41 protein-coding genes, 1 other RNA gene and 3 pseudogenes (2 of these 45 cut by a window edge) are annotated in these 57,671 nt (G+C 71.9%); 33 read left to right on the top strand and 12 right to left on the bottom strand.

Annotated elements, in window-relative coordinates; all coding sequences use genetic code 11:
- The 7 genes from AOQ53_RS28115 to AOQ53_RS28085 all read right to left on the bottom strand — a co-directional run.
- On the bottom strand, positions 1-1,243 hold the 5' portion of the coding sequence (locus AOQ53_RS28115) for a bifunctional glycosyltransferase/CDP-glycerol:glycerophosphate glycerophosphotransferase (protein ID WP_059421469.1). It extends 998 nt beyond the left edge of the window; only the first 1,243 of its 2,241 coding nucleotides appear in the window; the start codon lies at positions 1,241-1,243; its stop codon lies beyond the left edge, outside the window.
- An 8-nt stretch (positions 1,244-1,251) separates the two neighbouring features.
- Complete coding sequence (locus AOQ53_RS28110; protein WP_059421467.1) at positions 1,252-3,453, bottom strand: bifunctional glycosyltransferase/CDP-glycerol:glycerophosphate glycerophosphotransferase; 2,202 nt, start codon at positions 3,451-3,453, stop codon at positions 1,252-1,254.
- 163 nt (positions 3,454-3,616) lie between these two features.
- A complete protein-coding gene (locus tag AOQ53_RS28105) occupies positions 3,617-5,869 on the bottom strand; it encodes a bifunctional glycosyltransferase/CDP-glycerol:glycerophosphate glycerophosphotransferase (RefSeq protein WP_059421465.1) in 2,253 nt (750 codons plus the stop codon).
- A 142-nt stretch (positions 5,870-6,011) separates the two neighbouring features.
- Positions 6,012-6,872: a carbohydrate ABC transporter permease gene (locus AOQ53_RS28100; protein ID WP_059421464.1), complete on the bottom strand. Its 861-nt coding sequence runs from the start codon at positions 6,870-6,872 to the stop codon at positions 6,012-6,014.
- A 115-nt stretch (positions 6,873-6,987) separates the two neighbouring features.
- A complete protein-coding gene (locus tag AOQ53_RS28095; protein WP_059421463.1) occupies positions 6,988-8,334 on the bottom strand; it encodes a carbohydrate ABC transporter permease in 1,347 nt (448 codons plus the stop codon).
- 4 nt (positions 8,335-8,338) lie between these two features.
- Positions 8,339-9,748 (bottom strand): ABC transporter substrate-binding protein, encoded by a 1,410-nt coding sequence (locus AOQ53_RS28090; protein ID WP_059421462.1) that lies wholly within the window; start codon positions 9,746-9,748, stop codon positions 8,339-8,341.
- Between the two features lie 189 nt (positions 9,749-9,937).
- The gene (locus AOQ53_RS28085; protein WP_059421503.1) at positions 9,938-13,792 is read right to left on the bottom strand and encodes an FHA domain-containing protein; all 3,855 of its coding nucleotides are present in this window, start codon (positions 13,790-13,792) and stop codon (positions 9,938-9,940) included.
- Positions 13,793-14,172: 380 nt separating this feature from the next.
- Between AOQ53_RS28085 and AOQ53_RS28080 the strand changes: the two genes are divergently transcribed.
- The 4 genes from AOQ53_RS28080 (at position 14,173) to AOQ53_RS28065 (ending at position 19,703) form a co-directional block, all read left to right on the top strand.
- On the top strand, positions 14,173-15,876 hold the full coding sequence (locus AOQ53_RS28080; RefSeq protein ID WP_059421461.1) for a serine/threonine-protein kinase: 1,704 nt from the start codon (positions 14,173-14,175) through the stop codon (positions 15,874-15,876).
- A gap of 122 nt (positions 15,877-15,998) precedes the next feature.
- Complete coding sequence (locus tag AOQ53_RS28075) at positions 15,999-17,246, top strand: serine/threonine-protein kinase (RefSeq protein WP_059421460.1); 1,248 nt, start codon at positions 15,999-16,001, stop codon at positions 17,244-17,246.
- Positions 17,247-17,670: 424 nt separating this feature from the next.
- Complete coding sequence (gene prfB / locus AOQ53_RS28070) at positions 17,671-18,777, top strand: peptide chain release factor 2 (RefSeq protein WP_059421459.1); 1,107 nt, start codon at positions 17,671-17,673, stop codon at positions 18,775-18,777.
- 290 nt (positions 18,778-19,067) lie between these two features.
- Positions 19,068-19,703: an LPXTG cell wall anchor domain-containing protein gene (locus tag AOQ53_RS28065; RefSeq protein ID WP_059421457.1), complete on the top strand. Its 636-nt coding sequence runs from the start codon at positions 19,068-19,070 to the stop codon at positions 19,701-19,703.
- A 114-nt stretch (positions 19,704-19,817) separates the two neighbouring features.
- On the opposite strand, the gene AOQ53_RS28060 is transcribed toward AOQ53_RS28065, so the two are convergent.
- Positions 19,818-20,009: a hypothetical protein gene (locus AOQ53_RS28060; RefSeq protein WP_059421455.1), complete on the bottom strand. Its 192-nt coding sequence runs from the start codon at positions 20,007-20,009 to the stop codon at positions 19,818-19,820.
- A gap of 313 nt (positions 20,010-20,322) precedes the next feature.
- On the opposite strand from AOQ53_RS28060, the gene ftsE reads away from it, so the two are divergent.
- The 5 genes from ftsE (at position 20,323) to ssrA (ending at position 24,320) form a co-directional block, all read left to right on the top strand.
- Positions 20,323-21,012, top strand: coding sequence for a cell division ATP-binding protein FtsE (ftsE, locus tag AOQ53_RS28055; RefSeq protein ID WP_003990615.1), 690 nt, complete (start codon positions 20,323-20,325; stop codon positions 21,010-21,012).
- 40 nt (positions 21,013-21,052) lie between these two features.
- Positions 21,053-21,970 carry a permease-like cell division protein FtsX gene (gene ftsX, locus AOQ53_RS28050; protein WP_059421452.1) on the top strand — a complete coding sequence of 306 codons (918 nt, stop codon included), beginning with the start codon at positions 21,053-21,055 and terminating at the stop codon, positions 21,968-21,970.
- Between the two features lie 68 nt (positions 21,971-22,038).
- Complete coding sequence (locus AOQ53_RS28045; RefSeq protein WP_174523363.1) at positions 22,039-23,208, top strand: S41 family peptidase; 1,170 nt, start codon at positions 22,039-22,041, stop codon at positions 23,206-23,208.
- Between the two features lie 46 nt (positions 23,209-23,254).
- Positions 23,255-23,734 (top strand): SsrA-binding protein SmpB, encoded by a 480-nt coding sequence (gene smpB, locus AOQ53_RS28040; RefSeq protein WP_059421449.1) that lies wholly within the window; start codon positions 23,255-23,257, stop codon positions 23,732-23,734.
- A 182-nt stretch (positions 23,735-23,916) separates the two neighbouring features.
- Positions 23,917-24,320: a transfer-messenger RNA gene (gene ssrA / locus AOQ53_RS28035) on the top strand.
- A 48-nt stretch (positions 24,321-24,368) separates the two neighbouring features.
- On the opposite strand, the pseudogene AOQ53_RS41745 reads toward ssrA, so the two are convergent.
- Together AOQ53_RS41745 and AOQ53_RS41740 are read right to left on the bottom strand one after the other, a co-directional pair.
- Positions 24,369-25,372, bottom strand: a pseudogene (locus AOQ53_RS41745) (LacI family DNA-binding transcriptional regulator).
- Positions 25,318-25,753 (bottom strand): annotated as a pseudogene (locus tag AOQ53_RS41740) (MFS transporter); the annotation flags it as partial. The pseudogenes AOQ53_RS41745 and AOQ53_RS41740, both read right to left, overlap by 55 nt.
- 216 nt (positions 25,754-25,969) lie before the next feature.
- Between AOQ53_RS41740 and AOQ53_RS28025 the strand changes: the two are divergent.
- The 6 genes from AOQ53_RS28025 (at position 25,970) to AOQ53_RS28000 (ending at position 32,991) form a co-directional block, all read left to right on the top strand.
- On the top strand, positions 25,970-26,215 hold the full coding sequence (locus AOQ53_RS28025; protein ID WP_059421447.1) for a hypothetical protein: 246 nt from the start codon (positions 25,970-25,972) through the stop codon (positions 26,213-26,215).
- 69 nt (positions 26,216-26,284) lie between these two features.
- Positions 26,285-27,073, top strand: a complete 789-nt coding sequence (locus AOQ53_RS28020; RefSeq protein ID WP_408055195.1) for a hypothetical protein — start codon at positions 26,285-26,287, stop codon at positions 27,071-27,073.
- A 66-nt stretch (positions 27,074-27,139) separates the two neighbouring features.
- The gene (locus AOQ53_RS28015; RefSeq protein ID WP_059421444.1) at positions 27,140-28,105 is read left to right on the top strand and encodes a LysR family transcriptional regulator; all 966 of its coding nucleotides are present in this window, start codon (positions 27,140-27,142) and stop codon (positions 28,103-28,105) included.
- A gap of 162 nt (positions 28,106-28,267) precedes the next feature.
- Positions 28,268-29,284 carry a hypothetical protein gene (locus AOQ53_RS28010; protein WP_236711848.1) on the top strand — a complete coding sequence of 339 codons (1,017 nt, stop codon included), beginning with the start codon at positions 28,268-28,270 and terminating at the stop codon, positions 29,282-29,284.
- Between the two features lie 210 nt (positions 29,285-29,494).
- Positions 29,495-31,693, top strand: a complete 2,199-nt coding sequence (locus AOQ53_RS28005) for a glycosyltransferase (protein ID WP_059421443.1) — start codon at positions 29,495-29,497, stop codon at positions 31,691-31,693.
- On the top strand, positions 31,690-32,991 hold the full coding sequence (locus AOQ53_RS28000) for an acyltransferase family protein (protein ID WP_059421442.1): 1,302 nt from the start codon (positions 31,690-31,692) through the stop codon (positions 32,989-32,991). Before AOQ53_RS28005 ends, AOQ53_RS28000 begins: the two co-directional genes overlap by 4 nt.
- On the opposite strand, the gene AOQ53_RS27995 is transcribed toward AOQ53_RS28000, so the two are convergent.
- The gene (locus tag AOQ53_RS27995) at positions 32,988-33,524 is read right to left on the bottom strand and encodes a hypothetical protein (RefSeq protein ID WP_059421441.1); all 537 of its coding nucleotides are present in this window, start codon (positions 33,522-33,524) and stop codon (positions 32,988-32,990) included. The genes AOQ53_RS28000 and AOQ53_RS27995 overlap by 4 nt on opposite strands.
- A 135-nt stretch (positions 33,525-33,659) precedes the next feature.
- Between AOQ53_RS27995 and AOQ53_RS27990 the strand changes: the two genes are divergently transcribed.
- From AOQ53_RS27990 to AOQ53_RS27950, 9 genes are all read left to right on the top strand, one after another.
- The gene (locus AOQ53_RS27990) at positions 33,660-34,613 is read left to right on the top strand and encodes a hypothetical protein (protein WP_059421440.1); all 954 of its coding nucleotides are present in this window, start codon (positions 33,660-33,662) and stop codon (positions 34,611-34,613) included.
- Between the two features lie 153 nt (positions 34,614-34,766).
- A complete protein-coding gene (locus tag AOQ53_RS27985; protein WP_059421438.1) occupies positions 34,767-36,152 on the top strand; it encodes a nitrate/nitrite transporter in 1,386 nt (461 codons plus the stop codon).
- Between the two features lie 116 nt (positions 36,153-36,268).
- Positions 36,269-37,420 carry a uroporphyrinogen-III synthase gene (locus AOQ53_RS27980; protein ID WP_059421436.1) on the top strand — a complete coding sequence of 384 codons (1,152 nt, stop codon included), beginning with the start codon at positions 36,269-36,271 and terminating at the stop codon, positions 37,418-37,420.
- Between the two features lie 278 nt (positions 37,421-37,698).
- Positions 37,699-38,292, top strand: coding sequence for a CGNR zinc finger domain-containing protein (locus AOQ53_RS27975; protein ID WP_059421431.1), 594 nt, complete (start codon positions 37,699-37,701; stop codon positions 38,290-38,292).
- Between the two features lie 373 nt (positions 38,293-38,665).
- Complete coding sequence (locus AOQ53_RS27970) at positions 38,666-39,187, top strand: sigma-70 family RNA polymerase sigma factor (RefSeq protein ID WP_010039908.1); 522 nt, start codon at positions 38,666-38,668, stop codon at positions 39,185-39,187.
- Positions 39,187-40,014, top strand: a complete 828-nt coding sequence (locus AOQ53_RS27965) for an anti-sigma factor family protein (RefSeq protein ID WP_330219373.1) — start codon at positions 39,187-39,189, stop codon at positions 40,012-40,014. Before AOQ53_RS27970 ends, AOQ53_RS27965 begins: the two co-directional genes overlap by 1 nt.
- 60 nt (positions 40,015-40,074) lie before the next feature.
- Complete coding sequence (locus AOQ53_RS27960) at positions 40,075-42,360, top strand: HelD family protein (protein WP_059421427.1); 2,286 nt, start codon at positions 40,075-40,077, stop codon at positions 42,358-42,360.
- 355 nt (positions 42,361-42,715) lie between these two features.
- Complete coding sequence (locus tag AOQ53_RS27955) at positions 42,716-44,146, top strand: NAD-dependent malic enzyme (RefSeq protein ID WP_059421425.1); 1,431 nt, start codon at positions 42,716-42,718, stop codon at positions 44,144-44,146.
- A 311-nt stretch (positions 44,147-44,457) separates the two neighbouring features.
- Positions 44,458-44,739, top strand: a complete 282-nt coding sequence (locus tag AOQ53_RS27950) for an HU family DNA-binding protein (protein ID WP_003990598.1) — start codon at positions 44,458-44,460, stop codon at positions 44,737-44,739.
- 115 nt (positions 44,740-44,854) lie between these two features.
- On the opposite strand, the gene murA is transcribed toward AOQ53_RS27950, so the two are convergent.
- The gene (murA, locus tag AOQ53_RS27945; RefSeq protein ID WP_059421424.1) at positions 44,855-46,195 is read right to left on the bottom strand and encodes a UDP-N-acetylglucosamine 1-carboxyvinyltransferase; all 1,341 of its coding nucleotides are present in this window, start codon (positions 46,193-46,195) and stop codon (positions 44,855-44,857) included.
- Between the two features lie 252 nt (positions 46,196-46,447).
- Between murA and AOQ53_RS27940 the strand changes: the two genes are divergently transcribed.
- The 9 genes and pseudogenes from AOQ53_RS27940 to AOQ53_RS27900 all read left to right on the top strand — a co-directional run.
- Positions 46,448-47,020 carry a YqgE/AlgH family protein gene (locus AOQ53_RS27940; RefSeq protein ID WP_059421423.1) on the top strand — a complete coding sequence of 191 codons (573 nt, stop codon included), beginning with the start codon at positions 46,448-46,450 and terminating at the stop codon, positions 47,018-47,020.
- 29 nt (positions 47,021-47,049) lie between these two features.
- Positions 47,050-47,331, top strand: a complete 282-nt coding sequence (locus tag AOQ53_RS27935; protein WP_010039914.1) for a DUF3039 domain-containing protein — start codon at positions 47,050-47,052, stop codon at positions 47,329-47,331.
- A 528-nt stretch (positions 47,332-47,859) separates the two neighbouring features.
- Positions 47,860-48,683, top strand: a pseudogene (locus tag AOQ53_RS27930) (carbohydrate ABC transporter permease).
- Between the two features lies 1 nt (position 48,684).
- Positions 48,685-50,310: a beta-N-acetylhexosaminidase gene (locus AOQ53_RS27925; RefSeq protein WP_059421422.1), complete on the top strand. Its 1,626-nt coding sequence runs from the start codon at positions 48,685-48,687 to the stop codon at positions 50,308-50,310.
- Between the two features lie 260 nt (positions 50,311-50,570).
- Positions 50,571-51,464, top strand: coding sequence for an FAD binding domain-containing protein (locus AOQ53_RS27920; protein WP_059421418.1), 894 nt, complete (start codon positions 50,571-50,573; stop codon positions 51,462-51,464).
- Complete coding sequence (locus tag AOQ53_RS27915) at positions 51,461-54,202, top strand: 2Fe-2S iron-sulfur cluster-binding protein (protein ID WP_059421416.1); 2,742 nt, start codon at positions 51,461-51,463, stop codon at positions 54,200-54,202. The genes AOQ53_RS27920 and AOQ53_RS27915 overlap by 4 nt, the downstream gene beginning before the upstream one ends.
- The gene (locus AOQ53_RS27910) at positions 54,199-56,508 is read left to right on the top strand and encodes a xanthine dehydrogenase family protein molybdopterin-binding subunit (RefSeq protein WP_059421414.1); all 2,310 of its coding nucleotides are present in this window, start codon (positions 54,199-54,201) and stop codon (positions 56,506-56,508) included. Before AOQ53_RS27915 ends, AOQ53_RS27910 begins: the two co-directional genes overlap by 4 nt.
- A complete protein-coding gene (locus tag AOQ53_RS27905) occupies positions 56,508-57,047 on the top strand; it encodes an AAA family ATPase (protein WP_174523362.1) in 540 nt (179 codons plus the stop codon). Before AOQ53_RS27910 ends, AOQ53_RS27905 begins: the two co-directional genes overlap by 1 nt.
- Before the next feature lie 165 nt (positions 57,048-57,212).
- On the top strand, positions 57,213-57,671 hold the 5' portion of the coding sequence (locus AOQ53_RS27900; RefSeq protein WP_059421413.1) for an SUKH-4 family immunity protein. Its footprint extends 708 nt past the window's final position; the window shows 459 of its 1,167 coding nt (coding positions 1-459); its start codon is at positions 57,213-57,215; its stop codon lies beyond the right edge, outside the window.

Below are 57,671 nucleotides of genomic sequence, written 5' to 3'. Positions count from 1 at the left end.
CCGGCGTCACATGGTCGATGCCGGGTGGCAGCGCGTCCACCGCGTCCTCCCGGACCACCCACACGCCCCGGATGTGCGGGGCGAGCTCGCGCGCCTTGGCGTGGATCGCGGCCGGGTCGCCGGACACGCCCCGGTGGTGGGTCGCCGAGTAGACGGCGAGATGCGGATCGAGGGGGCGCTTCGACTGGGCCCGGTACCAGGTGCGCACGGCGACGTCCGAGGCTTTCCGTGTCACCCGCCGCTGCCCGCCCAGGGCCGCCGCGCGCAGGTCCCGCAGACCCCGCACCGCCGCGTACGACGCGTAGGGCGCCGAGGCCAGCAGCCGCATCTCGACCCCGCGCCAGCCGTCCGGCTCCGGGAAGCCGCCCTCAGGGAGGTGACGGCGGTGGAAGGAGCGGATCTCGCGGTAGAAGTCACCCCGGTCCGCGGGCCGCACCCGGTCCTCCCGGGCCAGCACGAACAGCATGTGGTCCAAGGCCCGCTCCAGCAGCGGCGGCCGCGCCCAGTCGAGGTCGGGGCGCTGCTCCAGGAACGCGAACAGACCCTCGTACTGCGGGAAGATGTCGAAGTGCCGGCGCCCCGGCGTCTTGGTGATCGCGCCCTGCCGGCGCTGCCGGTACTCCACCCCGATCCGGTCCAGGCAGGCGATCCGGTCCGCCAGGACCATCGACCGGTAGGTGACCGGCGCGTCCTCGTACAGCCCCGGGGTGTACCGAAGGCCGTGCTCCTGGAAGAAGGACCGGCGGTACGCCTTGTTCCAGGCGACCAGGAACAGGTTCAGGTACTGCGGGCTCTCCCGGATGCCGAAGGTGTCCGTGCCCGCCGCGGCCAGCAGGTCCGCCGCCTCGCTGCGCCCGCCCCGGCCCCACCAGTGGGCGCGCACGTGGTCGAAGACCAGGATGTCCGGCTCGCCGGCCGCTTCGAGGCGCGCGGCGACGGCCGCCAGCAGGCCCGGCGTGTAGTGGTCGTCGCTGTCGAGGAACAGGACGTAGTCGCCGGCCGCTTGCTCCAGACCGGCGTTGCGGGCCCGGCCGAGGCCGACGTTCTCGGGCAGGTGCAGCGCCCGCACCCGGGCGTCGCGGGCCGCGTACTCGTCGAGGATCGCACCGCTGCCGTCCGGCGAGCGGTCGTCCACGGCGATCACCTCGAAGTCGCCGTACGACTGGCCGAGCACCGAGTCGAGACACTCGCGCAGGAAGCCCTGCACCTTGTAGACGGGGACGATGATGCTGAAGCGGGGCACTTCTTCGGTCAGCTCCTTACGAGGGTGGCGGCGGCGGGGGCCGGGACGCGCTCCGCGAGCGGGATCACGGGCGGGACCGACTCGGGCGGCTCCCCCAGCAGCACCCGGCGTACGACGCGCTCGGCGGCCCGCCCGTCGTCGAACTGGCAGAAGCGCTCCCGGAACGCGGCGCGCAGGGCCGTGGCGGACTCGTCCGCCCATTCGCCGTCGCGGAATACGGCCGCCAGTTCCTCGGGCGTGCGGGCGACCCGGCCGGGCGGGGACGCCATCAGGTCGAAGTAGACGCCCCGGACCTCCCGGTAGACGTCCCAGTCGTCGGCGTACACGACGATCGGCCGGTCCAGGTTGGCGTAGTCGAACATGATCGACGAGTAGTCGGTGATCAGCGCGTCGGCGGCCAGGCACACGTCCTCCGAGGAGCGGTGCCCGGTGACGTCGATGATCCGGCCGCCGCCCCGGCTCGCCCCCTGGTCGTAGAAGTAGTGGGCGCGCAGCAGCACGACGTAGTCGTCGCCGATCGCCTCGCAGAACTCCGCCAGGTCCAGGCCCGGCGCGAAGCCGGTGGCGTAGTCGCGGTGCGTGGGCGCGTAGAGCAGGGCCTTCTTGCCGTCGGGAACGCCCAGCTCCTTGCGGGCGCGGGTGACGTCCTCGGCGGACGCCGTGTAGTAGACGTCGTTGCGCGGATAGCCGTACTCGAGGGTCTCGTGCGCGCCGGGGAACGCCTTCTCCCACATCTCGGTGGAGTGGCGGTTGGAGGTGAGGTTGTAGTCCCAGCGGTCGACCCGAGCCAGCAGCCTGGTGAAGCTCCCGGTCGCCGCGGCCACCACGGGGTACGTCGCCTGGTCGGCGCCCATCTTCTTCAGCGGCGTGCCGTGCTGGGTCTGGAGGTGCACGCTGCCGGGGCGTTTGACGACGGCGCCCGCGAAGTTGGCGTTGTTGACGAGGTACTTGGCGCGGGCGAGCACCTGCCAGTACTTCCGGCTGCCGATCACCGCGTGCTCCACGTCCTTCGGCACGCTGTCCACCGCGTCGGGCTCCACCAGGAACACCGAGCGGATGTGCGGGGCGAGTTCGCGGGCCTTGGCGTGGATCGCGGCCGGGTTGCAGGCGTAGCCGCGGCCCCAGTACGCGCAGTACACGGCGAGGTTCTCGTCGAGGGGGAGGCGCAGGCCCGCCGCGTAGCGCAGGCGGGTGCGCAGCCCCCGGGGGCGCGGGAGCAGCGCGACGGCTCGCGTGGCCCTCTGGTTGGCGGCGCGCAAGGTGCGGAACGCCGCGTACGACCCGGCCGCCAGCAGCCGGTGCTGGACACCGAGGCTGCCGCCGGGCGGCTGGTAGCCCGCGGGGCGGTGCTGCCGGTAGAGCGCGCTCGCCCGGTGGAAGAAGGCGCGCCGCCCGGCCGGCAGCCGCCGGGGGTGGGCGGCCGTCCTCAGTACGGCGGCGAAGAGCTGCTCGAACAGCGGCCTCAGCCGGTCCTCCGCCAGCCCCTGCTCCTTGGCCCGCGTCAGCACCAGCTCGGTCTGGTCGAGCAGCTCGGCGTGGTGTTCCCCGGGCAGGTTGAGACGGTTGCCCTGCCGGCGCAGCAGATGCCGGACGACGACCGCGCGCAGGGCCGCCACCCGCTCCGCCCGCAGGGCGACCAGACCGCCGAACCCGGTGTCGGTGAAGTGGTTCCCGGGGAAGGCGAGGCCCTGCTCGGTGAGGAAGCCCCGGCGGTAGGCCGCGCTCCACGCCGGCAGCGCCACGCCCGTCAGCCGCGGGGCCCGGTCGGGGGAGAAGGCCCCGTCCGGCGTCCCGGCCAGCAGGGGCGCGGCCGGGTTGGCCGGCTCGCCCTCCCACCAGGGGGTGCGCTCGTGCTCGAAGTACAGGACGTCGACGTCGCCGACCGCGCCCAGCCGGGCGTCCAGCGCCGCCAGCGCCCCCGGGACCAGGACGTCGTCGCCGTCGAGGAACAGCACGTGGCCTCCGACCGCCGCCCGCAGCCCGGTGTTGCGCGCCCCGGCCAGACCGGCCGACGGCGGCGAGTGCACCGGCGTCACCCGGGAGTCCCGCTCGGCGTACCCGGTGACGACGTCCGCCGCGGGTGAGTCGGGCGCGTCACACACCGGGATCAGCTCGAAGTCGCCGAACGACTGGGCGAGGATCGAATCCAGCGCCTGGGACAGCCGGCCCGCGACCCCATGGGACGGGACGACGATGCTGAAGCGGGGCATTCTGCTCTTTCTGTCGAGGGTCGAGGCTCTACGGAAAAGAGGGCCGCGTCAGGCGACGCGACTACGGCGTCCCGGCCTCCCGGACGGGCGCCAGGAGGGCGGCCGGCTCGGGGTCGGCCGCGACGGGCTGGAGGGCATACGGACTCCCACGTGAGCACCGGGTTCAGAGGCTGTCGACGACGACGGCAGGCTGCGGCACCGTGGTGAGCGGCTCGCGCGTCAGCGAGGCCACCGCCGACGGCACCGGCCGGCGCTCGTCGAGCGGCACGACCGGCGGCAGCTCCGGCTCCCCGAGGACGACCCGACGGACGACCCGCTCGGCGGCCCGGCCGTCGTCGTACGTGCAGAACCGCTCCCGGAACGCCGAGCGCAGCTGGGCCGACCGGGAGCCGCGCCAGTGGCCGGTGGCGAAGATGTCGATCAGCTCGTCCTCGCCGCGCGCGACCGCGCCCGGCGGAAAGGAGCGCAGGTCGAAGTAGGTGCCGCGGGCCGCCTCGTACGCCTCCCAGTCGTCGGCGTGGATCACGATCGGCCGGTCCAGGTTGGCGTAGTCGAACATCAGGGACGAGTAGTCCGTGACCAGGGCGTCCGAGGCCAGGCACAGGGACTCCACGCTCGGGTGGTCGCTGACGTCGACGACCCGGCCAAAGGTGCTGCTCAGCGGGGCGTCGTAGGCGTGGTGGGCGCGGGCCAGCACCAGGAAGCGCGGGCCCAGGCGGCGCACGATCCGCTGGAGGTCGAGGGCGTGGCGCTGGGAGCGTCGGTAGTCGCGGTGGGTCGGCGCGTAGAGGATCGCCACCGTGCCCTCCGGGATGCCGAGCGAGGCGCGCAGCCGGGCCACGTCCGCTTCGGTCGCCGTGCGGAACACGTCGTTGCGGGGGTAGCCGTACTCCAGTGTGGTGTAGCGGCCGGGGTGGACGCGCTCTTGGGTGAGGGTGGTGTGGCGGTTGGCGGACAGCACGTAGTCCCACTGGTCGACGCCCTTGAGCATGCGGGCGAAGTCCCTGCCCCGGGCCGCCGCCGGGCGCTCCTGGAGGTCGAGGCCGATGTGCCCCAGCGGGGTGCCCTGCCCGGTCTGGATCAGGGTCTGGCCCCGGCGCTTGACCAGACGGTGGTCGAATTCGGTGTTGCTGACGAGGTAGGCGGAGCGGGCCAGTGCCGTCCAGTAGGCGGCCGTGCCGGGGACGAGGCGGCGCGGGCCCGGCGGGATCGTGTGGTGGTGCTCGGGACGGGCGATCCACGCCGTGCGGATGTGCGGCGCGAGATCGCGGAACGCGGACTCCAGCGCGCCCGGGTTGCAGCTGTGGCCGCGGCCGTCGTAGGCGGCGAAGACGGCCCGGTCGGCGCGCAACGGGAGACAGCGCTGGACGCGGTAGTGGAGCCTGAGCGCGGCGGACCGCAGGACGCGCAGCAGTTTACCGGTGATCCGCGCGACGCCGCGGTGCAGGGCCGACGCCAGCTGGAGCGTGCGGTACGTGCGGTGCAGGCCGAAGCGGATCAGGGCGTGCTGCACCCGGGCGCGCAGGGGGAGGGGAGCGCCCCGGGTGCGGTAGCGGCGGTAGTGGGCCCGGGCCCGGCGCATGAAGTCCGCGCGCGAGCCGGGGGGCAGCCGGTCCCGCCGGGAGTACACGATCGCCAGGTGATGGACCATGCGGCGGAACAACACCGGCCCCCACCGGGCAAGGTCGGGGCGCTCCTCCAGATACGCGAACACCCGGTCGTACTGCTCGAAGACGTCGAAGTGCCGCTCGCTGGTGGTGCGCAGGATGCTGCCCTGCCGCCGCTGCCGGTAGTGCACGCAGACGCGGTCCAGCGTCGCGATCGACTCCGCGGTCATCAGCACCGGGTACGTCCACGGCGTGTCCTCGTAGTACCCGGGCGGGAAGACGAACCCCTTCTCCTCGACGAACTCCCGCCGGTAGGCCTTGTTCCAGGCGACCATAAGCAGTCTCAGCAGGCCGGGCCGCTCCTCCAGGCGGAACGGGGCCGGGCCCTGCTCGGTGAGCTGGAGGGCCGCCTGGTTGCGGATCGCCTCCCCCGTCCAGTAGGTGCGCGCGTAGTCGAAGACCAGGACGTCCGGATCGCCCGTCTCCTTCAGCCGGTCCGCGATCGACCGCAGCGCGTCGGGCGTGAGGGTGTCGTCGCTGTCGAGGAACAGCAGGTAGTCGCCGCTCGCGTGCGCCACGCCGGCGTTTCTCGCGCGGCCCAGGCCGACGTTCTCGGGCAGATGGACGGGGTGGACGCGCGCGTCGCGGGCGGCGAACTCGTCGATGATCGCGCCGCACGCGTCCGGCGAGCAGTCGTCGACGACGATCAGTTCCAGATCGGGACAGGACTGGGAGAGCACCGATTCGAGGCACTCGTGCAGGTACGCCTGAACCTGGTACGCGGGGACAATGACACTGAACCTGGGCAAGAGGCCATCCATCGGTCGGCGCGGGCGTTCGGCCCGGGAACGGCCGGTGGGGCGAGTCGGTTACGGCGGCTACGGCATCCGGGGGAACGCGGAAGGGGCGGACCGCGACCGGCCCGCCCCTTCAACTGCCTTGCACTGAACGCTACTTGACGGCTCCCGCCATCACGCCGGATACGAACTGCCGCTGGAAGGCGAAGAAGACGGCCAGCGGGACCACCATCGAGATGAACGCGCCGGGTGCCAGCACGTCGATGTTGTTGCCGAACTGCCGTACCTGCGTCTGGAGTGCGACCGTGATCGGCTGGCTCCCGGAGTCCGAGAAGATCAGCGCGACCAGCATGTCGTTCCATACCCACAGGAACTGGAAGATCCCGAGCGAGGCGATCGCCGGGGCACCGAGCGGCATCACGACACGGAAGAACAGGCGCAGTTCACCCGCCCCGTCCAGCCGCGCGGCCTCCAGCAGCTCTCTTGGGATCTCCGCGAAGAAGTTCCGCAGCAGGAACACCGCGAACGGCAGACCGAATCCGACGTGGAAGAGCACCACGCCGGTCACCGAGCCGAAGATGCCGAGCTTTCCGAAGAGTTCGGCGATCGGGATCAGCGCGACCTGCACGGGCACGACCAACAGGCCGACCACGCCCAGGAACCACCAGTCGCGCCCCGGGAACTCCATCCAGGCGAAGGCGTAGCCCGCCAGGGAGCCGATGATCACGACCAGCAGGGTCGCCGGCACCGTGATCCACACCGTGTTGAGCAGGCTGCTGGTGATGTCCTCGTTCTCCAGCAGCTTGGAGTAGCTGTCGAACGTGATCTGCGACGGCTCGGTGAACACCTTCCACCAGCCGCTCGCCGCGATGTCCTCCGGCGAACGGAGGCTCGCCAGCAGCAGACCGATCGTCGGCACCAGCCAGAACAGGCCGACGACGATGAGGAACACCCGCACCAGCCCACCGCTGACCCCCTCGGCCAGCCGGGACCCCAGCGACTGCTTCGTCTTCATCGCCGCACCTCCCGCCTGAGCCGACGCACGTTACTGTGCCTTCCCGGGGACGCGGACATCAGCGGCTGCCGCCGCGGGCCCCCGGACCCCCAGCCGACGCAGGGCAGACGCACCTTCATCGCCTGACCTCCCGCCTGAGCCGACGCACGTTGAACCACATCACCGGGATCACGAGGAGCAGCAGGAACACCGAGATGGCGCTGGCGATGCCCGGCTGGTCCTCGGAGAAGCCCTTGCGGTACAGCTCCAGGGCGAGGACGTTCGCGTCGTCCTGGGCGGAGCCGGGGGCGATGATGAAGACCAGGTCGAAGATCTTCAGCACGTTGATCATCAGGGTGACGGTGACGACCGCGAGGACCGGCGCCAGCAACGGCACCGTGACCCGTCTGAACACCTGCCACTCGGTCGCGCCGTCGACCCGGGCGGCCTCCAGGAGTTCGCGCGGCACGCCCGCGAGCCCGGCCGCGATCAGCACCATCGCGAACCCCGCCCACATCCAGATGTACGCGCCGATGATGGCCGGGGTGACCAGGGACGGTCCGAGCCAGTCCAGGCCCCGGTACGGCTCCTTGAAGTTGCTGTCGGGGAGCCGGAGTTGGGACCCGTCGGCCGAGGCCGGCAGCGTGAAGGTGCCGTCGTCGGCGGCCGTCGCCGACGCCACGACCCTGCCGTCCTTCACGGCCTCGATCCTCATGCCGGCATAGCCCAGTTCGGACGGGTCGACCCGGTTGAGCGTCCCCACGCCCTTGCCCCGCGTGAAGTCCTGCCAGGTCGTACCGGTGATCTTGCCCGGCTCGGGCTTCGCCGCCACGGCGTTCTTCGCGTCGTCCGGCATCAGGTCCGGCGCGACACCCACCAGCGGCAGCGAGACGGTCTCGCCCGCGCGGACGGGCGACTTGGTGATGAAGGCGCCCCCGCCCGCCGGCTCCAGCGGCGACTCCCGGCCCGGGTGGGCCTTCGGGAACGCCGACGCCTGGGCGAACGTGTCGTGCACGCCCACCCACACCGCGTTCGCGACGCCCTTGTCCGGGTCCTGGTCGTAGACCAGGCGGAAGATGATGCCCGCCGCCAGCATCGAGATCGCCATCGGCATGAAGACGACCAGCTTGAAGGCCGTGCCCCAGCGCACCCGTTCGGTCAGCACCGCGAAGATCAGGCCGAGCACCGTCGCGACCGTCGGCGCGAACACCACCCAGATGATGTTGTTCTTCAGCGCGGTGCGAATGCCCTCGTCGGTGAAGAGGGCCTTGTAGTTGTCGATTCCGGCGAACCCGTCGCCGGACTGGTCGTAGAAGCTGCGGACCACCGAGTACCCGATCGGGTACACCACGAGCGCGCCGAGCAGGACGAGCGCGGGCAGCAGGAACAGCGCCGCGACGGTCCTGCGGGTGCCGGTCACACTCTTGCGCGACTTGGGAGCGGCAGGGGGCTTGACGCCCCCTGCCGCCGTGGCCGACGTCATGCCGTCAGCCTCCGTAGGCCGCGGCCGCTTCGGTCTCCAGCTTCTGTTGCGTACCCGCGATGTCCTTCGGGTTCTTCAGGAAGTCCTGGAGGATCTTCCACTCGCCCTTGCCGGGCGTGCCGCCGAAGGCCTGCGGGGCCTGGTCGGACATGTCGAAGCGGAAGTCGTCACCGGCATCGATGAGCGCCTTGGCGATCCTCTGCTGCACCGCGTTCGGGTACGCGGAGTTCGGCACGTTCTTGTTCGGCGAGAGGTAGCCGCCCAGCTTGGCCTGGATCTGCGCCGCGTCCGGCGAGGCGAGCCAGGTGGCCAGGGCCTGCGCCCCCTTCGAGTCCTGGAGGATCACGGCCGCGTCGCCGCCCGAGACCACCGGTCCCGTGTCACCCACCGCGGGGAAGGGGAACACCTTCGCGTCCGTGCCGACCTTCATGGTCGTCGGGATGTTGACCTGCGCGAAGTCGCCGGCCGCGACCATGGCCGCCTTGGGCTGGTCCCCGCCGGTGAAGACCTGCGTGACGGAGGCCGGGAAGTCGGTCTGCAACGCCCCGTTCGCCCCGCCCGCGACGTAGTTCGCCTTGCCCCAGACCTGCGCGAGCGTGGTCAGCGCGTCCTTCACGGACGGGTCCGTCCACTTGATCTCGTGCTTGGCCAGCTGGTCGTACTTCTCCGGCCCGGCCTGGGAGAGGTACACGTTCTCGAACCAGTCGGTCAGCGTCCAGCCCTCGGCGCCGCCGACGGAGAACGGGGTGACGCCGGAGTCGTAGACCGTCTGTGCCGTCTTCAGCAGATCCGGCCAGGTCTCGGGCTCACTCGCCCCGGCGTTCTCGAAGACCTGGTTGTTGTACCAGATCAGGGACTTGTTGGCGGCCTTGTAGTAGACGCCGTACTGCTTGCCGCCCACCTTGCCGATGTCCTGCCAGCCCTGCGAGTAGTTCTCGCCGAGCTCCTTCAGCGCCTCGGCGCCGAGAGGCTTGGCCCAGCCCCGGTCGACGGCCTGCTTGATGGCGCCCGGCTGCGGCAGCATCACGATGTCCGGCGGCTGCCCGCCGGCCACCTTCGAGCCGATGAAGTTGATGATCGGGTCCTGGGCGGGCACGAACGTGACCTTGGCGCCCGTGCGCTTCTCGAACTCCGCCAGGACCTTCTTGAAGTTGGCCTGTTCGGCGCCGCTCCACACGGCGGCGATCTCCAGGCTCGTCCCGTCCAGCTTCGGAAGGGTGACGTTGTTGGCGGTCTCCTCGGTGTTTCCCTCGGTTCCACCGCTTCCGTCGCCGTCGCCTCCGCAGGCGGTGAGCGAGAGCGCGAGCGCTCCCGCGGCGACGGCGGCCGCGGCCTTGGCGGCTCTGCGGTGGTGGGGGGTCGCCTTGTCCCGTTGCGGCGACCAGCGTGTCCGGATGGTGCTCGTCATGCGCATGACTGCCCCGTTCTTCGTTCCCTCGTCGAACGTCGAGCGCGCTCCCGTGCGATCTGGTCTACGCCCGGGTGTGCGGGGGCGGCAAGATGGCGTCGGCTGTCCAGCGGGGGATCGTGACCCCCTCGTGACCAGGGACTCGTCCCTGATCAACAAACGGGGTCGGCATCCAGCCAGTGCCACGGACGAGTGCTACAGAAGTGACGGCACCTGTGCCGCCGCGACCTCCCGCGCCGCCCTTTCCAGCGCGCTGGCCAACAGTGCCAGGTCGGTCGGGCCGTTTCCGAGTTCCCGCACCGGGCGCCGGGCCGGAGGGTCACCCATGCGGTGCCATTCCAGGGGTACGACCGTGGGCCGGAGTGTCGCCGTCCGGGGGATACGGCCGGTGACCCGCCCGCCCTGGAAAGGCGTGACCCGCCCGTCCGCGCAGGCGAGGCTGCCACGGCCCGGAGCAGGCTCGTCAGGGCCCGGTGCCGGGGCGTCGAGGGTGACGCGGAGCGTGGCCCGGCGCGCGGGTTCCGTCTCCGCCGTACGGGCGCACGGGCCGGTGGCCGCCACCAGGTGGACGCCCAGCCGCTCGCCCTCCCGGGCCACGGCCTCCAGCGCGCGCATCACCGATCCGGCCGCGGGCCGTCCGGTCGAGCCGAGAGCGGGGGAGACCAGCGCGTCCAGGTCGTCCACGACCACGACGAGCCGGGGCAGCGGCGGCGCCGCCTCCGTCTGCCGCCGGGCCGCTCGGGGCCGCAGCCGCATCGTCGAACTGGGCGGGGAGTCGAGATCCCCGGCCCCGGCTGCCGTCCCCGCACCGGCCTCGGCCTGGGGGCCGCCCCGGGCCGTCACTGTGCGCTGGGCGACCATACGGCCCGACAGCTCGCGCCCGGTGTGCCACTCGGCGAAGTCGGAACGCCCCAGCAGCTCGGCGCGGCGCTTCAGCTCGGCGCTCAGGGACTGCGCGAACTCGCGCATCCGGACCGGGTCGTGGGCCGTGAGGTACGTGGTGACATGCGGGACGTCCGTACACACGTGCAGTCCCTCGCCGGACCCGCCGCCCGCGCCGGGGCCGCCCCGGCCGTCGACCAGCACGATGCCCAGCCGGTCCGGCCGCTCGGCGGCGGCCAGGGCCGCGACGACCGCCCGCAGCAGCTCCGTACGGCCGCTGCCCGGCGGGCCCTCGACCAGCAGATGCGGGCCCTGGGCCGCGAGGTCCGCGCAGACCGGGCCGCGCGGACCGGCGCCCAGCACCGCGCGCACCCGCCCGCCCAGCGCCTCGGTGTCGTCGGCCGCGTCCGCCCAGCGCGCCATCAGCGACGCCGGAGTGGCCCGGGCCAGGCCCAGCTCGTCCAGCAGCCGCGCCGCCTGGGGCAGGGGCGCGGAGACGCGCGGTTGCCCCTCACCCGCCGCGCCGTCCGTACGCAGCGGCGCCAGCGCCCGCGCGAACCGCTCGGCCCACGCGGGCGAGACGGCGTCGACGGTGGCGATGGTGCCGTGGCCCACGGGCCCGGCCGGTCCCGAGGCGCCGCCGACCCGGGCCACGCGCATCAGCCGCAGCGCCGTCGCCACGTCCCCGCTGAGCAGCGCGACCGCACCGCACTGCCGGAACGTCGGCGACACCGAGCAGGCCGCCTCGTAGGTCTCCGTCACGGGCGAGGCGGGGGAGGCGGCCGCCGTCTCGGCCAGGCAGACGACGTGGATCCCGGCCCGGGGGCCTTCCAGCGCCAGCCGTGCCACGGCCTCGCGCAGGTCGGCTCCGCCGGGGTCGCCGTCCACGACGACGACGGTGTAGGGGCCGGGGAAGTCGGGGGCGGGGGCGAGGGCGGGGGTGTCGTCCCGGGCCCAGGAGGGGCGGCGGGGCACGGGACCGGCGGCGGTGCCGGTCGCCGGGCTGCTGCCGTCCTGGGCACCGGGGCCCGGCGCGCTGCCGCTCGGGCCGTCGGTCGCCTGGGCTCTGGAGAACCGCACGTTGTCCAGCAGCCCGGCGGCCCCTGCGGTGCCCCCTCCCGCGTCCGCCAGATGGTCCTCCAGGCGGCGGAGGAGCTCGTCCGTGCGGGCGGCGGCCTGTTCCCGGTCGTACGCGAGCAGCAGGCGGCAGTCCTGCCCGTGCCCCGGGCGGACATGCGGCAGCCAGCCCAGCCAGCCCCACTCGGCGGTGCGCTCCTCCAGGGGGCGGGAGCGGTCCGCGGCGATCAGGACGATCTCCAGGGTGTCGGGGGAGTGCAGCGCGGTGAGCTGCGCCAGCACGGCACGGGCCAGCCCGGCGAGCCGCGCCCGGGGCCCGGCCAGCCCCAGTGCGCCGACCTCGCGCAGCCCGGAGGTCACCGGCACGGCGGGCAGCAGGCCCGAGCCGTCCGGCGCCGCCCGGTCGGCGGTGCCGAGGCGCACCGCGAGCGCCTCCGGGTGGCCCGGGCCGCGCTCCCACAGCCGGGGCCCCGGCCCCAGCGCCGTCAGCAGCAGCATGGCCGGATCCGGCCACGTCTCCGGCATCGCCGGTCCGGCGGCGGAGCGCTCCACCGCCACTTCGGCCGGCTCGTCCTCGTACGTCCCGTGCGCGGCCGGCCCCTGCTCGCCACGTCCTCCGGCCAACCGCCGCGCCCACGCCCCGAGCCCGCCCCGCCTGCGCGTCCCCGGCGGAACATCGGTGCCCCGGAGGGGAGTGCCCTTGCGCCCGCGACCGGACCGCTCGTCCGTGGCGTCTGCCGGGGAGAGCGGGCCGCCGCCGTCGCCAGGGCGGCCACTCCCGACCGGACCGGTGCCGACGGGAGCCGTCGGGCGGGGGGCCGCCTGGCCCGCGGCCCGGGCATGAGGGACGACGCCGCCCGCCGTTCCGGCGCCCTGGCCGGAATCGTCCGCACGCACGTCACCGAACGCCCCGGCCCCGGAGCGCCCCGCGTGCGTGTCCCCGGCACTGAGCCCGCCCTGCGTCGCACCGCGCTGCCGTGGAGTGCTGGTGACGCCGTCGGGGGAGGCCTCTGCCGACGAGTCCCCGGCGGCGCCGCGCTGCCGGGGAGCCCGGGCGACGGACCCCGAGTCCTCCTGGCCGCGGTCGATGCCCGCCCCCTGCTCACCGGCGGCGGCCCGGAATCCGCCCTGCGCGGCCGCCGGCCCGCCCCCGGCAGTCGGCTGCGAAGCCTCCGCGGCCGCTCCCGCACCCCTGCTCTCGGCGCGAGGCGCCCCACCCTGCCCCGGCACCACCGCCGATTCCCCGGAGCCGTGCCCCGCGGTGCCCGGCGCGTCCCAGGCCGCCGAGCCGTGAGCGCGATGAGTCGGCCCGGAAGGAACGGCGGGACCGGAAGCACTGGAAGGGGCAGAAGGCCCGGCAGGCCCATGAGCACCGGCAGTCCCGGCAGGTATCGGGTCCGATGCGTGCGAATCCGCCCCCGAGGCGCCGACAGGCCCGGGTACGCGCACGTGCCCCTCCCCGTCCGGCGTCGTGTCCACCCGGCCACCCGGCCCCCCGGCGGGAGCCAGCCGCAGCGCCGATTCGCCGATCCGCAGCAGCGCCCCCGGCGCGAAACGGACCGCCCGGCCGCCCACCGGCGCGCCGTCCAGCGTCGTGCCGTTCGTGGAGTCGAGGTCGGCGACCGAGACGCGGCCGTCGGCGCTCACCGTCACCGCGCAGTGCAGCCGGGAGACGTCCGGGTCGTCGAGCGGTACGTCGGCGTCGGCGGAGCGGCCGATGCGGATCTCGCCGCCGTGCAGGAGGTGGACGCCGCCGGCGTCGGGCCCGGCGACCACCTGGAGCTGGGCCGGTGCGTCGTCCAGCTCGGGATGCGGCTCCGGCTCGCCCGGCGCGCCCACGGACAGCACGGCACCGTCGGTCAGCGGGGGCTCGCCGAGCGTGCAGCGCTGGGCGTCGAGCCGCTGCTCCCCGGCGTACAGCACCGGGGAGCCCGAGCCGTCACCGCCGTGGACCACCTGGGCGAGCGCCGAGGACACCGCCGCGAGCGCCGTCCCGGCGGGCGCGGTGACCAGCACGTCGCAGCGCGCGGCGCGGTCCCGGGCCGGAGCCGCCAGGCCCAGCGGGTCTACGACGGTCAGCCGGATCTGCATCGCCGTCAGCGGTCCCTTCTGCCCGGGCGCGGAGTCCCCCACCCCGCCCCAGCACGTCGGCCAGTACTGACACGCATCCTCGCACCTGCCACTGACAGCGCGCCCCTTGCTCCGGAACAAGTGATCTTGATTGGTCGGCTCTGCCCGCAAAAGTGCCTGAGAGATGACCCACTCGCGATCACTTGAGATCGGTCACGCTCACTCTCGGCAACCATGAGACCGAGGTGAGCGTCTTTCCTTCGAACGCGTGCGAGATTCGAACGCGTGCGAGAACGGATACGTAAGACCCACAGAAAGACGACCCCCCGGTCCCCGGCGGCACGGCACTACAGTGGGTCGGACAGGCCAGCAGGCAAGGCAAGCACCAGGGAGCGCATGACGTGCGGCCGGTAGGCAGCAAGTACCTGCTCGAGGAGCCGCTCGGACGCGGCGCCACGGGCACCGTCTGGCGAGCCCGCCAGCGTGAGACCGCGGGCGCCGAGGCGGCCGTGCCGGGACAGCCCGGCGAGACGGTCGCCATCAAGGTCCTCAAGGAGGAGCTGGCCAGCGACGCGGACATCGTCATGCGGTTCCTCCGGGAGCGCTCCGTCCTGCTCCGGCTGACCCACCCGAACATCGTCCGGGTCCGTGACCTGGTCGTCGAGGGTGAGCTGCTGGCGCTGGTCATGGACCTCGTCGAGGGCCCCGACCTGCACCGCTACCTACGTGAGAACGGGCCCTTCAGCCCCGTCGCCGCGGCCCTGCTCACCGCCCAGATCGCCGACGCGCTCGCCGCCAGCCACGCCGACGGCGTGGTCCATCGCGACCTGAAGCCGGCGAACGTCCTGCTCCAGCAGCACGACGGGCAGATGCACCCGCTGCTCACCGACTTCGGCATCGCCCGCCTGGCCGACTCCCCGGGCCTGACCCGCACCCAGGAGTTCGTCGGGACGCCCGCCTACGTCGCGCCCGAGTCCGCCGAGGGCCGCCCGCAGACCTCCGCCGTCGACATCTACGGCGCCGGCATCCTGCTGTACGAGCTGGTCACCGGCCGCCCGCCGTTCTCCGGCGGCTCCGCCCTGGAGGTGCTGCACCAGCACCTGAGCGCCGAGCCGCGCCGCCCGTCCACGGTTCCCGACCCGCTGTGGACGATCATCGAGCGCTGTCTGCGCAAGAACCCGGACGAGCGGCCCAGCGCCGAGAACCTCGCCCGCGGTCTGCGCGTCGTCGCCGAGGGCATCGGGGTGCACGCGAACTCCGCGCAGATCGCCGCCGCCGAGGGTGTCGGCGCGCTCCTGGTGCCCGACCCGGCGCCCGCGCCCGTGCAGGACATGTCAGGCGCGGCCGACCCCACCCAGGTCCTCCCGCAGGGCGCGGGCTCGTACGACCCGAACGGCGCGACCAGCGTCATGCCGCACACCGGCGGCCCGGCCGGCGCCGCCGACCCGACGGCCGTCCTCCCGAACCGGGGCGCGGCCGACCCGACCGCCGTCATGCCGCCGGTCCCGCCGGGCTCGCCCGGCCACCCCGGCCACCCCGGTCAGCAGGGCCAGCAGGGCGGGCCCGAGGACCCGCACCCGTGGCAGAACCAGCTGCGAGCGGCCCGCGACCGCAACGAGCAGACGCAGGTCCAGTACCTCGACCCGAACGAGGACCCGCTGCGCCGCCGCCCCCAGCGGCAGGTCGCCCGGCCCCAGCAGCCGCCGCAGCGCGGCAGGCAGCCCCAGCCCGGGCCCGGCTACGGCCATCCGCAGCAGCAGCCCCAGCAGTACGCCCCGCAGCCGCAGCGGCCCCAGCCGCCGCAGCGTTATGCCCCTCCTGCGCCGCCGCCCCAGCCCCAGCAGCCGCAGCGGCCCCAGCGCGAGCCCCGGCAGCCGCGGCAGCGCAGCGCCAACCGGATGCGGATCCCCGGGCTCGGCTGCCTGAAGGGCTGTCTCTTCACGATCGTCATCCTGTTCGTCGCCGGCTGGCTCATCTGGGAACTGAGCCCGCTCCAGGAGTGGATCGGCACCGGCAAGGGCTACTGGGACCAGCTCACCGACTGGTTCAACACCGTGACCGGCTGGTTCGAGAAGCTGGGCGGGAGCAGTTCGGGCACGAACTGACCGGAACCGCCCTGCGGGGTTGGTGATTTGTCGACACCTGGCGGGTGATTTCTGCCTCCGCAGTGAAGGTTGGCTCTCCGGGCGCGTAGTTTTAACGACAACACGCGTCGGTAGGAGCAGCCTTGGCACGGAAGATCGGCAGCCGGTACACCGCCCACCAGATCCTGGGGCGGGGCAGCGCCGGCACGGTGTGGCTGGGTGAGGGTCCCGAGGGCCCCGTCGCCATCAAGCTGCTGCGCGAGGACCTCGCCTCCGACCAGGAGCTCGTCGGACGCTTCGTGCAGGAGCGGACGGCGCTGCTCGGCCTGGAGCACCCGCACGTGGTGTCGGTGCGCGACCTGGTCGTGGACGGCAACGACCTGGCGCTGGTCATGGACCTCGTCCGGGGCACCGACCTGCGGACCCGGCTGGAGCGGGACCGGCGCCTCGCGCCGGAGGCGGCCGTCGCGATCTCGGCCGACATCGCCGACGGGCTGGCGGCCGCGCACGCCGCGGGTGTCGTGCACCGGGACGTGAAGCCCGAGAACGTACTCCTGGACATGCAGGGCCCGCTCGGCCCTGGCGGCTCCCACCGCGCGCTGCTGACCGACTTCGGCGTCGCGAAGCTCATCGACACCCCGCGCCGCACCAAGGCCACGAAGATCATCGGCACGCCGGACTACCTCGCCCCGGAGATCGTCGAGGGCCTGCCGCCCCGCGCCTCCGTCGACATCTACGCGCTTGCCACGGTTCTCTACGAGCTGCTGGCCGGCTTCACCCCGTTCGGCGGCGGCCACCCGGGCGCGGTCCTGCGCCGGCACGTCACGGAGACGGTCGTCCCGCTGCCCGGCATCCCGGACGAGCTGTGGCAGCTGCTCGTGCAGTGCCTGGCCAAGGCTCCGGCCTCGCGCCTGCGGGCCTCGGAACTCGGGGCCCGGCTGCGGGAGCTGCTGCCGATGCTGGCGGGCATGCCGCCGCTGGAGGTGGACGAGCCGGACACGGAGTCCGCCGAGGAGGCGGACCGGGAAGAGCAGCCCGCCGGACCGGCACCGGCCGGGGAGCGGGTCCGGAGGCGGGGCGCGGTCCCCCTGGTGCCGGGCGCGAAACCGGCCGACTCCAACCGGGACACGCACACCTCGATGCGCGTACCCGCACCCGACGAACTGGCCGGGGGCGCGCACGGCACGGCCCGGGCTCCGCGCGCGTCGGGCACGCCCCGGCCGGGCTCGGCCCGCAACCGCGCGATCGCCCGGCGCCGCCGCGTGGCCCTGGCCGCGGCCGCGGTCGCCCTGGGGGCGGCGATCGGCGTCGGGGCGTGGCTGTCCTCATCGGGCGACGACGCGAGCACACCGCCCCAGGACACGAAGAACTCGGCACCGCAGTCCCCCTGACCCGCCCCGGAGAAGAGCTGAAGGGCGACGGTGACAGTGGTCGGAGCCGGGGTCTGGTCGTCGCCGCCGGGGTGGCGCGGGGGTGGGAGGAGTTTGGCCCTGTTCCCCGTGACCCCCTCCCGCAGGACGGTGGAAGGGCGAGGGTGGCGGTGGTCGGAGCCGGGGTCTGGTCGTCGCCGCCGGGGTGGCGCGGGGGTGGGAGGAGTTTGGCCCTGTTCCCCGTGACCCCCTCCCGCAGGACGGTGGAAAGGCGACGGTGGCAGTGGTCGGAGCCTGGCCCTGGCCGTCGCCGCCGGGGGCGCGTACCCGGCGGGCGACTGGCGCTGGGCGCCGTAGGACGCCGAGACCTCGGAGCCCCTCCCCTTGACCCGTCGGCTCCGACGGCCCGGCGCTGGCCGCCGGGCGGAGCCGTTACGCTGGAGGCGTGGCAGTCGTCGATGTATCCGAAGAGCTCAAGTCCCTCTCCTCGACCATGGAGTCGATCGAGGCCGTTCTGGACCTCGACAGGCTGAGGGCAGACATCGCCGTGCTCGAGGAGCAGGCGGCCGCGCCGTCCCTGTGGGACAACCCCGAAGAGGCGCAGAAGATCACCAGCAAGCTGTCCCATCTCCAGGCCGAGGTGCGCAAGGCGGAGGCCCTGCGCGGTCGTATCGACGACCTCGCGATCCTCTTCGAGATGGCCGAGGAGGAGGACGACCCGGACACCCGCGCCGAGGCCGAGTCCGAGCTCCTCGCCGTGAAGAAGGCGCTGGACGCGATGGAGGTCCGCACGCTCCTCTCCGGCGAGTACGACGCCCGTGAGGCCCTGGTGAACATCCGCGCCGAGGCCGGGGGCGTCGACGCCGCCGACTTCGCCGAGAAGCTCCAGCGCATGTATCTGCGGTGGGCCGAGCAGCGCGGCTACAAGACCGAGATCTACGAGACGTCGTACGCGGAGGAGGCCGGCATCAAGTCGACCACCTTCGCCGTCCAGGCGCCCTACGCGTACGGCACGCTCTCCGTCGAGCAGGGCACGCACCGGCTGGTGCGCATCTCGCCCTTCGACAACCAGGGCCGGCGGCAGACCTCGTTCGCGGGCGTGGAGGTCCTGCCCGTGGTCGAGAAGTCTGACCACGTCGACATCGACGAGAGCGAGCTGCGGGTCGACGTCTACCGGTCCTCGGGCCCCGGTGGTCAGGGCGTGAACACCACGGACTCCGCGGTGCGCATCACCCACATCCCCACCGGCATCGTCGTCTCCTGCCAGAACGAGCGCTCGCAGATCCAGAACCGGGCGACGGCCATGAACGTGCTCCAGGCCAAGCTGCTGGAGCGGCGCCGCCAGGAGGAGCAGGCCAAGATGGACGCCCTCAAGGGCGACGGCGGCAACTCCTGGGGCAATCAGATGCGGTCGTACGTGCTGCACCCGTACCAGATGGTCAAGGATCTGCGCACCGACTTCGAGGTCGGCAACCCGGAGGCCGTGTTCAACGGTGAAATCCAAGGGTTCCTCGAAGCCGGAATTCGCTGGCGCAAGCAGCAGGAGAAGTAAGTTTGTCGACAAGGCAACTGCCGACATCAGGGCGGCAGTTGCCTTTTCTGTGCCCGCATGTCTGGGTTTTACATCACACTCACAGAGTCAGACTCCCGGCATTGCCCCCGTACTTGGACATGGCGCCCGCAAACGCCCTTGACGTGTCTTTGAAAAATGGGAAGGGTAAAGCGCGGCATGCGTGTCTCTGGGGCGCATGTGAACCGGGGGGCTCTTCACCGCAGCTATCCCCGTCGAGCACAGCCCCGAGCGGTGCCTAATGACGATGAGCTACTGGGGGTAGCAACCACATGACGAAGAAGACGCGGATCCGTGTCGCGCGGATAGCGGCCGGCGCCGTGATCGCGGCCGGTGCCTCGCTGACCGCCGCCGGTGCCGCATCCGCCGCGGAGTCCGAGGACTGCCTGCTCGGCATCCTGTGCGCCGACGAGTCGCCCACCCCGACTCCGACGCCGCCGGTGCCCACCGAGCTCCCCACCGACCCGCCGACGGACCTCCCGACCGACCCGCCGTCGACCGAGGAGCCCACCGACGAGCCGACCGAGCCCACGGACGAGCCCACCGAGCCGACCGAGGACCCGACCAGCCAGCCGAGCAACCCGGGCAACGGGAACGGCGGCGGCAACGGGAACGGCGGCGGCAACGGCGGCGGGAACGCCAACGGCGGCAGTGTCGGTGGCGGCAACGCCGCCGACCCCGACGGTGGCACCTCCCCGCAGGAGGAGGGCTCCTCGTCCCTCACCGACACCGGCTCGGACGCCACCCCGGCGGCGCCGCAGGCCCAGGGCAACGGCCAGGAGCTCGCCGAGACGGGTGCCGCGCAGACCACCTTCCTGGTGATCGGCGCCGCCACGATGATCGCCGGCGGTGTCGGCTTCCGCGTCCTGCCGCGCCTCATGGGCGGCCGCGGCGGGACTGCCGCCTGACGGTAGCCGCGTCCGTACGGACGGTAGGCACAGCGCAAAGCCGAGGGCCCGGAGCGAAACGCTCCGGGCCCTCGGCCGTGTCTTTCGGACCGCTGAGTACGCCGCCGCCGGGCGTCAGGCGGTCTGGTGCGCCAGCAGCGCCACCGCGGCGATCAGCACTGCCAGCAGTGCGATCAGCGCCATCGGGTTCAGACCCGAGAGGAAGTTCTCCTGCTGCAGCCGCTCGCGGTTCGCACGGCACACGTGGCACCGGCCCTCGCTCACGGGCGCCGCGCAGTTCGCGCACACCAGCCGGTCGTACGTCATGCGCTCGCCCTCCTTGCGCCGGTTCCTTGTGTGTAACGCTCGCAGTGGTGCGAACGTTCCCTCTCCACTGTGCCAGGTTCCTCCGGAGGCCGCGCGGGTCGCTCCCGGAGGGGTGGGCGTGCATGGTTGCGCGGCGGGGTCTGCGGGGGCTGGGCGCGCCCACGCGGCGGAGCCGCATAGCGACACGGCCCCGCGCCTCTCAGGGGCGTACAAAACGGCATATCCGATGCGCAACCGCGACCGGTGACTGCGATGCCCTGCCCGGTTCGCGTATGGTCACGCTCATCTACCCCCGGCTACCCGTGGTGCATCCGTGATCCGATTCGACAACGTCTCCAAGGTCTACCCCAAGCAGACCCGCCCCGCCCTCAGGGATGTCTCCCTGGAGGTCGAGAAGGGCGAGTTCGTCTTCCTCGTGGGGTCCTCCGGCTCCGGAAAGTCCACCTTCCTGCGGCTGATCCTCCGCGAGGAGCGGTGCAGCCACGGTCAGGTGCACGTTCTGGGCAAGGACCTCGCGCGCCTCTCCAACTGGAAGGTGCCGCAGATGCGGCGCCAGCTGGGGACGGTCTTCCAGGACTTCCGCCTGCTGCCGAACAAGACGGTCGGCGAGAACGTCGCCTTCGCGCAGGAGGTCATCGGCAAGTCGCGCGGCGAGATCCGCAAGTCCGTGCCGCAGGTGCTCGACCTCGTCGGGCTCGGCGGCAAGGAGGACCGGATGCCCGGCGAGCTGTCCGGTGGTGAGCAGCAGCGCGTCGCCATCGCGCGGGCCTTCGTCAACCGGCCCAAGCTGCTCATCGCCGACGAGCCCACCGGCAACCTCGACCCGCAGACCTCCGTCGGCATCATGAAGCTGCTCGACCGCATCAACCGGACGGGCACGACCGTGGTGATGGCCACGCACGACCAGAACATCGTGGACCAGATGCGCAAGCGCGTCATCGAACTCGAGAAGGGCCGCCTCGTCCGCGACCAGGCCCGCGGTGTCTACGGCTACCAGCACTGAGACCGCACCCGAGAGTCACGGAAAGGCATAACCCCTCGCCATGCGCGCCCAGTTCGTCCTGTCGGAGATCGGCGTCGGTCTCCGCCGCAATCTGACGATGACCTTCGCCGTCGTCGTCTCCGTCGCCCTGTCGCTCGCCCTGTTCGGCGGGTCGCTCCTGATGAGCGACCAGGTCAACACCATGAAGGGCTACTGGTACGACAAGGTCAACGTCTCGATCTTCCTCTGCAATAAGAGCGACGCCGAGTCCGACCCCAACTGCGCCAAGGGCGCGGTGACGGATGACCAGAAGAAGCAGATCAAGGCCGACCTCGACAAGATGGGCGTCGTCCAGACGGTCACCTACGAGTCGCAGGACCAGGCGTACAAGCACTACAAGGAGCAGTTCGGCGACTCCCCGCTGGCCAGCTCCCTCACGCCGGACCAGATGCAGGAGTCGTACCGCATCAAGCTGAAGGACCCGCAGAAGTACCAGGTCATCGCCACCGCCTTCAACGGCCGGGACGGCGTGCAGTCCGTGCAGGACCAGAAGGGCATCCTGGACAACCTCTTCAAGCTGCTGAACGGCATGAACTGGGCCGCGCGAGCGGTGATGGCGCTGATGCTGGTCGTCGCGCTGATGCTGATCGTCAACACCGTGCGCGTCTCGGCGTTCAGCCGCCGGCGCGAGACCGGCATCATGCGCCTGGTCGGCGCCTCGGGCTTCTACATCCAGGCGCCGTTCATCATGGAGGCCGCGGTCGCCGGGCTCATCGGCGGCACGCTCGCGTGCGCCTTCCTGCTCATCGCCCGGTACTTCCTCATCGACCACGGACTGGCCCTGGCCGACCAGCTGACGCTGATCAACTTCATCGGCTGGGACGCCGTCCTGACAAAGCTGCCGCTCATCCTCGCCACGAGCCTGCTGATGCCCGCGTTGGCCGCGTTCTTCGCGCTGCGCAAGTACTTGAAGGTGTGACGCATACCAAGAGGGGCCGTGCGGTCAACAAGCCGTACGGCCCTTTCCCTTGTCCTAGACTCACCGGCATGTCAGGTCGTGACCCGTTCTGTCAGCCCCGTCGCATCCGCCGCGGGGCCGCCCTGACCTTGATGTTCGCGAGCGTGCTCGTCGCCGGCGCGGCCACGGGTTCCCTCCCGCAGGCCGAGCGGAAGCCCGCGCCGGACGAGGCCCGTTCGGCCGTCCCGGCCGGGCGCCACGCGGACGTCACCAGGGCGGCCGAGGAGGCCATGGCCGACGGCAAGTCCCCGATGGAGGCCGCGAAGCGCGCCGTCAGCCGCAGCGGGGACCGCTGGGGCGCCGTCTACTCCCAGGGCGAGTACGAGGAGTTCGAGGAATCCCTCGACGGCCAGTACACGGGCGTCGGCCTGTGGGCGCGCAGCGAACGCGACGGCCGTATCGAGGTGACGAAGGTGCGCGCCGGCTCGCCCGCGGCCACCGCCGGGATCCGGCCCGGAGACCTGCTGCGCAGCGTCGACGGCGAGAAGACCGACGGGCGGCCCGTCACCGAGGTCGTCTCCTTACTGCGCGGGGACACCACCGACGCCCCCGCCGGCACCACCGTCCGTCTCGGCCTGGAGCGCGGCACGCGCGCGTGGACCGAGACCCTGCGCCGGGCCAGGCTGTCCGCGGACTCGGTCGCCGTTCGAAAGGTCGCCGGCTCGGTCACCGTCATCCGGGTCGACACCTTCACCAAGGGCTCCGGCGACCAGGTCCGCGAGGCCGTTCGGCAGGCCCCGCCCGGCGCCGGGATCGTCCTCGACCTGCGCGGCAACTCCGGCGGCCTGGTCGCCGAGGCCGTCACCGCCGCCTCCGCCTTCCTCGACGGCGGCCTGGTCGCCACGTACGACGTCGACGGCGAGCAGCACGCCCTGCACGCCGAGCCCGGCGGCGACACGACGAGACCCCTGGTCGCGCTCGTCGACGGCGGGACGATGAGCGCGGCCGAACTCCTCACCGGCGCCGTTCAGGACCGCGGACGGGCGCTCGTCGTGGGTTCCCGGACCTTCGGCAAGGGCTCGGTCCAGATGCCGAGCCGACTGCCCGACGGCTCCGTCGCGGAGCTGACCGTCGGGCACTACCGCACTCCTTCAGGCCGCGCGGTCGACGGCCGGGGCATCACGCCCGACCTGGAGAGCGACGAAGGGGCCCTCCAGCGGGCCGAGACCGTACTGCGCGGTCTGACCGGTCCCTCGTAATCGACTTCCCGCGGGCCCCCTCCGTAGTGCGAAAATGGGCGGCACTATGGCTAAGGAAAAAGGGCGCAAGATGATCGCGCAGAACAAGAAGGCGCGGCACGACTACCTCATCATCGACACCTACGAGGCCGGTCTGGTCCTCACCGGCACCGAGGTGAAGTCGCTGCGCCAGGGACGGGCGTCGCTGGTCGACGGCTTCGTGCAGATGGACGGGCACGAGGCGTGGCTCTACAACGTCCACGTGCCGGAGTACACCCAGGGCACGTGGACCAACCACAGCGCCCGCCGCAAGCGGAAGCTGCTGCTGCACCGCGAGGAGATCGACAAGCTGGAGTCGAAGTCGCAGGAGACGGGTCACACGATCGTGCCCCTCGCCCTGTACTTCAAGGACGGCCGCGCCAAGGTCGAGATCGCGCTGGCGAAGGGCAAGAAGGAGTACGACAAGCGCCAGACGCTCCGCGAGAAGCAGGACCGGCGTGAGGCCGAGCGGGTGATCTCGGCGGTACGGCGGAAGCAGCGGGCGTGACCTGTATCACACGCCGGGGTCGGGAATGCTCCGGCGCAGGGAGGTGTTGAACCCGGTACGACGGCGGGGTGACCGCCGGGAATACGGTGGCATCGGCGGAGGTTGATCCCGTACGATGGCATCTGCACCGCCCAGGCGGTGTGAGCCCCTCACGGCGGGGGCGACGATTGAAAAAACAACATGGGGATGATCGGTTTCGACAGCGGCTGTCGAAGCAGGGGAAGCGTGTCGAGGAAGCGGCCATGATCTCGTAAACCACAGGCCGAAAAAAATAATCGCCAATTCCAAGCGATCCATCTCCCAGGGCGAGCTCGCCCTCGCTGCCTGATCTTCAGGTAGCGAGCAGCGGCTCCCCTACTTAAGGGAGTGTCAGCCCGGGGGTGTTCCCGACCCGGATCCTGGCATCATTTAGGGAACTAAACCTTGATCCCGGTCACGGGGTGAAGAGGGAAACCACACAGTGACTGGGCCCGTCGGAGACTTGTCGGCGTGATCTCCGGGGCCGAGAAAAGCACAGCCGACTGCACACGGAGAAGCCCTGATTCCACACCGTTGGACGCGGGTTCGATTCCCGCCATCTCCACTCATCCCATGTGGGCACAGGCCCCGTCGCTTACGAGCGGCGGGGCCTTTGTCATGCGTGGCCCGTCCTCGCCCGCTCCGTCAGCCGCGGCGGCAGCAGCGTCGCCTCCGGTACGGATGTGCCGTGCACTTTTTCCATCAGGAGTTCCACCGCTCGGGTGCCCAGCTCTGCGGCCGGCAGGGGGACCGACGTGATCGTGGCAGGCTCGTCGGGGCAGACAGCCGTGATCGACAGGTCCTCGGGGATGCGGAGGCCGAGCTGCTGGAAGGCCGTGACCAGGGGTTCCAGCAGGGAGGGCGTTGTGGACGACCACGACCGTCAGGGCGGGGTGTTCGCGCAGCAGCCGGTCCGCGATGTGGTGGGCCTCGGCCGGGGCCGGCACGGCGGGGTGCACCGACGAAGCCAGCCCGTGGTGGTCGGCCGCGGCCGTGAAGCCCGCGACCAGGCGGTGGGCCGAGGCGGTCCTGCGGAGGTAGACCTCCGGTGGCGAGCCGACCAGGGGCACCGTTCGGTGGCCGAGCTGGGCCAGGTGGTGCACGCACGCCTCGCCTGCCGCCCTGTAGTCCAAGTCCACGCAGGTCAAACCGTGCGGATCGGCGGGCAGGCCGAGCAGGGACGGAAGGGCGGTTCAGGGAGCGGAGCAGGGGGAGACGTGGGTCGTGGAGGCCGATGTCCATGAGCACCAAGGCGTCCGCCGGCGCCGGTTCCCTGAGGTGGGTCAGGCCCTCCTCATGGGTGAGGAGGGCCACGTCGTGGTCGTACCCGAGTGCCGCTGTCACCACCGGCCGCGTCACACGCGTCGTCGCCGGTACGTGGACGCCGGTGCGCAGCGGGCCCGCCACGGCCAGGACCTTCGACCCGCCGTGCGCCGGCGCGCCCGACTGCGGGCGGTAGCCCAGCTCCCGGACCGCCGCCTCGACCCTTCGCCGGGTCTCGGCGGAGATCGGGCGCTTGCCGCTCAGCGCGTACGACAGCGGTGCTGGGGGAGGCCCCGGCCCGCGAAGGAGTTGGCGGTGTGCAGCGCCTTGGCGTCGCCGGCCAGTAGGTACGACCAACGGGCCCAGGACATGCCGCCGGTGTTCGGGGTCGTTGCGGTGGCGGCGTAGGAGGCGAACAGGGTCCAGTCGGAGGCGGTGCACGCACAGCAGCAGCGCGAGCGAGCCGAGGACGGCGATCACCGTGGCGGGCAGGGCCACCCGGACCTGCCCGTGCCGGTCGACGAGCCGCGCGGTCCACGGCGCCACCACCGCGGTCGCCGCGAGCCCGGTCGCCGTAACGGCGCCGGCGAGGGCGTACGAGCCCCGCGTCCCAGCGATCATGACGACCGCGCTGACGCTGAACATGCCCATCGGCAGCCGGGCGATCAGGTTCCCGGAGGTGAACGCACGGTCACCGGGCAGCCCGAACGGCCGGTGGTACGAGGTGAGTTGCGGCATGCGTCCACCGTCGCCCGGAGGCGACCGTGCGGTCCGACACCTGTTCCGTACGGACTCATGCACCTGGGTTGCAGGACAGGCGGGAAATGTTCGCTGCCTGTTCTTCATATAGAGATATGGAGAGCCCTTAATGGCGCATTGAAAAGATGCTCAGCCGAGAAATCCTTCACTCGTTTGCCGCGCATCCGCCGAAGTGGGCCGACGGTTAGTCGGTACATGACCGAGGCGACCAGGAAAGACGGTTGGGCGGTAACGCTCGGCCCCTACACCTACATTCCCGCTCCAGCGCACTCGTCGGCCACCGTCAACGGCACGCTCACCAAGGGCGGTTGCCCGGTCGCGCTCCAGGTGACCGAGCCGGTGCTGCGCGCTTTCATCGATGCCATGAGCGTGCTGGAAAAGGACCTCGCCCGGCGCTGGATCAGTGCGACGGAATGGCCCGCTTTCGCGCTTGCGGAATAGTCGGGCCGCGCCATGTACGAAAATGGAATCGAGGGCACCGGTCGGCACCGGGCTCCGGCCAGGGATTACGTGACTCCGCTGACGCCACCGGACCCGACCTGGGACCCGGCGGAGGAACTGGCGTTCATCCTCGAGGAGGCGCTCGGGGAGCAGGAACCGAGGATTCCCGCCTCCCGTGACGCGGCACCGGCCGCTCCCGCGGACCCGGCCCCGGGTGAACGCATGCGGCGGCTCCAGGACATCACCGAGGAACTGCCGCCCGTGCGGGACGTCCCCCGGCGCCACCGCAAGGTCCGGGCCCGCAGAGTCCCGCGCGTGCTCCGCGCCACCAGTTTCCTCGTCGCCGCCCTGACGGCCGTCATCGCCTCCGCGGTGAGTCTCCTGAGCGGCATGGTCGCCTACTACCCGCTGCGCCTGGTCGGCGTGTCCCCCGCGGAGCGCGGCCTCGGCGCCTGGTGGCCCCTGCTGGTGTACGGGCCCTGGCTGGTGGCCTCCCTGTCCGTCCTGCGGGCCGCGCTGCATCAGCGCCGTGCCGTGCACTCCTGGTGTGTGGTGTTGGTCTTCTCGTGCGTCGCCGTGCTGCTGTGTGTCGCCCAGGCGCCGAGGACCGTCCTCGGTACCGCGGCTGCGGCCCTGCCCGGGCTGGCGGCGCTGGCGTGCTTCCAGCAGGTCGTCCGCCAGATCACGCTGACCCGTCCGCCCATGCGTACTGTGCCTCGGCATCGCCTCGGGCAGGTTCCGTCGAGGGATTCCGGTGGGGATGTTCCGGGGTGCGAAGTGACCGGTGCGGGTAATGGTGCGGTTCCGGGTGAGCGTGTGGGTGAGGGCGAAGGGCCTGAGCGGATGGCCGGAGCCTGAGGAGGCCGCCGGGGCTGAGAGGTCGCCGGGGAGTGGGCGGGAAGCCCGCCGCTGTAGGTTCACGGCATGCCCGGCCACCTCGACCTCCGACTCCTGCGTGTCTTCGTCACCGTCGCCGAGGAGCTGCACTTCACCCGTGCCGCGGTACGTCTCCACACAGCCCAGCAGGCACTCAGCCGGGACGTGCGGCGGCTGGAGCGGGAGCTGGGTGCCGAGTTGTTCGTGCGAACCACCCGGCAGGTGACGCTCACGCCCGACGGAGAGCGGCTGCTGCCGTACGCCCGTCGCGTGCTCCAGGCGCAGGAGGAACTGCTCGCCGCCTTCGACCAGGCCCGGCCCCTGCTGGTGGACCTCAATTCCCCGGGCCTGGTCACACCGCGCCGCGTGCTGCACCGGGCGCGTGAACTCGTCCCCGGGCATGAGCTGATGGCCCGCTACGAGAGCGGCCTGACCGGGGCCGCCGGGGAGTTGCTCGCGGGCCGGCTGGACGCGTCGTTCGGACGGTTCGCCGGGCTGGACCCGGCGCTGCGGGCCGGGCTCGACCACCAGCCCGTGCGGTACGAGCCGATGGCTGTCGTACTGCCCGAGGACCACCGGCTTGCCCCGCTGGCGGAGGTGCCGCTCGCCGAGCTGGCCGGCGAGACCGTCTACGCGGGCGCCGGCAATCCCCGTACGCCGGAGTGGACCGGCCTCGCGCGGCTGCTGTTCGAGGGGCGGGGCATCGAGATCGCGCCACCGGCACCACTGGCCGTCGGGGAGGAGGAGTTCCAGCGGGTCATGGCCCGTACGCGCAACCCGGTCCTGGCCGTCGTGGGGTTCCCGGCCCTGCCGACGACGGTGTCACGTCCTCTGGTCGATCCCGTGCCGCTCTCCCCCGTGTCGCTGGTGTGGCGCAAGGGCCTGAGGCACCCCGCGCTCGACGCGCTGCGACGGGCGGCGGCGCTGCTCGCGCGTGAGGAGGGGTGGCTGCGGAGGCCCGCCGGGGGGTGGGTTCCGGCCACCGATGATGTCCTCATGGTGTCTCACCGCTGACACGATTCCGCACGTGGTCCGCACACAACCTCCGCGTGCGCTACATTCGACGCCTGAGCACGGTGTGGTAATGGGGGGCGCTCTGGACGGGTTGGGGACCCGGTCCGGACGACGAGTGCTCAGGTCGTACGCGCACCTGAACCATCCCGTGGGGGGAAGTGCGTGCGTGTGAAACCGTGGCGAGAAGACGCCCAACCCGAATGGCCCGAGGTCGCAACGGCGACCGGTGAACTCCTCGCGGACGGCAGAGCCCGGGACCGGAGAGGCACGCAGGTCTTCGCCGGCGGCGACGTCCAGGTGACGGGCACCCGCCCGCCCGCCGGGACGGAGCTGACGGAGATACTGCGCGGCATTCCCCGGCAGAGCGAGGGCGAGGCCGACTCGTTCGCCGCGGATTCCGGAACCCTGCCGGCCGTCCGCGACCCCTGGCAGGAGGACGCCGACCCGGTCGGGCACGTCCGGGCCGGGACCCTCGCCGCGCACACTCACGACCCGCACGAGGTCACCGTCCAGCTCGACGCCGTTCAGCTCGGGGACGGGTTCGTGCGGCAGGTCGAGGAAGACACCGGCGCGAGCACCGCCGACCGGCCCGTCTTCGTGGACGAGTCCGGTCGCCGCAGCCGTCGCCTCCGCCGGATCGGCATAGCCATCGCCCTGGCCTGCGGGGTCTACGCCGTCGTCATCGTCGCCACGCTGCTGTCGGGCAACTCCAACGCGCCCTGGCTGCCCGTGCCGGGCCAGCAGGAGGGCCAGCCGGCCGGGCAGGTCGACACCCCGTCGCAGCCCACGGAGTCGGCACCGGCCGGTGACACGGGCGCCACCGCCCCGGGCAGCGCGCCGACGACCGACGAGGCCACGGCACCTGCGCCGGGCTCCACCGCCCTCGAACCTGCGGCCTCCGCGAGCCCGGGCCGTTCCGGTACGACCGCCAGGCCCTCGCCGACGGCGACCCCGACCACACCGGCCCCGGGGAAGGGCGTAACCGAACCGACCCCGACCGAGCCGGCGGACCCGCCGACCACGCCGGCGACCGACCCGACGCCGACGGTCGAGCCCACGCCAGAACCGACCGAGCCCACGGGCGCCGACGACAGCGGCGGCACCGAAACGGTCGCCGAAGGCCCGCCCGAGACGCAGCCCGTCGCCCAGCCGCCCGCCGCGCAGCCGCCCGCCGCCTAGATCCGGTCGCGAGGGCGGCGCCCGCCGCGTCCGCCCTCCAGGTGACACCCGGGGGAAGGGCGCTCAGGCGTCCCAGACCTCAGGCCCCGAGCTCCCGGTCCCGCTGGAGCGGAGGGGCCCGATGACGCCGCGGAGCACGCCGGCCACGTCCCCGCACCACCTCGTCCCCGCAGCACTTCGTCCCCGCACCACCCCGGAGTACCACCACCCATGGCATCCCATACCCGACGTTCCGGGCCCGCTCCCCGAGCCCGCGGCGGCTCCAGGCGCCGCCTGCCCCTGCGCCTGCTGCTGCCCCTGCTCGTCCTCGTCGCGCTGATGGCGATGCTCATGCTGCGCGGCTACGTGCACAGCGAGATCCTCGCCGACCACCGGGTCCGGCCGCCCGCCGCCACCGACCAGGTGCCGGAGAAGATCATGCGAGGCGGGCCCGTCATCGACACCCGCAGCGGCCGCACGGAGAGCCTGCGCCTGCCCGACCGCCGCCTGGTCCTCACCTTCGACGACGGCCCGGACCCGGTCTGGACGCCGAAGGTCCTGGACGTCCTGAGGAAGCACGACGCGCACGCGGTCTTCTTCGTCACCGGCACCATGGCCTCGCGCCACCCGGACCTGGTCCGGCGCATGGTCGCCGAAGGCCACGAGGTCGGTCTGCACACCTTCAACCACCCCGACCTGTCCTACCAGTCCAAGAAGCGCATCGACTGGGAGCTGTCCCAGAACCAGCTCGCTATCTCGGGCGCGGCGGGCATCCGCACCTCTCTCTTCCGGCCGCCGTACTCCTCCTTCGCCGGCGCCATGGACAACATGTCCTGGCCGGTGACCGAGTACATCGGCGACCGCGGCTACATCACCGTCGTCAACAACACCGACAGCGAGGACTGGCGCAAGCCCGGCGTCGAGGAGATCATCCGCAAGGCCACGCCCAAGGGCGGCAAGGGCGCCATCGTCCTGATGCACGACTCCGGCGGCGACCGTCACCAGACCGTCGCGGCACTGGACCGCATGCTGCCCGACCTGCGCGAGCAGGGCTACGAGTTCCACAACCTCACCGAGGCCCTCGACGCCCCGAGCGCGCACTCCCGGGTCACCGGCCTCGAGCAGTGGAAGGGCGAGGCGTGGATCTTCCTGGTGCAGGCCTCGGAGCACCTCACCGACGGGCTGGTGGTCGGCCTCGCGATCGTCGGCACCCTCGTCATCGGCCGCTTCGTTCTGATGCTGCTGCTCTCCGGGCTGCACGCACGCCGGGTGCGCCGCCGCGGCTTCAGCTGGGGGCCGCCGATCACCGAACCGGTGTCGGTCCTGGTCCCGGCGTACAACGAGGCCAAGTGCATCGAGAACACGGTCCGTTCCCTCGCCGCCAGTGACCACCCCATCGAGGTCCTCGTCATCGACGACGGCTCCTCCGACGGCACGGCCCGGATCGTCGAGGCCATGGGCTTGCCCAACGTCCGGGTGGTCCGCCAGCTCAACGCGGGCAAGCCGGCCGCGCTCAACCGCGGTGTGGCCAACGCCCGCTACGACCTGATCGTGATGATGGACGGCGACACGGTCTTCGAACCGTCCACCGTGCGCGAACTGGTGCAGCCCTTCGGCGACCCGCGCGTGGGCGCGGTCGCGGGCAACGCCAAGGTCGGCAACAAGGACACCCTCATCGGCGCCTGGCAGCACATCGAATACGTGATGGGCTTCAACCTCGACCGCCGGATGTACGACGTCCTGCACTGCATGCCGACGATCCCCGGCGCGGTCGGAGCCTTCCGCCGCAGCGCGCTGGAACGGGTCGGCGGCATGAGCGACGACACGCTCGCCGAGGACACCGACATCACCATGGCCCTGCACCGCGACGGCTGGCGGGTGGTCTACGCGGAGAACGCCCGTGCCTGGACCGAGGCGCCCGAGACGGTCCAGCAGCTGTGGTCCCAGCGCTACCGCTGGTCGTACGGCACCATGCAGGCCATCTGGAAGCACCGCCGGGCCCTGGTCGACAAGGGCGCCTCGGGCCGCTTCGGCCGCGTGGGCCTGCCCCTGGTGTCCCTCTTCATGGTCGTGGCTCCCCTGCTGGCCCCGCTGATCGACGTGTTCCTCGTCTACGGCCTCGTGTTCGGCCCGACCCAGAAGACGATCATCGCGTGGCTCGGCGTCCTGGCGATCCAGGCGGTCTGCGCGGCCTACGCCTTCCGGCTCGACCGTGAGCGCATGACGCACCTCGTCTCCCTGCCCTTGCAGCAGATCCTCTACCGACAGCTCATGTATGTCGTCCTGCTCCAGTCCTGGATCACCGCCCTGACCGGCGGCCGGCTGCGCTGGCAGAAGCTGCGGCGCACCGGTGTGGTCGACGCGCCCGGCGGCGCCCCCGTACCACGTCAGCGGTCCCAGAGCAGCGGCGAGCGGAGGCCGGTGGCATGACCCACGGAAACCCGATCCCCACGTCGTCGGCGGCGTCCGGCATGCCGGGGCCGCCGTCGTACGGCATCCCGCAGCAGCGCACGACGGACCCCGCGGCCACGGGCGAAACCGCCCCCGAGGCGGCGCCGCGCCAGGGCGGCGGCCGCGACCGCTACCTGGACCTGCTGCGCTCGATCGCCCTGGTCCGCGTCGTCGTGTACCACCTGTTCGGCTGGGCGTGGCTGACGGTGCTGTTCCCGTCGATGGGCGTGATGTTCGCACTGGCGGGCGCCCTGATGGCGCGCTCGCTGAACCGCCCGGCGCTCGAGGTGATCCGGGGCCGGATCCGCCGGCTCCTGCCCCCGCTCTGGGCGTTCAGCGCGGTGGTGCTCGCGATGATGTTCGCGGGCGGCTGGAACCCGCTGAAGGACCCGGGACACGGCGGCACCTGGGGCCTGATCGACCTGTTCAACTACGTCTTCCCCGTCGGCGCCCCGCCCTTCCCCTGGCACCTCGGCGCCAAGTCCGGCCTGCTGGAGGACACCTGGGCGGTGCAGGCGGCCGGCCCGCTGTGGTACCTGCGGGCCTACCTCTGGTTCGTCATCGCCTCGCCGCTGCTGCTGTGGGCGTTCCGCCGGGCACCGTGGCCGACGCTGCTGGCACCTCTGGGCCTCACGGCGGTCGTCGGTACGGGCCTGGTGAAGATCCCCGGTGAGACGGGCAACGCGGTGACGGACTTCGCGGTCTACGGCGGCTGCTGGATCCTGGGCTTCGCCCATCACGAGGGCCTGCTCAAGCAGATCCCCCGCTACCTGTCGATCTCCTGCGCGGCCCTGCTGATGGCCTTCGGCCTGTGGTGGGCCTCCGGCCACCTGGGCCCCGACGGCTGGGACCTGAACGACATCCCGCTGGCCCAGGCGGCCTGGTCCTTCGGCTTCGTGGTGATCCTGCTCCAGTACTCCCCGTCCTGGCGCGAACTCCCGGGCCGTCTGGCCAGGTGGGACACGCTCGTGACCCTCTCCAACAACCGCGCCGTCACGATCTACCTCTGGCACAACCTCCTCATCATGGCCACGATCCCGATCCTCGACCTGCTCTACGAACTGCCGTTCCTCCAGAGCGACGGCGCGGTGTCCGCCCTGGACACCACGTACACGATCTGGATGTTCGTCCTGGTCTGGCCCCTGATCGGCGTAGCGATCCTGGCGTTCGGCTGGGTCGAGGACGTCGCGGCGAAGCGCAAACCCCGGTTGTGGCCGAACAGTGCGCCTCGGGTCAGGGCCCGAGGGAGCCGGAGGCGACCGGCACCCGGCGGCTAAGCCGGCCCGGCATCGGCGAGGGCGGATGATGAGCGGCCATCGCCGAAACCGAACCGCTCCCGAGGGACCATCGCGAGCGGCATCCAGCCGAACCCGACGGCGAAGACGGCGACGACGGTGGTGATCTGAGCCGGGAGGAACCACCCCAGCTGGGCGACGAGCAACGCCACGACCAGCAGCCAGACGTCGAACACCAGCACGGCCAGCACCTTGCGCGCCGCGGCACCCGGGCCGCCCCGGGGCGTGGCCTCGGTCCCCCGCACCATGCCGAAGAAGATCACCGGCAGCATCAGCCCGGTCAGCCCGCCGACCCCGATGCCTCCCACCACCAGGGCGTGGTGCCCGTCCTCGGGCACCACGCTCGACAGCGGGGCCGCGTCCACCGCCCTGCCCAGCAGGGCCACGGCCGCGAACGCGCCGAGCGTCGCCGTCGCCACCGCGAGGAGCGTTCCCGCTCCGAAGGCGACGTTTCCGGCAAAGGAGCGCCGCGGGCGCTGCGCCTCCGGCCGCCCGGCCCCCGACTCAGCGGACATGGACTCTCCCCTTCCCGTGTGGGGTCCGCTGGAGGATAACGGGACCCCGTTCCCCCGGGCTTTCCCGGTGTGGAAAACTGCCTGAGTTGCGCATGTGAACAACTGTGCCCAGTGGGTGGCCGGGGGAGCGTGGGGATGAGTAAGCGGCAGACACAGAAGATGCTGCGGCTGATGGCGAGCGGAGAACCGGTCGAGCTCACCAGCCCGATGGCGTCCGTGAAGAAACTCGCCCGGCTGGCCTGCGTCGCCCAGCAGTTCGGCTACGAGTACGCGGACGTCCGGCAGAGCACCGGCCGCAGCGGCGCGCTCACCATGCTGATCCTGCCCGACCCCAGCCCGCAGGCCCGGGCCCGGGCCGCACAGAACTGGGCGCAGTACCCGGGCGCCGGCGACGGCGTCTCCCTCCCGCCGCTCGTGCCGGACGCCTTCGAGCTCCTCAAGGCCCGCATCAACTTCGACCTCACCGGCAAGAACGCCGAGAAGCGCATGGGCTACGCGGCCCTCGGCGTCACCCTCGGCTGCGTGGTTCTCGCCTTCCGCGCCGGCGGTGAGTCCTTCGACTTCGCCGCGACGGGCGTGGTGTGGCTGCTGCTCATGGCGCTCCTCGGCATCGGGCTGCTGGTCACGCGCAAGCGCAACACGAAGTTCGCCGCCAGGTTGCAGGCGGCCGGCTTCATGCCGGTGACCGATGAGAACGGGCGGGTGCGGTATCTGCCGCCGGGGCAGCCGATGCCGGGACACGGCAATCCCTTCGGAGGCGGGCCGTACGGCGGCGGCCCGGGGGCCGGGGCTCCGGGTTACGCGGGTGCGCCGGGTCAGCCGCCCGGGGTGCCGGGCCCGCCCGGCGGGATGCCCACCCCGGCCGCGGGCGCCCCCGCGGGCTACGGACAGCAGGCGCCGGGGCCGTACGCCCAGCCGGCGCCGGGGCCGTACGGAGCCCAGCCGGCCTCCGGCCCGTACCCTGGTCAGCCGGCCCCCGGCCCGTACCCCGCCCAGCCCGCGCCGGGCCCGTACGGTGCTCAGACCCCCGGCCCCTACAACCAGCCGTATCCTCAGCAGAGCCCCCACTGGCAGCCCCCGCAACGCTGACACAATGCCACCGAACCTCTCATCCCGCCCAAGGCCGGGGTGAGAGCAAAGTTCCCTCGCGGTCACCCGCTGGCACAGTCACGAAACGCGTCCTCCCTACCTTCGGGATCAGCACTCATGGAACGACCGAGTCCCGGAGCAAGTGGAGGCGTCATGACAGGCCCTGGCACGGCACCCGCACCCCCGAGCAGGGGCGGACGCTGGATCCAGCACTGGGATCCGGAAAACGAGACCTTCTGGAAGGAGACCGGGGAGAAGGTCGCCCGCCGGAACCTCTTCTTCTCCGTACTCTCCGAGCACATCGGCTTCTCGATCTGGACCCTGTGGTCCGTGCTGGTCCTCTTCATGGGCCCGGAGTACGGACTGACCCCGGCCGACAAGTTCATGCTGACCTCGATGGTCACGCTCGTCGGCGCCGTCGTCCGCGTCCCCTACACGTTCGCCGTAGCGATCTTCGGCGGCCGGAACTGGACGATCATCTCCGCCGGCCTCCTCCTCGTCCCGACCGTCGCCGCGTTCACCGTGATGGAGCCGGGCACCTCCTTCTCCACGTTCCTGCTCGTCGGCCTGCTGGCCGGCATCGGTGGCGGCAACTTCGCCTCCTCCATGACCAACATCAACGCCTTCTTCCCGCTGCGGAAGAAGGGCTGGGCCCTCGGCCTGAACGCGGGCGGCGGCAACATCGGCGTACCGGTGATCCAACTGACCGCGCTCGGGATCATCGGCGCCGGCGGCGGGCCGCGGGTGCTGCTCGGGATCTACATCCCGCTGATCCTCGTAGCCGCCGTCATGGCCGCGCTCTTCATGGACAACATCGAGAACGTGAAGAACGACACCGGTGCCGCCAAGGACGCCGCGCGTGACGGCCACACGTGGATCATGTCCTTCCTCTACATCGGCACGTTCGGATCGTTCATCGGATACAGCTTCGCCTTCGGGCAGGTCCTCCAGAACCAGTTCGGACGCACCCCGCTGGAGGCGGCGTACGTCACCTTCATCGGTCCGCTCCTCGGCTCGCTGATCCGGCCCCTGGGCGGCTGGCTGGCCGACAAGTACGGCGGCGCGAAGATCAGCCTGTGGAACTACGTCGGCATGGGCGTCGCGACGGCGATCCTGATCGGTGCCTCGATGGAGAAGTCGCTGGCGCTGTTCACCGTGGCGTTCGTGGTGCTGTTCGTGCTCAGCGGACTCGGCAACGGCTCGACGTTCAAGATGATCCCGGGCATCTTCCAGAACAAGGCCCTCGCCAAGGGACTTGAGGGTGAAGCGGCCGCTGCCTACGGGCGTCGCCTCTCCGGCGCCTCCATGGGACTCATCGGCGCGGTGGGCGCGCTCGGCGGCGTCGGCATCAACCTCGCCTTCCGCCAGTCCTTCATCTCCTACGGCTCCGGCACCGGCGCCTTCGTCGCCTTCCTCGCCTTCTACGCGGTCTGCTTCGCGGTCACCTGGGCCGTATACCTTCGCCGTACGGCACCCCGGGTACCCGCCACGACGGCGACCTCGGAGGCGGAGCCGCAGCTCAGCTACGCCAAGGTGTGACGTAACACCGTCGACATCATGCCGATCCGGGCCTGTCACGAGCCGTTGACAGGCTCGATCGGCATGTAGGTACGCCGTACCCATAAGTACGACGACTCGAGTGCGGGACGAGAGCCATGTACGAGGAAGAACAGCGACCGGACCACGGGCCCCTGGCGGGTTTCACCGTGGGCGTGACGGCCGCGCGCCGAGCCGACGAGCTGGGCACGCTGCTACAGCGGCGCGGTGCCGCCGTTCTGCACGCCCCTGCCCTGCGGATCGTGCAGCTCGCCGACGACAGCGAGCTGCTGGCCGCGACGAAGGAGCTCATCCGCCAGGTGCCGGACATCGTGGTCGCCACGACCGCGATCGGTTTCCGGGGCTGGGTCGAGGCCGCCGACGGCTGGGGGCTCGGCGACGGTCTGCTGTCCCGGCTCGGCGGCGTACGGATCCTGGCGCGCGGCCCCAAGGTGAAGGGCGCGGTCCGGGCCGCCGGACTGACGGAGGAGTGGTCGCCGTCGTCGGAGTCCATGGCGGAGGTGCTCGACCGGCTGCTGGAGGAGGGCGTCGACGGGCAGCGGATCGCCATCCAGCTGCACGGTGAGCCGCTGCCCGGGTTCGTGGAGGCGCTGCGGGAGGGCGGGGCCGAGGTCGTGGGCGTGCCCGTCTACCGGTGGATGCCGCCGGAGGACATCGCCCCGGTGGACCGCCTCCTGGACGCCACGGTCTCCCGGGGCGTGGACGCACTGACCTTCACCAGCGCCCCGGCCGCGGCCTCCCTGCTCTCCCGGGCGGAGGAGCGCGGGATGCTTCCCGAGGTACTGGAGGCCATGAGCCACGACGTACTGTCGGCCTGCGTCGGCCCGGTCACCGCCCTGCCGCTGCAGTCCCGCGGCATTGACACGATCCAGCCCGAACGCTTCCGGCTCGGCCCCCTCGTCCAGCTCCTCTGCAAGGAACTGCCCGGCCGGGCACGCGCGCTGCCGATCGCCGGGCACCGGGTGGAGATCCGCGGGCACGCCGTCCTGGTGGACGGCGACCTCAAGCCCGTGCCGCCCGCCGGCATGTCCCTCCTGCGCGCCCTCTCCCGCCGCCCCGGCTGGGTGGTCGCCCGCGCGGAACTCCTCCGTGCCCTGCCCGGCTCCGGCCGCGACGAACACGCGGTCGAAACGGCCATGGCCCGCCTCCGCACGGCCCTCGGCACGCCGAAACTGATCCAGACGGTGGTCAAACGGGGCTACCGCCTCGCCCTGGACCCGGCAGCGGACACGAAGTACGCGGACGCGTGACCGCGTTCGTGAAGTACGCGGACGCGTGACAACGTCCGCGAGTTGAGCGAAATACCGCCAGGCTGACGCCCACCGCGCGACCGGGGCCGCTCAACCTGGCGCGCGCCATGGCCGGAACCCGCGCCCGGGCGAAGCCGCCCCTGACGACCGGCCCGTGCGAGGGGTTTCCGGCGTCGCAGTGGGCAGGCACTGTAAGAGGGAACGGTTTCCCAGCCCTCTCACTGGCACCCCACCGAGCCCTTCGCGACCGGGGTGCACCCCTAGGCGGTGACAGGCACATGGCACTGGGTACGGCCACGGCCCCGTACGAGCTGCGGTTCGATGCCGGACGGATCTGCCTCGATCTGCTCTCCACCACGCATCCGGAGGAACGGCTGGACTCCGTGGACGTGCTGCGCGCCTGGATCACCGGCTCCGGGCTCGTCCCGGCGGACACCGCCCTGGCTCACGCCGACGCCACCTGGCCTGCCGCCTTCCGCGAACTGCGCGGCCAGATCGACCGGTTGGTGCGCGGCTGGCCGGGATCCGGAGCCCGGGGGTACGACTTCGCGCTCGCGCGCGTCAACGACCTCGCGCGTACCGCGCCCCCCGCCCCGCGCGCCGTCCGCGGCTCAGAGGGCGAGCTCGTACGGCGGTTGGACGGCCCGCCCGGCTGTCCCGCCCTGCTCGCGGCCGTCGCGCGGGACGCCGTGGAGCTGCTGACCGACCCCGTCGCCCGCGCGGCCCTGCGCCAGTGCGAGGGCGACAACTGCCCGATCGTGTACCTCGACACCTCCCGGGGACGCAGGAGGCGCTGGTGCTCCAGTGAGGTCTGCGGGAACCGCGAACGGGTCGCCCGGCATCGCCGCCGCGCGGCACTCACCCGCGCTTAAGTCCCTTTTGCCCTGCGCGGCAAGGCTGTTGGATGGGCGCTGCATTCAATTTCCCTGTCCTAAATGCGACTTCTGTGGATGCACTGTCGAAGTGATTTCGATTACACGTCGTTTACCTACGCACCCGTAGGGAAGGCCTGGCTTGATCTGGTCGATGTGGCGGAAATGTAAAGAACGCGGGGTGGGAATGTGCTCTCATGTCCCCCTCGTCACGTCACTCCGAAGAAATCTGTCACGTCTCTTTGAACACCCAACGGCTCGCGTCCGTACGGCATGTGGAGCGACCGACTGGGGGAACCCCCGGACACCGGAGGTGGGCGTGCGCAAGGATTCCGTCGTGGCCAATGAACGTGCACCGAGGGCCCGACATCGCATGTCCCAGCCCTCGGAACCCGACGAGGAGCTGATGCGTGCGCTCTACCGCGAACACGCCGGACCCCTGCTTGCGTACGTCCTGCGCCTGGTCGCCGGAGACCGGCAGCGCGCCGAGGACGTCGTGCAGGAGACACTCATCCGTGCCTGGAAGAACGCCGGTCAGCTCAACCGTGCGACCGGATCGGTACGCCCCTGGCTGGTGACGGTCGCCCGGCGCATCGTCATCGACGGCCACCGCAGCCGGCAGGCCCGGCCGCAGGAGGTCGACCCGTCGCCGCTGGAGGTCATCCCCGCGGAGGACGAGATCGACAAGGCGCTGTGGCTGATGACTCTCTCGGACGCACTCGACGACCTGACCCCCGCCCACCGGGAGGTGCTCGTCGAGACGTATTTCAAGGGGCGTACCGTCAATGAGGCGGCCGAGACCCTGGGCATACCCAGCGGAACCGTCCGCTCCAGAGTCTTCTACGCTCTCCGTTCCATGAAGCTGGCACTGGAGGAGCGGGGGGTGACGGCGTGATGAGTGTTTACGGGGGAAACCAGGGATTCGGTACGGGAGGCATGGGTATGTCTGGACCCATGCAGGGATCTCCGGTGCCGAACGAGCACGAGACCGTCGGCGCCTACGCTCTCGGCATCCTCGACGACGCCGAAGCAACCGCTTTCGAAGCCCACCTCGCGACCTGCGAGTGGTGCGCTCAGCAGCTCGACGAGCTGGCCGGCATGGAGCCGATGCTCGCCGCCCTCGCCGACCTGCCCGGCTCCGGCACACCCGCGATCGGCGAGTCGCTGTCCGCGAAGCCCCGGCCGCGCCTGGTGGAGAAGCTGGTCGACGAGGTCGCCGACCGCCGCGCCCAGAAGCGCCGCCGCAGCTTCTACATGGTGGCCGCGGCCGGCGCGCTGATCATCGGCGGCCCGTTCGTCGCGGTCGCGACGAACAGCGGCGGTGACGGCGGCGGCGCGGAGAACCGTCCCCTCGCGGCCAGCCCCGCCAAAGCGGCCTTCGACGGCATCTCCGACAAGATCACGGCCACCGACCCGACCACCAAGGTCACCGCGACGGTCGCCCTCCAGAAGAAGGACTGGGGCACCGGAACTGTCACGGAGCTGAAGAACGTCAAGGGCCCGCTGAAGTGCGCCCTGGTCGCCGTCGGCAAGAACGGCGAGCGGGAGACCCTGTCCTCCTGGTCCGTCCCGGAATGGGGCTACGGCCTCCCGGACGCCACGTCGGAAAAGGCCAAGGAGCCGCTGTACGTCCAGGGCGGCGCCGCCTTCGAGCCGAACGAGATCGACCATTTCGAGGTAGTGACCTTCGACGGCAAGCGGCTGGTCGAGGTCGACGCGTAGCCTTACCGGGTCCCCTTCGCGTACGGTGGACGGCTGCCCAGCACGTCAGAAGGGGGCCCGGTGGCCGCTCAGGCTCCACAGGAAACCGCGCTCGACTCCCTGAGAGACAGAGAGATCGGCGTCGAACAGGAACACCTGGACCGGGTGTACCGCCGCCTCGAGGAGAAGATCCACGAGGCGGAGTTCCTCATGAACGACGCGGCCCGGCGCGGCCAGGTCGGCACGCCCGGCGCGCTCGCCGAGCGGGATGCCCAGGTCTTCCGCGCGGGCATCCACCTCAACAGGCTCAACAACGAGTTCGAGGACTTCCTCTTCGGCCGTATCGACCTGCTGCTCGGCAGGGACGGCAAGAAGGGACCGGACGGCGCGTACACCGCCATCGAGCCCGCCGAGGGCGCGGTCCGCGAGGACAACACCGCCGACATCGCCGAGACCTTGCACATCGGCCGCATCGGCGTCCTCGACCAGGACTACGCCCCGCTGGTCATCGACTGGCGCGCCCCGGCCGCCGCACCCTTCTACCGCTCCACCCCGGTCGACCCCGGCCGGGTCGTCCGCCGCCGGGTCATCCGCTCCAAGGGCCGCAAGGTCCTCGGCGTCGAGGACGACCTGATGCGCCCCGAGCTGAAGGCCTATCTCGACGGGGACGAGCTGCCCGTCATCGGCGACGGCGCCCTGATGGCCGCGCTCGGCCAGGCCCGCAGCCACACCATGCGCGACATCGTCGCCTCGATCCAGGCCGAGCAGGACCTGGTCATCCGCGCCCCCGCCGCCTCCGTGACCTACGTCGAGGGCGGCCCCGGCACCGGCAAGACCGCCGTCGCCCTGCACCGCGCGGCCTACCTCCTCTACCAGGACCGCCGCCGGTACGCGGGCGGCATCCTGATCGTCTCGCCGACCCCGCTGCTCGTCGCCTACACCGAGGGTGTGCTGCCCTCCCTCGGCGAGGAGGGCCAGGTCGCCATCCGCGCCATCGGCTCCCTCGTCGACGGCGCCGGGGCCACGCTCTACGACTCCCCGTCCGTGGCCCGCGCCAAGGGCTCGTCCCGCATGCTCAAGGTGCTGCGCAAGGCCGCGCGCGGAGCCCTGGAGCTGAACGATTCACCGGCCCGGCTGCGCGTGGTCGCCTTCGGCCGCCGCCTGGAACTGGAGGCCGAGCAGCTGGCGGACATCCGCCGCGCCGCCCTCGGTGGCACCGCCCCCGTGAACCTGCTGCGCCCCCGCGCCCGCAAGCTGCTCCTGGACGCCCTGTGGGAGCAGTCCGGCGCGGCGGGCCGCCACACCGACCCGGAGCTCGCCGCCGAGCTGCGCTCCTCCTTCGACGAGGACATCACCTCCGAGGATGCCTTCATCGCATTCCTCGACGCCTGGTGGCCCGAGCTGACCCCGGCGGCCGTCCTGGACGCCATGGCCGACGAGCGGCGCCTCGGCCGCTGGGCCCGGCGGATCCTCAACCCCGGCGAGATCCGCAAGGTCGCCCGCTCCCTCAGGCGCGACGGCCACTCGGCGCACGACATCGCGATGCTCGACGAGCTCCAGGCGATCCTCGGGGCCCCGGCCCGCCCCCGGAAGAGGCGCGAACTCGACCCGCTGGACCAGCTCACCGGCCTGGAGGAGCTGATGCCGGTGCGCGAGGAGTCCCAGCGCGAGCGCGCCGAGCGCCTCGCGCAGGAGCGCACCGAGTACGCGCACGTCATCGTCGACGAGGCCCAGGACGTCACGCCCATGCAGTGGCGCATGATCGGCCGCCGCGGCCGGCACGCCACCTGGACGGTCGTCGGCGACCCGGCCCAGTCCTCCTGGTCCGACCCGGACGAGGCCGCCCAGGCCCGCGACGAGGCCCTCGGCACCCGCCCGCGCCGCCGCTTCGAGCTCACCGTGAACTACCGCAACCCGGCCGAGATCGCCGAGCTCGCCTCGAAGGTGCTGGCCCTCGCCATGCCGGGCTCCGCGTCCCCGAAGGCGGTCCGCTCCACCGGCGTCGAGCCCCGCTTCACCGTCGTGGACGACACGTTGGCCGAAACCGTCCGCGCCGAGGCGGCCCGGCTGCTGGAGCGCGTTGACGGCACGGTCGGTGTGGTCGTCGCCATGCAGCGCCGCGAGGAGGCCCGCCGCTGGCTCGCCGGACTCGGCGACCGGGTCGTGGCACTCGGCAGCCTGGAGGCGAAGGGCCTGGAGTACGACGCGACGGTCGTGGTCTCCCCGGCGGAGATCGCCGACGAGTCCCCGGCCGGCCTGCGTGTGCTCTACGTCGCACTGACCCGGGCCACCCAGCAACTCACGGTCGTCTCGGCCGAGCGGGACGAGCCCGACGCGACGGGAGTACCGGACCTGCTCAGGGACTGATCCCTCCTTTTGGACGGACCGCACCCGGATACCCACTTGTCGGCGAAATGAACTCCCGGTACAGGAATGGCCTTACGGGATCTGTTTGTTAGCCTGGACGTGGCACCGGCTCGATCCAAGCCCCCGGGCCCAACCATCGTCGCTACGAGCGACCACTTGCCGCGAGGCGAGCATGGCGGGTCGGTGCCACCTACTTCATAAGAGACCCACGTCCATACGTGACGTGGGTCTCTTTTTGCTGGCCTGTTCCGCGAACAAAACGTTCGCAATCGAGGGCGGCTACCTGCTACTCAGCGGTAGGTGCGACGATCGGACGGCACAACTCAGCGTCAGGTGAAAGCAGAGGAAGTCGGCCATGGCAACGGCGCCCAGCGTCTCCTACTCGATGACGGTCCGGCTGGAGGTGCCCGCGAGCGGAACCGCCGTCTCGCAGCTCACCACCGCCGTGGAGTCCTCCGGAGGCTCGGTGACCGGCCTCGACGTCACCGCATCCGGTCACGAGAAGCTCCGTATCGACGTCACCATCGCGGCCTCGTCGACCGCGCACGCGGACGAGATCGTCGAGGAACTCCGCGGCATCGAGGGCGTCACGCTGGGCAAGGTCTCGGACCGGACCTTCCTCATGCACCTCGGCGGCAAGATCGAGATGGCGTCGAAGCACCCCATCCGCAACCGTGACGACCTGTCCATGGTCTACACGCCGGGCGTGGCCCGCGTCTGCATGGCGATCGCCGAGAACCCCGAGGACGCCCGCCGTCTCACCATCAAGCGCAACTCCGTTGCGGTCGTGACGGACGGCTCCGCCGTGCTGGGCCTGGGCAACATCGGCCCGAAGGCCGCGCTGCCCGTCATGGAGGGCAAGGCGGCCCTCTTCAAGCGGTTCGCCGGCATCGACGCCTGGCCGATCTGCCTCGACACCCAGGACACCGACGCGATCGTCGAGATCGTCAAGGCGATCGCCCCGGGCTTCGCCGGCATCAACCTGGAGGACATCTCCGCCCCCCGCTGCTTCGAGATCGAGGCCCGGCTGCGCGAGGCCCTCGACATCCCCGTCTTCCACGACGACCAGCACGGCACCGCGATCGTCGTCCTCGCCGCCCTCACTAACGCACTTCGCGTCGCGGGCAAGGCGATAGAGAACATCCGCGTCGTCATGTCCGGCGCCGGCGCCGCCGGTACGGCCATCCTGAAGCTGCTGCTGGCCGCAGGCGTCAAGAACGCCGTCGTCGCCGACATCCACGGCGTCGTGCACGCGGGCCGCGAGGACCTGGTCGACGCCGCCCCGGACTCGGCGCTGCGCTGGATCGCCGACAACACCAACCCCGAGGGCCTGACCGGCACGCTCAAGGAGGCCGTGCGCGGCGCCGACGTCTTCATCGGCGTCTCGGCCCCGAACGTCCTCGACGGCGACGACGTGGCCGCCATGGCCGAGGGTGCCATCGTGTTCGCGCTCGCGAACCCGGACCCCGAGGTCGACCCGGCAATCGCCCGCCAGACCGCGGCCGTTGTGGCCACCGGCCGTTCCGACTTCCCGAACCAGATCAACAACGTGCTGGTCTTCCCGGGTGTCTTCCGCGGTCTGCTGGACGCCCAGTCCCGCACCGTCAACACCGAGATGATGCTGGCCGCCGCGACCGCCCTCGCGGACGTGGTGACCGAGGACGAGCTGAACCCGAACTACATCATCCCGAGCGTCTTCAACGACAAGGTCGCGGGCGCGGTCGCCGGGGCGGTCCGGGAGGCCGCGAAGGCGGCCGGCGCGACGGCGATGACCTCGCAGCCGTAGGGCGGCAGCCCTGTCGACGGCTGTGAGGATTGCCACGACTGGCCTGGCAACGGCGCGTCGGGGAACCCGACCCCTTGGGCCGCCCTCTATCGTGTCGGCCAGGCTCAGGCCCTCTTTTCGTGTGACTCCCAAGGGTGTTCTCACGACTCCTGCGGGTGCCGGATTGGCTTTCCCGCCGCAGGTAGAGGCAGGATGCGTCCCTGGGCGCGAGGGTCTGGCGACGGACCCGGGTCCGGGGACTCACGGAGGACCCTGGCAGCATCGGCTTCGATCCGACGCCTCAACGGCAAGATGAACACGGGAGTAACAACATGAACCGCAGTGAGCTGGTGGCCGCGCTGGCCGACCGCGCCGAGGTGACCCGCAAGGACGCCGACGCCGTGCTGGCCGCGTTCGCCGACGTGGTCGGCGACATCGTCTCCAAGGGGGACGAGAAGGTCACCATCCCCGGCTTCCTGACCTTCGAGCGCACTCACCGTGCCGCTCGCACCGCCCGCAACCCGCAGACCGGCGAGCCCATCCAGATCCCGGCCGGCTACAGCGTGAAGGTGTCCGCGGGCTCCAAGCTCAAGGAAGCGGCCAAGGGTAAGTGACCTGGTCGTCCGTACGTCTCAGGATGACGTACGAGGCACAGTGACACCAAAGGGGCGGCCACCCGATCCGGGTGGCCGCCCCTTTGGGCTTCACTGCGTGTACTGACTGCGTGTGCTACCCGAGCGCCTTGCCCGGCAGCTCGACCTTCGCGCCCAGCTCCACGAGCTTCTCCATGAAGTTCTCGTAGCCACGGTTGATGAGGCCGATGCCGTGGACGCGGGACGTGCCCTGGGCCGCCAGCGCCGCGATGAGGTACGAGAAGCCGCCGCGGAGGTCGGGGATGACCAGATCGGCGCCCTGGAGCTTGGTGGGGCCGGAGACGACGGCCGAGTGGAGGAAGTTGCGCTGGCCGAAGCGGCAGTCGGAGCCGCCCAGGCACTCGCGGTAGAGCTGGATGTGGGCGCCCATCTGGTTCAGGGCGGAGGTGAAGCCGAGGCGGGACTCGTAGACCGTCTCGTGGATGATGGACAGGCCCGTGGCCTGGGTCAGGGCCACCACCAGCGGCTGCTGCCAGTCCGTCTGGAAGCCGGGGTGGACGTCCGTCTCCAGCGCGATGGACTTCAGCTGGCCGCCGGGGTGCCAGAAGCGGATGCCCTCGTCGTCGATCTCGAAGGCCCCGCCCACCTTCCGGTAGGTGTTCAGGAACGTCATCATCGAGCGCTGCTGGGCGCCACGGATGTAGATGTTGCCCTCGGTCGCCAGCGCGGCGGACGCCCAGGACGCGGCCTCCAGGCGGTCGGAGAGGGCGTGGTGGGTGTAGCCGCCGAGTTTGTCGACACCGGTGACGCGGATGGTCCGGTCGGTGTCCATCGCGATGATGGCGCCCATCTTCTGAAGGACGCAGATCAGGTCCTCGATCTCCGGCTCGACAGCCGCGTTCGAGAGCTCGGTGACACCCTCGGCGAGCACCGCCGTCAGCAGCACCTGCTCGGTCGCGCCCACGGACGGGTACGGCAGCCGGATCTTCGTACCCCGCAGCCGCTGCGGCGCCTCCAGGTACTGCCCGTCCGCCCGCTTCTCGATCCGCGCGCCGAACTGCCGCAGCACGTCGAAGTGGAAGTCGATGGGCCGGCCGCCGATGTCGCAGCCGCCGAGGCCCGGGATGAACGCGTGGCCGAGGCGGTGCAGAAGAGGGCCGCAGAACAGGATCGGGATACGGCTCGAACCCGCGTGGGCATCGATGTCAGCGACGTTCGCGCTCTCCACGCGTGTCGGATCCATCACCAGTTCGCCGGGTGCGTCCCCCGGACGGACCGTCACGCCGTGCAGCTGCAACAGACCCCGTACGACCCGTACGTCGCGGATGTCCGGAACATTGCGGAGGCGGCTCGGAGCGCTGCCCAGCAGCGCTGCCACCATGGCCTTCGGTACGAGGTTCTTCGCACCGCGGACACGGATCTCGCCCTCCAGCGGGGTTCCGCCGTGGACAAGCAGGACATCGTCGTTGACGGTCATGAATCTCGCGTTCCGTGGAGTCGGGCAGGGGCCAGGAGGGAAAGGGTAATCGCCCTCCACCCCCCTTCCGTAAGCCTGAATCAGACCCAGCCACGTCATAGCTCTGTCACAACACGAACCGTTCCGTGCCGGGCACGTGGGGTCACGGTCACGTCCGTGCGCGACAAACGCACCAGTGCGCCCTGAGCTGCGTTCCCTCCCGTCCCCGCATTGCCTCCCCACGGAAAGCGAAGATGCGGGATCATGGCTGGCATGACCGAGGTGTCCTCGCTCACAGGGCGGTTGCTCGTGGCCACGCCCGCCCTGGCGGACCCGAACTTCGACCGCGCGGTGGTGCTGCTCCTCGACCACGACGAGGAGGGCTCTCTCGGTGTCGTCCTCAACCGCCCCACCCCGGTGGACGTCAGCGACATCCTGGAGGGTTGGGGGGATCTCGCCGGTGAACCCGGTGTCGTCTTCCAGGGCGGCCCGGTCTCGCTGGACTCGGCCCTCGGGGTCGCCGTCGTCCCCGGCGGCGCGTCCGGGGAGGCCGCACCGCTGGGCTGGCGACGGGTGCACGGCGCGATCGGTCTGGTCGATCTGGAGGCCCCGCCGGAACTGCTGGCCTCCGCCCTCGGCTCCCTGCGGATCTTCGCCGGGTACGCCGGCTGGGGCCCGGGCCAGCTGGAGGACGAGCTGGTGGACGGCGCGTGGTACGTCGTCGAGTCTGAGCCCGGCGACGTCTCCTCGCCGTCCCCGGAGAGGCTCTGGCGGGAGGTTCTGCGCCGCCAGCGCAACGAGCTGGCGATGGTGGCGACCTACCCGGACGACCCTTCGCTCAACTGATGTCTGTGAGCTTCAGTACCCTTGGGCCTATGAGCACTCTCGAGCCCGAGCGCGGGACTGGTACGGGGACCCTCGTAGAGCCGACGCCGCAGACCTCCCACGGTGACGGTGACCACGAGCGCTTCGCCCACTACGTCCAGAAGGACAAGATCATGGCGAGCGCCCTCGACGGCACCCCCGTCGTGGCGCTGTGCGGCAAGGTGTGGGTGCCGGGCCGCGACCCGAAGAAGTACCCGGTGTGTCCCATGTGCAAGGAGATCTACGAGTCCATGGGCTCCGGCGACGACGACAAGGGCAAGGGCGACAAGTAACGCCCGTCCGAGCGGCGTAAGGCCTCCAGGGTGCGTTTTGCGCGCCCTGGGGGCTTTTGTGCTGTCCGGGTGTTGCGCAGGATGCGTCAGCCGGTCAGAGAGTGGCTGAGACCTGGCCGGCCGGACTGGGGCTGACTCGGTGGGGGATGTGGGTGGTTCGGGTGGGGACGGGTCGGCTGGGAGCGATGCGGCTGGGGCTGGCCCGGTTGAGGCCGGCTTGGCGGGGGGCGGTTCGGCCGAGTCGGGCTTGACCGGCGTCGGAACAGCGGCGGGCGATCTGGTGCGGCGCGTGGGCGGTTCCACTGGGTCAGGGCTGACCAGCACCGACTCGGCGATCGCCGACGCAGCTGAGGTTGACCCGGGGCAGGCCGGCCTGGCCCGGGCCGACTCGCCTGGGGCTGTGGGAACGGGAGCGGCTACGGCGGAAACCGGCCTGGCCGGAAGTGGTGCGGTGGGATCCGTCCCGGCCGCGTCCGCTGCCGCGGGAGTCGATCTGGCTGGGACACCCCGAATCCGCTTCGCGTTCGTGTGCGCCGCCCGGGGCGGCTGGCTGCCGAGGCCTCGGCTCTGCTGGTCGCGGTCGTCGTCGCCTTCCCCCTGTACTGAATGGTGCTCAGTGCCTTCAAACCGGCCGGGGTGATCGAGTCGAGCGAGCCCAGGCCGTGGACTCTCGCACCTTCTCCGGACTCCTTCCGACGCGTCTTCGGGCAGCAGGAATTCGGCCGTTACTCCCTCAACAGCCTCCTCGTCGCGGGCTGTGTGGTGATCGCCTCCGCGCTCATCGCGTTTCTCGCCGCGACCGCCGTGACACGATTCCGGTTCCGCCTCCGGAGCACCTTGTTGATCATGTTTCTGGTGGCTCAGATGGTGCCCGTGGAAGCCCTCACGATCCCCCTCTTCTTCCTCATGCGGGACTTCGGTCAGCTGAACACGCTGGGCTCGCTGATCCTGCCCCACGTCGCCTTCTCGCTGCCCTTCGCGATCTGGATGCCGCGGGGGTTCGTGAAAGCCGTTCCGGAGGCGCTGGAGGAGGCTGCCTGCATCGACGGGGCGAGCCGGGCGCGATTCCCGTGGCAGATCCTTTTCCCGCTCGTCCTGCCGGGGCTCGTGGCCGCCAGCGTGTTTCCTTCATCTCCGCCTGGAACGACTTCCTCTTCGCCAAGTCGTTCATCATCAGTGACACTTCCCAGTCGACGCTGCCTATGGCGCTGCTGGTCTTCTGCAAGCCCGACGACCCGGACTGGGGCGGCGTCATGGCCGCCTCCACCGTGATGACGATTCCGGTCCTGGTCTTCTTCGTACTCGTACAGCGGCGCCTGGTCTCCGGACTGGGCGGAGCGGTGAAGGACTGACGTGAGCGAACTGATCCCGAAGCCCCGCAGCGTCCTCGCCGCTACCGGCGAGGTGCGGCTGACGGCGCACTCCCGCCTCTATGCCTGCACCGGGACACAGGACGTCGGCCACTGGCTGCGCACCGTTCTCCGGCAGGCCACCGGCCTGCCGTTGCGCGAGGGGCGGGAACTCGACGACGCCGGCGGCGACGGCATCGGGCTCCAACTCGACCCCGGGCTCGGCCCCGAGGAGTACCGCCTCGTCAGCGACTGGAACGGCGTTCTCGTCGAGGGCGGCAGCGCGGCCGGTGTTTTCTGGGGTGCCCAGACTCTGCGGCAGCTTCTCGGCCCGGACGCGTACCGCAAGGCTCCGCTCGGCCGCGACCGCGCCTGGGCCGTGCCGTACCTCACGATCGAGGACGCGCCCCGATTCCGCTGGCGCGGCCTGATGCTCGACGTCGCCCGGCACTTCATGCCCAAGGAAGGCGTCCTGCGCTATCTCGATCTGCTGGCGGCGCACAAACTCAACGTCTTCCACTTCCATCTGACGGACGACCAGGGCTGGCGCATCCAGATCGAGCGGCATCCACGGCTGACGGAGATCGGCTCCTGGCGCGCGCGGACGAAAACCGGCCACCGGGCCTCGCCGCTGTGGGAGGAGAAGCCGCACGGCGGCTACTACACCCGGGACGACATCCGGGAGATCGTCGCCTACGCCGCCGAGCGGCAAATCACCGTCGTCCCCGAAATCGACGTACCCGGCCACTCGCAGGCCGCCATCGCCGCGTACCCGGAACTCGGCAACACCGACGTCATCGACACCACCGCCCTCTCCGTCTGGGACACCTGGGGAATCAACCCGAACGTACTCGCCCCCACCGACAGCACCCTGCGGTTCTACGAGGGCGTCTTCGAGGAAGTGCTGGAGCTGTTCCCGTCGGAGTTCGTCCACGTCGGCGGCGACGAATGCCCCAAGGACCAGTGGCGGCGGTCCGGGACGGCCCAGGCGCGCATCAGGGAACTCGGCCTCGCGGACGAGGACGAGCTCCAGTCCTGGTTCATCGGGCACTTCGACGCGTGGCTCTCCGCGCGCGGGCGCCGGCTGATCGGCTGGGACGAGATCCTGGAGGGCGGGCTGGCGAAGGGCGCGGCCGTGTCCTCCTGGCGCGGTTACGCCGGGGGCATCGCCGCCGCCCGGGCCGGCCACGACGTCGTCATGTGCCCCGAGCAGCAGGTGTATCTGGACCACCGGCAGGCCACGGGCCCCGACGAGCCGGTACCGATCGGGTGGGTGCGCACCCTGGAGGACGTCTACCGGTTCGAGCCCGTGCCGCCGGAGTTGACACCCGAGGAGGCCCGGCACGTGCTCGGCACCCAGGCCAACGTGTGGACCGAGGTGATGGAGGACCACACGCGTGTGGACTACCAGGTGTTCCCCCGGCTCGCGGCCTTCGCCGAGGTCGCTTGGAGCGCCCTGCCCGCCCCGGCGGAACGGGACTTCGCCGGCTTCGAGCGCCGTATGACCGCCCACTACCGGCGACTCGACGCCCTCGGCGTCGCCTACCGGCCACCCGCCGGCCCGCTGCCCTGGCAGCGGCGCCCCGGGGTGCTGGGCCGCCCGATCGACGGCCCGCCGCCCATCGGGTAGCACCGGACCGTCGCTACCGAACAGCTCGAACAGGCCACGGAAAAAGCGCACAAGGGTCACCGAAAGTGCCAATCGGCACGCACTGGTGAACCAGTGCGAAAACGGATCATCTCCCCAGTGAGGTGGGCGAATGCCTCCTAGCGGACCCGTGTCTTCGGCTCTCGCCAAGATGTGCCAGAGTTGCCACGTCCGCCCTGTCAGCACGTACCGTACGGCAGCACAGGTGGGACCAGGTGGGGCAGCGGGAAGGGGCAGCCGGTTTGACCACGCACGCACCGCAGGCGGCGCAGGCCGTCACGCTGCCGACGACGCTGGACGAGGCCGTCGCGGCACTCACCGCCGTGCCCGCCGCAGTGCCTGTCGCGGGCGGCACCGACCTGATGGCCGCCGTCAACTCCGGACAGCTCAGGCCCGCCGCGCTGGTGGGACTCGGCCGGATCAGCGAGATCCGCGGCTGGCAGTACCTGGACGGTCATGCGCTGCTCGGCGCGGGCCTCACGCACGCGCGCATGGGCCGCCCCGACTTCGCGGCCCTGATCCCGGCGCTCGCAGCCGCCGCGCGCGCCGCGGGCCCGCCGCACATCCGCAACGCGGGCACCCTGGGCGGCAACATCGCCTCGGCCGCCCCCACGGGGGACGCGCTGCCGGTGCTGGCCGCCCTGGAGGCGACACTGATCATCGCGGGCCCGGGCGGAGCCCGCCGGGAGATCCCGGTGTCGCACCTGCTGGCCGGGATGGACATGCTGCGCGCCGGCGAACTCATCGGCTACGTGCGCGTGCCGCTGCTGCACGCCCCGCAGGTCTTCCTGAAGGCCACCGGCCGTACCGGCCCGGGGCGCGCGGTGGCATCCGTGGCCCTGGTCCTGGACCCCGCACGCCGGGGTGTGCGCTGCGCGGTGGGTGCCATAGCGCCGATGCCGCTGCGGCCCCTGGAGGCCGAGCAGTGGGTCGGCCGGCTCATCGACTGGGACAACAACCGCGCGCTCGTGCCGGAGGCCCTCAGCGCCTTCGGGGAGTACGTCGCCGCGGCCTGCATCCCCGACGCGGCCCCGGCCGAGGACGGCTCCGTGCCGCAGCTTCCGCCCGCCGTACTGCACCTGCGGCGCATCGTCGCCGCGCTGGCCCGACGAGCACTGGGGAGGGCGCTGTCGTGACCGACGACCAGCACGGAGAGGGCACGCCCCGGGGCGGGAGCCGCTGGGACCCGCTGCCCCAGGGCGAGTACGACGACGGCGCCACCGCCTTCGTCGAACTCCCCGAGGGGGGCGTCGACGCCCTGCTGGCCGCCGACAGTCCCCTCGCCGCGCCCGGCCACGGCTATGTACCGCCGCAGATAACGGTCGACCCCGCCACGACCGCCGGAACCGACCCGGCGGCCCCGGGCGCGTGGCCGGTCCCCGGCGCGCCCGTCGACGGCGCCCAGTGGCACGACCCGCACGCGGCACACCAGCAGGGCCACGAGCACGGCGGTCACCAGCAGTCGGGGCACGACACGGGGGAGCGGGCGTACGGCACGGAGGCGCCGTACGGATCCGGCACGCCGTACGGCTCCGGCGCGGGGACGGCGCGGCACGGCGGGGACGACCGCTTCACGTACAACCCGGGAGCCACCGGGCAGTGGAACTTCGACGAGCCCACGGCGGCGGAATCCGCGCCCGGCCATGATGTGACCGGGCAGTGGTCCATCCCCGTCGCCGGGGGTGACCTTCCGGACGAGTCGGGCGAGTTCACCACGTCCTCGCTGGTCGAGCAGTGGGGCGGCACCCCACCGCCCACGCTGCCGGGCGGTGCGCCCGCGCCGTGGGCGACACAGGCGGCGGGCCGGCCGTGGGGGCAGCAGGACACGGCGGGGCAGGAGCAGGCGGGCCCGGGCTATCCGCACGGGCACGAGCAGGGCGGCGGGCACGGGCAGCCGCCGGCTGCCGGACCGGCCTCCGGGTACGCACCGGATCCGGCCGCGCAGCGCGCCCACACCCCGGAGCAGCCGCCTGCCGGGCCCATGCCGCAGGAGGCGGACCCGGCGGCTGGTCATGCCCCGGGGGCGACCGACGGCACCGGTCACGTGCCGCAGCAGCCGGAGGGGGCCGGGCAGGCGTCGGAGTCGCCGGGATTCGGTGGTCATGGGCTGGATCCCCAGGGATTCGGTGGCCACGGGCCGGAGATGCCCGGCGCCGGCCACGCACCTCAGCCGCCCGACGGTGCCGACCGTGGGCAGGAGCAGCCGGCTTTCGCCGACCACGGGTCGGAGCCGCACGGCTTCACGGACCACGGTTCGGAGCCGCACGGCTTCACGGACCACGGTTCGGATCCGCACGGCTTCACGGACCACGGCTCGGATCCGCACGGCTTCACGGATCACGGCTCGGATCCGCACGGCGGGCCCGGCCACGGCTCGGAGCCGCACGCTTTCACGAACCACCGTCCGGAGCCGTCTGCCTTCACCGAGCACGGGTCGGACCCGCAGGGCTTCACGGACCGCGGCTCGGATCAGTCCGCCTTCTCGGACCGCGGCTCGGAGCCGCATGACGTATCCGGCCACGGCCCGGAGCCGCACGGCTTCACGGATCACGGCTCGGATCAGTCCGCCTTCTCGGACCGCGGCTCGGAGCCGCATGACGTATCCGGCCACGGCCCGGATCCGCACGCCTTCACGGACCACCACGGCCCGGAGCCCTCCGGCTCGCCCGGCCACGGCCCGGAGCCGGCGGGCGCGCCCGGCCCCGCGCCGGAGCCCTCCGGTGTACCCGGCCACGCGTCGGAGCCGTCGGGTCACGTTGGTGAGCGGACCGAGCACCCCGCTGCCACCGATGACGCACCCGAGCACGCCGAGCTCCCCGGGGCAGCCGCGCACGCCCCCGAACAGTCCGCGTCCCCCCAGCCGTACCCCGAGGTCCCGGGAGAGGCCCCCGGCGAGCCCGCGCCCGAGGCGCACGCGGAAGCCGTTGCGCCCCCGCAGACCGCCCAGGACGCCTCACGGGACGCTCCCGACCCCGGTGAGGCCGCCGAGGGCGCCCCAGAGGACGCAGAGGGCGCTGACGCCCCCGCGGAGCCGTCCCCCGGGCCCCTCCCGGCCGAGGCGGGCCCGGACAACGCCGGGCCGGAGGACGCCGGACCGGACAACGCCGGGCCGGAGGACGCCGAAGGCGAGACCCCGGGCGACCCGGCAGCGCAGGACCACCCCGCCGTCTCGCACGACTCGGCCGACACCCAGGGCGAGGCGTCCCAGGACGCGCCCTCCACGGCGCCGCAGGAGGAGCACCCCCTCGCCTCCTTCGTCCTGCGCGTCAACGGCACCGACCGCCCCGTCACCGACGCGTGGATCGGCGAGTCCCTGCTGTACGTGCTGCGCGAGCGGCTCGGACTCGCGGGGGCCAAGGACGGCTGCTCGCAGGGCGAATGCGGCGCGTGCAACGTCCAGGTCGACGGGCGGCTCGTCGCGTCCTGTCTGGTCCCCGCCGTGACCGCCGCCGGCAGCGAGGTCCGTACCGTCGAGGGCCTGGCCGAGGACGGTCAGCCGTCGGACGTGCAGCGGGCGCTCGCGCGCTGCGGCGCCGTGCAGTGCGGCTTCTGCGTGCCCGGCATGGCGATGACCGTGCACGACCTCCTGGAGGGCAACCCGGCGCCCACCGAGCTGGAGACCCGCCAGGCGCTGTGCGGCAACCTGTGCCGCTGCTCCGGCTACCGGGGCGTGGTGGACGCCGTACAGGAGGTCGTCGCCGAACGCGCGGCACACTCCGCGCCCGCCGACGGCGACACCGGCGAGGCCCGTATCCCGCACCAGGCGGGCCCGGGCGCCGGCGGCGTCAACGCGTCGGCTTTCGGCTCGCCCCCGGAACCCCGCACTCCAGACCCCCATGACCAGCCCTACGGCCAGGACGGAGGCCCCGCGTGAGCAACGAAGCAGCCACCGCGCAGGCCGCGGAGGCCGCCCCCGCCCCCGAGCCGCTGCCGCACGGACTGGGCGCCTCCCTCCCGGCCGCGGACACCCGCGCCAAGACGGAGGGCACCTTCCCGTACGCCGCCGACCTGTGGGCCGAGGGCCTGCTGTGGGCGGCCGTGCTGCGCTCACCGCACCCGCACGCGCGCATCGTCTCCATCGACACCTCCCACGCGCGCGAGATGCCCGGCGTACGCGCCGTCGTCACCCACGAGGACGTCCCCGGCAGCCCGTTGCACGGCCGCGGCAAGGCCGACCGCCCGTTCTTCGCCTCCGAGGTCGTACGCCACCACGGCGAGCCCATCGCCGCCGTCGCCGCCGACCACCCGGACACCGCGCGGATGGCCGCCGCCGCCGTCATCGTCGAGTACGAGGTGCTCGACCCGGTGACCGACCCGGAGCAGGCCTTCGAGGCGGAGCCGCTGCACCCCGACGGCAACCTGATCCGGCACATCCCGCTGCGCCACGGCGACCCGGAGGCGGCCGGCGAGATCGTCGTCGAAGGCCTGTACCGCATCGGCCGCCAGGACCCCGCGCCCATCGGCGCCGAGGCGGGCCTGGCCGTACCGCGCCCGGACGGCGGTGTGGAGCTGTACCTCGCCTCCACCGACCCGCACGCCGACCGCGACACGGCCGCCGCCGCCTTCGGCCTGGAACCCGAGCGGGTCAAGGTCGTCGTCACCGGTGTCCCCGGCGCCACGGCCGACCGCGAGGACCAGGGCTTCCAGCTCCCGCTCGGCCTGCTGGCGCTGCGGACCGGCTGCCCGGTGAAACTCGCGGCCACGCGCGAGGAGTCCTTCCTCGGGCACGCCCACCGGCACCCCACCCTGCTCCGCTACCGCCACCACGCCGACGGCGAGGGCAGACTCGTGAAGGTGGAGGCGCAGATCCTGCTCGACGCGGGTGCCTACGCCGACACCTCCGCCGATGCCCTGGCCGCCGCCGTCGCGTTCGCCTGCGGCCCGTACGTCGTCCCGAACGCCTTCATCGAGGGCTGGGCCGTCCGCACCAACAACCCCCCGTCCGGCCACGTACGCGGCGAAGGCGCCATGCAGGTCTGTGCCGCCTACGAGGCGCAGATGGACAAGATCGCCAAGAAGCTCGGCATCGACCCGGCCGAGGTGCGGCTGCGCAACGCGATGGCGACGGGCGACGTGCTCCCGACCGGCCAGACGGTGACCTGCCCGGCCCCTGTCGCCGAACTGCTCCAGGCGGTACGGGACTTCCCGCTCCCGCCGCTGCCCAAGGACACGCCCGAGGAGGAGTGGCTGCTGCCCGGCGGCCCCGAGGGCGCGGGCGAACCGGGCGCGGTGCGCCGGGGCGTGGGCTACGGCGTGGGCATGGTGCACATGCTCGGCGCGGAGGGCGCGGACGAGGTCTCCACGGCGACCGTGAAGGTCCACGACGGTGTGGCGACGGTGCTGTGCGCGGCCGTCGAGACCGGCCAGGGCTTCACGACCCTGGCCCGGCAGATCGTGCAGGAGACGCTCGGCATAGACGAGGTGCACGTGGCGCCGGTCGACACCGACCAGCCCCCGGCGGGCGCGGGCTGCCGTGGCCGGCACACCTGGGTGTCGGGCGGCGCGGTGGAGCGCGCGGCCAAGATGGTCCGCACGCAGCTCCTCCAGCCGCTCGCCCACAAGTTCGGCATGTCCACGGAGCTGCTCCAGATCACCGACGGCAAGATCACGTCGTATGACGGGGTCCTCTCGACGACCGTCACCGAGGCGCTGGACGGCAAGGAACTGTGGGCCACCGCCCAGTGCCGCCCGCACCCGACCGAGCCGCTGAACGAGGCGGGCCAGGGCGACGCCTTCGTCGGCATGGCCTTCTGCGCGATCCGCGCGGTGGTGGACGTCGACATCGAGCTCGGTTCCGTACGGGTCGTGGAACTGGCCGTCGCCCAGGACGTGGGCCGGATCCTGAACCCCACCCAGCTGGCCGCCCGGATCGAGGCGGGCGTGACCCAGGGCCTGGGCATCGCGCTGACCGAGAACCTGCGCACCCCGCGCGGCCTGATCCGCCACCCGGACCTGACCGGTTACGCCCTTCCGACGGCACTCGACGCGCCCGACATCCGCATCGTCAGGCTGGTCGAGGAGCGGGACGTGGTCGCTCCCTTCGGGGCGAAGGCGGTCAGCGCGGTGCCGGTGGTGACGTCCCCGGCGGCCATCGCGTCCGCCGTGCGGGCTGCCACGGGCCGCCCCGTGAACCGGCTGCCGATCCGCCCGCAGGCCGCGGTGGTCACGGAACGGTCCTGATGCCCGTTCTGGACGGGGTCGTCCTGGTCACCGGGGTGATGGCAGCCGGCAAGTCGACGGTCGCCCAGGCGCTGGCGGAGACCCTGCCGCGCGCCGCGCACGTCCGCGGGGACGTCTTCCGACGCATGATCGTGTCCGGCCGGGAGGAGTACGTCCCCGGCGCGGGGGACGAGGCCGAGGCCCAACTCCGGCTCCGGTACTGCCTGTCGGCGGCGACGGCGGACGCGTACGCCGAGGCCGGGTTCACGGCGGTCGTGCAGGACGTGGTGCTGGGCGAGGACTTGAGGACGTACGCCGGTCTGGTGCGCACCCGCCCGCTGTACGTGGTCGTTCTCGCGCCGCGGCCCGAGGCGGTGGCCGCGCGGGAGGCGGAGCGTTCGAAGACGGGATACGGCGCGGCCTGGACCGTCGGCATGCTGGACGAGGCGCTGCGCACGCGGACGCCGCGCATCGGACTGTGGCTCGACACCTCTGAGCTGACGGTGGAACAGACCGTGGAGGCGATTGTGGCGGAAAGGGAACGCGCGAGGGCGGTCTGAGCGTCTGCTGAGGTGGACGTGCCGTCGCGGGGCGCGTCGCTGTTCCGGGGCGTTGTCAGTGGTGGGGCGTACTGTTCTGGGCAGTGGGGGACGGCTGCCGGGCCTGGCCGGGCGGTCTGCCGTGCTCCGCCAGGGGACGGTGAGCAAGCACATGCGGGGGAGCCCATGAGTACGACCGACGCCGGTTCCGCGGTGATCACCCTGACCGAGTCCGAGCTGGACCCGTGGGTGACGCACGCGTCGACACGGCACTGGCTGACCGGGCCCGGACTGCCGGGCGACAGCGGCGTGCTGAGCTTCGCCGAGTTGGACCGGGAGGGTCTGCGCACGGTGGCGGACTCGACGGGCGACCCGGAGGACCGGCTGTCGGCGGAGCTGCGCGAGCAGCTCGTGATAGGCGGACTGCTCGGGCCCGGAGGCCTGGAGACGGAGTCCGTCCTGCTGGACGGCGCGACGGGCGAGATCTCGACGACGTACTTCCTGCACGACCGCCCCGACCTGATGGACCGCCGCCCTCTGGCGCCCTCGCTGCGGACACTGGTCCGCTTCGCCGAGGCGACGGACGAACTGGCGGGCCTGCGCGGCCAGTTCGCCTCCTACGCGGGCCGCTTCGGCCCGAAGGCG

It is taken from the genome of Streptomyces azureus (assembly GCF_001270025.1).
Lineage (GTDB): Bacteria > Actinomycetota > Actinomycetes > Streptomycetales > Streptomycetaceae > Streptomyces > Streptomyces azureus.
Note: the sequence above shows the minus strand (reverse complement) of the source record. Positions and strands in the feature narration are given on the sequence as shown.

Excerpts from the sequence above, each read along its gene's own strand:
- AOQ53_RS27985 (WP_059421438.1), top strand. The coding sequence starts at position 34,767 with ATGACAGGCCCTGGCACGGCACCCGCACCCCCGAGCAGGGGCGGACGC.
- AOQ53_RS28065 (WP_059421457.1), top strand. The coding sequence starts at position 19,068 with ATGACGAAGAAGACGCGGATCCGTGTCGCGCGGATAGCGGCCGGCGCC.
- AOQ53_RS28060 (WP_059421455.1), bottom strand. The coding sequence starts at position 20,009 with ATGACGTACGACCGGCTGGTGTGCGCGAACTGCGCGGCGCCCGTGAGC.
- AOQ53_RS27980 (WP_059421436.1), top strand. The coding sequence starts at position 36,269 with ATGTACGAGGAAGAACAGCGACCGGACCACGGGCCCCTGGCGGGTTTC.
- AOQ53_RS27965 (WP_330219373.1), top strand. The coding sequence starts at position 39,187 with ATGAGTGTTTACGGGGGAAACCAGGGATTCGGTACGGGAGGCATGGGT.
- AOQ53_RS28015 (WP_059421444.1), top strand. The coding sequence starts at position 27,140 with ATGCCCGGCCACCTCGACCTCCGACTCCTGCGTGTCTTCGTCACCGTC.
- AOQ53_RS27995 (WP_059421441.1), bottom strand. The coding sequence starts at position 33,524 with ATGTCCGCTGAGTCGGGGGCCGGGCGGCCGGAGGCGCAGCGCCCGCGG.
- AOQ53_RS28045 (WP_174523363.1), top strand. The coding sequence starts at position 22,039 with ATGTCAGGTCGTGACCCGTTCTGTCAGCCCCGTCGCATCCGCCGCGGG.
- AOQ53_RS27990 (WP_059421440.1), top strand. The coding sequence starts at position 33,660 with ATGAGTAAGCGGCAGACACAGAAGATGCTGCGGCTGATGGCGAGCGGA.
- AOQ53_RS28025 (WP_059421447.1), top strand. The coding sequence starts at position 25,970 with ATGACCGAGGCGACCAGGAAAGACGGTTGGGCGGTAACGCTCGGCCCC.
- AOQ53_RS28005 (WP_059421443.1), top strand. The coding sequence starts at position 29,495 with ATGGCATCCCATACCCGACGTTCCGGGCCCGCTCCCCGAGCCCGCGGC.
- AOQ53_RS28110 (WP_059421467.1), bottom strand. The coding sequence starts at position 3,453 with ATGCCCCGCTTCAGCATCGTCGTCCCGTCCCATGGGGTCGCGGGCCGG.
- ftsX (WP_059421452.1), top strand. The coding sequence starts at position 21,053 with ATGCGCGCCCAGTTCGTCCTGTCGGAGATCGGCGTCGGTCTCCGCCGC.
- AOQ53_RS28100 (WP_059421464.1), bottom strand. The coding sequence starts at position 6,872 with ATGAAGACGAAGCAGTCGCTGGGGTCCCGGCTGGCCGAGGGGGTCAGC.
- AOQ53_RS28000 (WP_059421442.1), top strand. The coding sequence starts at position 31,690 with ATGACCCACGGAAACCCGATCCCCACGTCGTCGGCGGCGTCCGGCATG.
- AOQ53_RS27935 (WP_010039914.1), top strand. The coding sequence starts at position 47,050 with ATGAGCACTCTCGAGCCCGAGCGCGGGACTGGTACGGGGACCCTCGTA.
- AOQ53_RS28095 (WP_059421463.1), bottom strand. The coding sequence starts at position 8,334 with ATGACGTCGGCCACGGCGGCAGGGGGCGTCAAGCCCCCTGCCGCTCCC.
- AOQ53_RS28085 (WP_059421503.1), bottom strand. The coding sequence starts at position 13,792 with ATGCAGATCCGGCTGACCGTCGTAGACCCGCTGGGCCTGGCGGCTCCG.
- AOQ53_RS27975 (WP_059421431.1), top strand. The coding sequence starts at position 37,699 with ATGGCACTGGGTACGGCCACGGCCCCGTACGAGCTGCGGTTCGATGCC.
- AOQ53_RS27955 (WP_059421425.1), top strand. The coding sequence starts at position 42,716 with ATGGCAACGGCGCCCAGCGTCTCCTACTCGATGACGGTCCGGCTGGAG.
- AOQ53_RS27905 (WP_174523362.1), top strand. The coding sequence starts at position 56,508 with ATGCCCGTTCTGGACGGGGTCGTCCTGGTCACCGGGGTGATGGCAGCC.
- AOQ53_RS28090 (WP_059421462.1), bottom strand. The coding sequence starts at position 9,748 with ATGCGCATGACGAGCACCATCCGGACACGCTGGTCGCCGCAACGGGAC.
- AOQ53_RS27940 (WP_059421423.1), top strand. The coding sequence starts at position 46,448 with ATGACCGAGGTGTCCTCGCTCACAGGGCGGTTGCTCGTGGCCACGCCC.
- murA (WP_059421424.1), bottom strand. The coding sequence starts at position 46,195 with ATGACCGTCAACGACGATGTCCTGCTTGTCCACGGCGGAACCCCGCTG.
- AOQ53_RS27970 (WP_010039908.1), top strand. The coding sequence starts at position 38,666 with ATGTCCCAGCCCTCGGAACCCGACGAGGAGCTGATGCGTGCGCTCTAC.
- AOQ53_RS27950 (WP_003990598.1), top strand. The coding sequence starts at position 44,458 with ATGAACCGCAGTGAGCTGGTGGCCGCGCTGGCCGACCGCGCCGAGGTG.
- smpB (WP_059421449.1), top strand. The coding sequence starts at position 23,255 with ATGGCTAAGGAAAAAGGGCGCAAGATGATCGCGCAGAACAAGAAGGCG.